This window comes from Hoyosella levis, assembly GCF_026008515.1.
Lineage (GTDB): Bacteria > Actinomycetota > Actinomycetes > Mycobacteriales > Mycobacteriaceae > Lolliginicoccus > Lolliginicoccus levis.
In genome coordinates this window covers 397,183-454,853 of the sequence record NZ_BQYM01000001.1, presented here as the reverse complement: position 1 = coordinate 454,853, position 57,671 = coordinate 397,183, and the positions used below count along the sequence as shown (strand labels likewise).

Here is a 57,671-nt window from a genome sequence, read left to right as displayed (position 1 = left end):
CACCGAGGTGCTCGCCACCCAGCACTACCGGTCCCTGCGCGCCATGCTCGGGGAGCTCGGGAATGGCGGTGAGCTCGGCAGCTCCGCGAGCGCCACGCGCATCACCCTGCTCACCGGCTCCATGACCACCAGCCAGCGCAAGGCCGCGCTGCTCGCCACGGTCACCGGCGACGCCGGGATCATCATCGGCACCCACGCCCTCATCCAGGACACCGTCGAGTTCTTCGACCTCGGGCTCGTCGTCATCGACGAGCAGCACCGCTTCGGCGTGGAGCAGCGCGATCAGCTGCGCGGCCGCGGCCGCGACGGCAACACACCGCACACTCTCGTCATGACCGCCACCCCCATCCCGCGGACCATCGCCATGACGGCCTTCGGCGCCCTCGACGTCATCACCCTCCACGGCCTTCCCCGCGGCCGCAGCCCAATCAGTACCTCTGTGCTCGCCCTCGGAGTTTCCCGCAAGTGGCTGCCGCGCGTCTGGCAGCGCATCACCGAGGAGGTCGAGCAGGGCCGGCAGGCCTACATCGTGTGCTCCCGCATCGGCGACGACGCTGCCGCGCCCACCGCGAAGGAGGGCCCGGAGACCACCCCCGTCCTCGATATGCACGAGCACCTCGCCACCGGGCCACTCTCGGGCCTGCGCGTGGGGCTCCTTCACGGACGGCTCCCCGCCGACGAGAAGGACCACACCATGCGGGAGTTCGCCGCAGGAGAGATCGACGTGCTCGTCTGTACCACCGTCATCGAAGTGGGGGTCGACGTGCCCAACGCCACCGTGATGGTGATCGTCGACGCCGACCGGTTCGGCATCAGCCAGCTCCACCAGTTGCGCGGTCGCATCGGCCGTGGACAACACGCCGGATTGTGCATTCTCATGTCAGAGGTGCCCGAGGGCTCCCCGGCGCTGCAACGCCTCCAGTCCGTGGCCGCCACCACCAACGGGTTCGAGCTTGCCGAGCTCGATCTGCAGGCCCGCCGCGAGGGCAACATCCTCGGCGTGGCGCAGTCTGGCACGCGCACGTCGCTGCGGCTGCTCTCGCTCCTCGATCACGCAGAGACCATCTCTGCCGCCCGCGAGCTCGCCGAGGACATCATTGCCCGCGACCCCGCCCTCACCGATCACCCCGGCCTGGCCCGCATGATCGCCGCCGCCACCACCACGAGCAGCATCGACTATCTCGACAAGGCATAGTCCGCTGCCCGAGCACCCCGCGCCCCCAACGCGATACCGGTAGTGTTCTCTCCCAAGAGAGCGGCACCCACCCTCCGCCGACCAGCAGCACAGGCCACCGGCGGAGCGAACAAGTGCTGCTGCAGCGAACAGGTCAAGGAGCCCGAACCACCATGTTCACCAAAGTGCTCGTCGCCAATCGCGGCGAGATCGCCGTCCGAGCCTTCCGCGCCGCCTACGAGCTCGGTGCCTCCACCGTCGCCGTGTTCCCCTACGAGGATCGCAACTCCCTCCATCGCCTCAAGGCCGATGAAAGCTACGAGATCGGCGAGCACGGCCATCCCGTCCGCGCGTACCTCTCTGTCGACGAGATCATCACCGCCGCCACCAATGCCGGTGCGGACGCCATCTATCCCGGCTACGGATTCCTCTCCGAGAACCCCGATCTAGCATCCGCGTGCGACGCCGCCGGCATCACCTTCGTCGGCCCGTCCGTCGAGGTACTCGAGCTCGCGGGAAACAAGGCCCGCGCCATTGCTGCGGCCCGCGAGGCCGGGCTGCCCGTCCTCGACTCCTCCGAGCCCACCGATGATGTCGATGCACTCGTCTCCGCCTCGGAACAGATGACATTCCCCGTCTTCGTCAAAGCCGTCGCCGGGGGTGGTGGTCGCGGAATGCGGCGCGTCGACGCGCCCGCCCAGCTGCGCGAAGCCATCGAGCAAGCCCAGCGCGAGGCCGAGTCCGCGTTCGGCGATGCCACCGTCTTCCTCGAGCAGGCCGTCGTCAACCCGCGCCACATCGAGGTGCAGATCCTCGCCGACCAGCACGGCAACGTCATCCACCTGTTCGAGCGCGACTGCTCCGTGCAACGCCGCCACCAGAAGGTCGTCGAGCTCGCCCCGGCACCAAACCTGCCTACCGAGACCCGCGACCAGATCTGCGCCGACGCTGTCGCGTTCGCCCGGCACATCGGCTACTCCTGCGCGGGCACCGTCGAGTTCCTCCTCGACGAGCGCGGCCAGCACGTGTTCATCGAGATGAACCCCCGCATCCAGGTCGAGCACACCGTCACCGAGGAAGTCACCGATGTAGACCTCGTGCAATCGCAGATGCGCATCGCCAGCGGCGCCACCCTCGCGGACCTCGACCTCGCCCAGGACACCATCACCCTGCGCGGCGCAGCCCTGCAATGCCGCATCACCACCGAGGACCCCGCCAACGGGTTCCGCCCCGACACCGGCCGCATCACCGCCTACCGCACCCCCGGTGGCGCTGGCGTGCGCCTCGACGGCGGCACCGCGCTCGGCGCCGAGGTGGGCGCCTACTTCGACTCCATGCTCGTCAAGCTCACCTGCCGCGGCCGCGACTTCGGCACCGCCGTCAGCCGCGCCCGGCGCGCTCTCGCCGAGTTCCGCATCCGCGGCGTCTCCACCAACATCCCGTTCCTCCAGGGCGTGCTCGACGACCCCGACTTCCGCGCGGGAAACGTCACCACCTCGTTCATCGACGAGCGCCCGCACCTGCTCAACCAGCACACCCCTGCTGACCGTGGCACCCGCATGCTGCGCTACCTCGCAGATGTCACCGTCAACAAGCCGCACGGCGAGCGGCCCGTCGACATCGACCCGCGCAGCAAGCTGCCCGCGCTCGACAAGGAATCGCCCATCCCCGACGGTTCCCGGCAGCGGCTCCTTGCCCTCGGCCCCGAGGGATTCGCCCGCTCGCTGCGCCAGCAGGACGCGCTCGCCGTCACCGACACCACCTTCCGTGACGCCCACCAGTCCCTGCTCGCCACCCGAGTCCGCACCCGCGACCTCCTCGGCGTCGCCGGGCACGTCGCCCGCACCACCCCGGAACTGCTATCGCTCGAGGCATGGGGCGGCGCGACCTACGACGTGGCGCTGCGATTCCTGCATGAGGACCCCTGGGAGCGCCTCGCCCAGCTGCGCGAGACCGTGCCCAACATCTGCCTGCAGATGCTCCTGCGCGGCCGCAACACCGTCGGCTACACCCCCTACCCGGAAACCGTGACGCGAGCCTTCGTCGACGAGGCAACCCGCACCGGCATCGACATCTTCCGCATCTTCGACGCCCTCAACAACGTCGACCAGATGCGCCCCGCCATCGACGCGGTCCGCGAGACCGGGACTGCTCTCGCCGAGGTGGCGCTCAGCTACACCGGCGATCTCGCCAATCCCAGCGAGGACATCTACACCCTCGACTACTACCTGCGGCTCGCCGAGCAAGCAGTAGAGGCGGGGGCGCACATCCTCGCCATCAAGGACATGGCCGGACTGCTCCGGGCCCCCGCCGCGGCAACGCTGGTCACCGCGCTGCGGTCCCGCTTCGACCTGCCCGTGCACGTGCACACCCACGACACCCCAGGCGGGCAGCTCGCCACCTATCTCGCCGCGTGGGAAGCCGGTGCGGACGCCGTCGACGGTGCGGCAGCCTCCCTAGCAGGCACCACCAGCCAGCCCGCGCTCTCCGCGATCGTCGCTGCCGCCGCGCACACCGAGCGCGACACCGGCATCGACCTCGGAGCCGTGTGCGCCCTCGAGCCGTACTGGGAAGCAGTCCGGAAGGTCTACGCGCCCTTCGAGTCCGGACTGCCCTCGCCCACCGGCCGCGTCTACGAGCACGAGATCCCCGGCGGGCAGCTGTCCAACCTGCGGCAGCAAGCCATCGCGCTGGGCCTCGGGGAGCGCTTCGAGAAGATCGAGTCCGCGTACGCCGCCGCTGACCGGCTCCTCGGCCGCCTCGTGAAGGTGACGCCGTCCTCCAAGGTCGTCGGTGACCTCGCCCTGCACCTCGTGGGCGCCGACGTCGACTTCGAGGAGTTCGCCGATAACCCCGGCTCCTATGACATCCCCGATTCCGTGATCGGATTCCTGCGCGGCGAGCTCGGGGACCCCGCCGGGGGATGGCCCGAGCCCTTCCGCACCAAGGCGCTCGAGGGCAGGGCGGCCGCCAAGCCCGTGCCGGAGCTCTCCGCCGAGGACACCGGCATCCTCTCCGGCGACGACCACGATGCCCGCCGCGCCACCCTCAACCGGCTGTTGTTCCCCGTGCCCACCCACGAGTACGAGGACCACCGCGAGCAGTACGGCGACACCTCCGTCGTCCACAGCCTCGAGTTCTTCTACGGGCTCCAGCCGGGCGAGGAGCACCAGGTCAACCTCGAGCCTGGCGTCACCCTGATCTTCGGCCTCGAGGCCATCGCCGAGCCCGATGACCGCGGCATGCGCACCGTCATGTGCACCATCAACGGGCAGCTGCGGCCTGTGAAGGTGCGCGACCGCTCCGTCGCCAGCGAGGCACCGACCTCCGAGAAGGCCGACAAGGACAACCCCGATCATCTCGCAGCACCGTTCGCCGGGGTCGTCACCGTCTCCGTCGCCTCCGGTGACTCCATCAAGGCGGGGGAGACCATCGCCACCATCGAAGCGATGAAGATGGAAGCCTCCATCACCGCGCACAAGGCAGGCACCGTCTCCCGCTTCGCCATCAGCGCGGTGCAGCAGGTCGAGGGCGGTGACCTCATCGCGGTCATCGAATCCACCGAATCGGAATGACCCGCATCATCGCCGGAAGCGTGGGCGGCACGCGCATCGCCGTGCCGCCCCGCGGCACCCGACCCACCTCCGACCGGGTGCGCGAGGCCCTGTTCAGCTCCCTCGACGCACGCCTCGACCTCGTCGGCATGCGGGTGCTCGACCTCTACGCGGGATCAGGCGCACTCGGCATCGAGGCGCTCTCCCGCGGCGCCGAGCACGCCACCCTCGTCGAGCGCGACGCCCGGGCGGCCCGCATCATCAGCAGCAACCTCGCCGCCACCCGCTTGAGCGCCCGCGCCGATGTGGTGCGCGGGGATGTCCTTGCCATCCTGCAGCGCGCCCCGGTGACGCCGTACGATCTCGTCCTCGCCGACCCGCCCTATGACGTCGATGACGCCAGCATCCACCAACTGCTGCAGCGACTCCTCGACCAGCAGTGGCTCGTGCCCGGCGCGGTCGTTGTCATCGAGCGGTCCGCGCGATCCCCGGAGCCCATCTGGCCCGAGCTCCTCGAGCCGCTGCGCGCCCGCGACTACGGGGAGACCCGCATCTGCATCGCCGAGCTCCCGGGCTGACGAGTAGCGGGCTGGCTGGCGCGCTGGCGGTTGGCTGGCGCGCTGGTTGGCGGTCGCAAGTGGAAACTTTTCCCCCTCCAGGCGGGAAAAGTCTCCACTGCCCGCGCCGGGTGAAGGTTCGCGCAGGCGTGAGGCTGGGGCCGCGCCGGTGTGGTCCGGCCAGGCCGAGTTCCGGCTGCCGATGGCACCCATGGGTAGCACCTGGGTGGTAGGAACAGTCTCCGAACGGAAGGCCACAGCCAGCTGCTACGGTCAACGCCATGAGCGGAGCTGTCTGCCCCGGGTCCTTCGACCCCATCACCAACGGCCATCTCGACGTTATCGAGCGGGCGGCCAAGAACTTCGATCGCGTCGTTGTCGCCGTGCTCGTCAACCCCAGCAAGAAGGGGATGTTCAGCGTCGACGAGCGGCTCGAGCTGATCCGCACCGTCACCAGCCATCTTCCGAACGTGACGGTGGATTCCTGGCAGGGGCTCCTCGTGGACTACGCGCGGCAGGAGCACCTCGATGCGATCGTCAAGGGCCTGCGCGCGGTCAGTGATTTCGAGTACGAGCTGCAGATGGCGCAGATGAACAAGGAGCTCACGGGCGTGGACACCTTCTTCACTGCCACCAACCCCGTGTACAGCTTCGTGTCGAGCTCACTGGTCAAGGAAGTAGCCACCCTCGGTGGCGAGGTGGCGCAGCACCTGCCCGCCGCCGTTCATGAGGCCCTGCTCGCCCGGATCGCCGAGCGCAAGCAGGGGTGACCCAGCGCAAGCAGGGGTGATTCAGCTGTCCGGGTCGATTGGCGGCCACGGGCTATGCTGCAACACTGACACGCTCGCGCGGCGATGATGCGGATTCCGCGCGGAGCGGGCAGACTAGCGAATGTCACGAACACGTGCCGCGATGGCACAGTCGAGGATGTGGGGTAGCGGTGTATCGGGTTTTCGGTGCTCTGGACGAGCTCGTCGCGATCGTCGAGGAGGCACGCAGCGTGCCCATGACCGCGGGGTGCATCGTGCCGCGCGGGGACATCCTGGAACTGCTCGACGAGATCCATGCAATGTATGAGCCTGAGCTCAACGACGCGCAGGATGTCCTGGATCATCGCGATCAGCTGGTCAATGACGCGCGGGAGACGGCGGAGCAGACCGTGTCCTCCGCCACTTCCGAGGCGGAGTCGACCGTCGCCAATGCGCGCGAGGACGCGGATCGCATGCTTCGGGATGCGAAGGCGCAGGCTGATCGCATGGTCGCCGAGGCAAAGGCGCATGCCGAGCAGCTTGTGACCGAGGCGCAGGCCGAGGCGGACCGGGCGATCGCGGGCGGGCAGCGCGAGTTCGAGGCCATGACGGCCCGCGCGCGCAGCGAGGCGAACCGGCTCATCGAGTCGGGCAACACCGCCTATGAGCGCGCGGTCAGCGAGGGTGTCGCTGAGCAGCAGCGCTTGGTGTCGGATTCCGAGGTCGTGCGGGCGGCGCAGGCCGAGGCGAACCGGGTGGTCGACACCGCGCACGCTGAGTCCGAGCGGCTGCGCGGCGAGTGCGATCTCTATGTCGATTCGAAGCTTGGTGAGTTCGAGGAGTTCCTCAACGGCACCATCCGATCGGTGCATCGTGGTCGCCAGCGGCTCCGTGATGCCGCTCCGATAGCGCCCACTGGTGCGGCTCCGCTCGTGGAGGATCGCGCAGGGGGCCGGCGCCGGTAGACTGGTGGCTTCCTGAAGCAAACCAGAATCGGAGCGTGAGCTTGTGAAGTCTTCCCAGCATGGTCCGGCGCGGCCTGATGAGAATGCGCCGTTTGTGCTGGACGCGCGATCCCTCGGGCGCAAGCCCGGATCGATGCGCGAGGTGCATCGGGTGGTGGCGGCCCCGGAGCGTCTTGGCCTGGACATGATCGCGATCCCCGCGGGCGGCGAGGTCACCATTGATGTGCGCCTCGAGTCGGTCAGCGAGGGCGTCCTGGTGACCGGGACTGTTTCCGGTGTCGCGGTGGGTGATTGCGTGCGGTGCCTCGAGCCGACCGAGCAGGATGTGGCGGTGTCGCTGGTCGAGCTATTCGCCTATCCGAACAGCACTACCTCGCAGACGACGGAGGAGGACGAGGTCCAGCTCCTCGTTGATGACCTGATCGATCTTGGCCCGGTCGTGGTCAATGGCCTGGGCGACGAGCTTCCCTTGCAGCCAGTGTGCAGCGAGGACTGCCCCGGATTGTGCACCGAGTGCGGGGTTCCGCTTTCCTCGGCCGAGCCCGACCATGGGCATGACACAATAGATCCTCGGTGGGCGGCGTTGCTGGACAAGAAGGACGGGATGGATTCGTCCCGATCCTGATTCGCGGCCTGCTCGGGACCAAGACCGGAGCGAGGCGCACTCGTGCATGCGGGGTGCCCAGCGTCATGAACAGGTGAAGGAATCGATGTCCGAGAGCAACACCCCAGATCGTGGACTACTTCTCGACGCACTGGGCGTGCGGATCTCCGACGAGATGCTCACCCTGGCACTGACCCACCGTTCCTACGCCTATGAGAACGGCGGCCTGCCCACCAATGAGCGGCTGGAGTTCCTGGGCGATTCCGTGCTTGGCCTGACGATCACCGAGCACCTGTACAAGCAGCATCCCGACAAGCCCGAGGGAGAGCTCGCGAAGATCCGGTCGAGCGTGGTCAATATGAACGCGCTCGCCGAGGTGGCCCGCGATCTCGGTCCGGGCGGGCTGGGCGCGCACATCTGCCTCGGCAAGGGCGAGGAGCTCACCGGAGGGCGGGACAAGGCCAGCATCCTTGCCGATGGCATGGAATCCATCCTGGGCGCGATCTATCTTGATCATGGGCTGGACGTTGCCCGCGAGGTCGTCATGAGCCTGTTCGAGGACCTCCTCGAGCGGGGGCCGCGCCTTGGTGCCGGACTCGATTGGAAGACGAGCCTGCAGGAGCTCACCGCGGAGCAGGGCCTGGGCGTGCCGTCCTACGATGTGACCGCGAGCGGGCCGGACCATGACAAGGAGTTCACCGCGACAGCCGTCATCGCCGGCCGCGAGCTGGGCGCAGGCGTGGGCCGCACCAAGAAGGAAGCCGAGCAGAAAGCCGCGGGCGCGGCGTGGCACGCATTGTCGGAGAACTCGTGAGCCGCCTTTCGTTGCTCGCTTCGGTTGGGGTGCGCGAGCGTGCCTGAGCTCCCCGAGGTCGAAGTGGTTCGGCGGGGCCTCGAGCGCCATGTGGTGCCGAGCCGGATCATCGGGATCGACGTCCTGCACGATCGCGCTGTGCGCAGGCACATGCCGGGGGCGCTGGATCTCGCGGGCAGGCTGAGGGGCCAGGTGATCAGCGGTGCGCGGCGGCGCGGCAAGTACCTGTGGCTCGATATCGCTGCGGCTGGGGTACATGCGGCGGCGGATCCGGGCGAATGCATCGTCGTGCATCTCGGCATGAGCGGGCAGATGCTCGTGCAGCCACCGGTCGCGGCCAGGGAGAAGCATTCGCGCATCATCGCGACGCTCGACACCGGCGTAGAGCTGCGCTTCGTGGACCAGCGCACCTTCGGCGGCTGGATGCTCGCGGACCTCGTCGACGACGGCGCGGGTGGCACGGTGCCCGAACCGGTGCGGCACATCGCGCGCGACCCCCTCGATCCACTGTGGGACCGCGAAGCAACGGTCGAGGCAATGCGCACGCGCACCTCAGCGATCAAGCGGGTACTGCTCGACCAAGCTGTGGTCTCCGGCATCGGCAACATCTATGCCGACGAGGCGTTGTGGCGGGCCGGGGTGCATGGCGAGCGGATCGCGGCGAAGCTGACGAGGCCGCGGCTGCGGGCGATTCTTGACGCTGCTCGTGAGGTGATGGTCGAGGCCCTCGCGCAGGGCGGCACATCCTTCGATGCGCTGTACGTCAACGTCAACGGGCAGTCCGGATACTTCAGCCGATCCCTCGATGCCTATGGCCGGGCTGGGGAGCCGTGCCGCCGCTGCGGGGCAGTGATGCGGCGCGAATCGTTCATGAACCGCTCGTCGTTCTCGTGCCCGGTGTGCCAGCCTCGGCCGCGTGTGCGTGCCGTGCCTGGCGGGCTGGCACGCGCGCCACGCTGAGGGCGGCATTTCGCGCGCCCCGGCCCAAGAGTGGGACACTGTGTCCAGATAACATGGGAGCTGAGTCGCTGGGCTGGGTTCACACCTCGGAGCACACAACCCGGGCCTCACCACAACGATAGGAATCAACCATGGCTGACCGCGAGGAACACCGCGTCATCATCGTCGGGGCCGGGCTCGCCGGAGTCGCCGCCGCCATCACTCTCGAGCGAGCGGGCATCGACGACGCCATCGTCTTGGAGAAGGCAGACCGCGTCGGCGGCACGTGGCGCGATAACACCTACCCCGGCTGCGGATGCGACATCCCCTCCAACGTCTACTCGTTCTCGTTCAACCCGAACCCGGACTGGCGCTCGGCCTTCGCGCTGCAGCCCGACATCCTCGAATACATCGAGGACACCGCGGAGAAGTTCGACACCTACCGCAAGATCCGCTTCCGCACCGAGGTCACCGAGGCGCGCTGGGACAACGACGAGCGCCGCTGGTTGATCGACACCACCAATGGCAGCTTCCGGTCCCAGTTCGCGATCTTCGCGGGCGGGCCCATCACTGAGCCCAAGCTGCCTGACGTGCCGGGCATCGACTCCTTCGAGGGCGAGATCTTCCACTCCGCCCGCTGGAACCACGACCTCGACCTCACCGGCAAGCGTGTCGCCGTCGTCGGCACTGGTGCCTCCGCGGTGCAGTTCATCCCCGAGATCCAGCCCCAGGTCGCCCAGATGCATGTCCTGCAGCGCACTGCCTCGTGGGTCATCCCGCGCCTCGACGCTCCCATGCCCGGCGCCGTCAAGACCCTGTTCCGCAAAGCACCCTCCACCCAGCGCGGGCTCCGCCACGGCCTCGACGGTGTCCTGCGCCTGCTCACCCTTGCCATGCGCCACGACAAGGCCGCGCGCAAGCTCAACATCATCGGCAAGAGCTTCCTCCGCGCCCAGGTCAAGGACCCCGAGCTGCGCAAGGCGCTCACCCCGAACTTCAGCCTCGGCTGCAAGCGCCTCCTGATCTCGAACGACTTCTACCCGGCGCTCACCAAGCCCAACGTCGAGCTGATCCCGCACGCGCTCTCCAGCCTCGGCCCCCGCACCATCACCGCCAACGATGGCACCACCCGCGAGGTCGACGTCATCATCTTCGGCACCGGGTTCGACGTCAGTCACCCGCCCATCTCGAAGCGCGTCCGTGGCGCCGACGGGCACTTCCTCTCCGAGGCCTGGTCGGTCAGCCCCGAGGCATACCTCGGCACCACGACCACCAATGTGCCCAATGGGTTCGTGCTCCTTGGGCCGAACCTGCTCGTCTACAACTCTTTCCTCGGAATCGCCGAGGACCAGATGCGCTACGTCGTCGACGCCATCAAGAAGGCCGACGAGCATGGGTTCGAGGTCTTCGAGCTCAAGCCCGAGGTCCTGCGCGAGTTCAACGACGACATCCAGCAAGCTCTCGAGCGCACCGTGTTCAACCACGGCGGTTGTGCTTCCTACTACCTCGATGCGAACGGCAAGAACTTCGCTGCCTGGCCGTACTCGACGACGTTGATGCGCAAGCTGCTCAGCGAGTTCGACCTCGAGAAGTACAACCTCACACCGCTGCGGCAGCCCGCCAACGTACGCTGATGCCGCGCTTGCTCGATGGCGCGGGCCCAGGCGAGGGCGGCGGCTGACGGCGCCCGCCGACGGCAAAAGCACGGGATACCGTCAAACGCGATAGAAGCCGACCTGGATTTCTCGGGGCTTCTATCGCGTTTGCGGCTGGGCGCCCGACGCAGCCGGAGCTCGCGGCGCAGCACCAGCAGCGCCCCGCCTCCGCGCGTTCGGAATATCCGCGCTCCGGGTGCGATTATTACCGGCATGACAGATCAGCGCCATGAGACCGAGATCCGCAATCCCAACCCCGAGGACACCCGGCTGTGGGTGGATCGCACCGGGGTGCGCCGCTACGTGGGTCGAAGCTCCCGCGGCGCGGAGGTGCAGATCGGCTCGGTGGATGTCGAAGGCGCGTTCACGCCCGGCGAGCTGCTGAAGATCGCGCTCGCCGCCTGCTCGGGGTTGTCGTCGGACCTGCCGCTGTCGCGCCGGCTGGGCGAGACCTACGATGCCCGGATCCGGGTGACGGGTAGCCCCGATCGCGAGAACGAGGTGTATCCCGTCCTCGACGAGGTTGTCGAGCTGGATCTCAGCGAGTTGGACGAGGCCGCGCAGCAGCGCTTGCTGACGGTGGTGGAGCGTGCGATCGAGCGGAGCTGCACGGTGGGCCGTACCCTCAAGGCAGGTTCGAAGATCAACCTGGCCATCGAGGGGGAGTCATGACCACACCACGCCAAGGAGCCGGAGCGCCCCGATCGCGCCGCCCGGGCAACCCGCGCGCGGCGAGCCATCGCCCGAGCCAGCTGTACCGGCCCGTCGGTACTTTCGGTGCGCGCGCCCGTGCCGGGCATTCCACCACGGGGATCACCCCGGTGCGATCCGCTGCCCCGTCCCGGCCTGCCGCCCAGCCACGTCCGGCCGCGACTCCTGAGCAAGCGGCAATCGGCGCTCAGTCGGACAAGCCCCAGTCGGCCAAGCCCCAGGCGACCAGTTCCCATGCGACCGCTGGTACCCCGGCCGGCCCCGCATGGCTGGAGCTACGCAGCCTGGGGCGGCTAGGCCCGCTCAGCATTCCGGCCGTGAGCATTGCCCGCGCTCCCGAGCTGCCGGTGCGGCTCCCTCGCTTCGCGCTCGTTCCCGGCCAGATCTTCCCGCCGCGAATCCCGCGCATCCGCCTTCGCGGCTGATCGGGACGCCACCGCCACCGGTGATTAACCAGCGGCCAGGAGACCGTCGGCGGCGCGTGGTTTGCTGTTCTGTCGGTGCCTGCGTCCATAATGGCGGCATGGTGCGATTGACAGCATGGGTGCATGGCCGGGTGCAGGGCGTGGGCTTCCGGTGGTGGACCCGCGCCCGCGCGCTCGAGCTTGGCCTGAGCGGTCATGCCACCAACCAGCGCGACGGCCGGGTCCTCGTCGTCGCGGAGGGGCCCCGGCAGGACTGCGAGACGCTGCTCGGCCTGCTGCGCTCGGGCACCACTCCCGGATCGGTGCGCGTGGTCGTCGAATCGTGGGACGAGCCTCGCGGCGATCTCGTGGGCTTCGAGGAGCGGTAGCCCTGCCGTGCATCTGAAATCACTGACGCTGAGGGGCTTCAAGTCCTTCGCATCGGCTACCACGCTGCAGTTCGAGCCCGGCATCACCTGCGTGGTCGGCCCCAATGGCTCGGGCAAGTCGAACGTGGTCGATGCGCTGTCCTGGGTCATGGGGGAGCAGGGCGCCAAGGCCCTGCGCGGCGGCAAGATGCAGGACGTGATCTTCGCCGGCACCGCGGGCCGGGGCGCGCTCGGCCGTGCCGAGGTGACCCTGACCATCGACAACTCCGATGGCGCGCTGCCGATCGACTACACCGAGGTATCGATCACCCGGCGCGTGTTCCGCGACGGTGCCAGCGAGTACGAGATCAACGGCACCGGTTGCCGCTTGATGGACATCCAGGAGCTGCTCAGCGATTCCGGGATCGGCCGCGAGATGCACGTGATCGTCGGCCAGGGCCAGCTCTCCCAGATCCTTGAATCCCGCCCCGAGGACCTGCGCGCCTACATCGAGGAGGCGGCGGGCGTCCTCAAGCATCGCCGCCGCAAGGAAAAGGCCGTGCGCAAGCTCAACGCGATGCAGGCCAACCTCGCGCGCCTGACCGATCTGACCGCCGAGCTGCGGCGCCAGCTCAAGCCCCTCGCCCGGCAAGCAGATGTAGCTCGACGCGCCCAGGTCATCCAGGCGGAGCTGCGCGATGCGCGGCTGCGGATCGCTGCCGATGATGTGGTGCGGCGCCGGGCGGAGCTCGCCGACCAGCAGCGCAACGAGGATCGCGCTCGCGAGCGAGCCGGTGAGGTGCGGGAGCGGCTCGACGAGACCACGGAGCGGGCCATGGCTCTCGAGGAGCAGGTCGAGTCGATCACCCCCCGCGCCGAGGAAGCATCACAGACATGGTTCCGGCTGTCCGCGATCTCGGAGCGGGTCAGCTCCACGATGCAGATCGCCCGGGAGCGGGCCCGCCACCTCGAGTCCGGCGGGGCGGCGCATCGCGGCCAGGATCCCGAGGTCCTCGAGGAACAGGCCGAGCAGGCCGCCGAGCAGGAGCTCGAGCTCGCGGAGTCCGTCGCGATGGCAGAGGCCGCGCTCGAGACAGTGCGCGAGGAGCTCGCCCGCTGCGAGGACGAGGCAGCCGAGGCCGAGCGGGAGCACTTCAGCGCGGTGCGATCCATTGCCGATCGCCGCGAGGGCCTGGCCCGGCTCGCTGGCAAGGTCGAGAACCTGCGCACCCGCGCGGAGTCCTTCGACGGCGAGATCACCCGCTTCGACGATCGCATCGACGCCGCCATGCAGCGCCAGCAGGAGGCGGAGCAGCAGGTGGAGGACGCGCTCGCCCGGCTCGAGGAGCTCGAGGCCAGCGAGCACACCCTGGACCGGCAGCACGAGCGGGCCGCGGCATCGCTCGCGAAGGCCGAGGAGCGCGTGGCCGGGCTGCGCGCCGCTGAGCGCGAGGCCGGGCATGAGGTCGTGTCGCTGCGATCCCGCATCGACACTCTAGCGGCATCACTGCTCCGCGGAGATGCCCCCGCCTGGCTCGTGCAGCACCATGATGGCGCCCTGGGCCCGCGGCTCACCGACATCATCGAGCCACGACCAGGTTTCGAGACCGCCATCGCTGCGGCCCTGGGCACCGCCGCTGACGCGCTGACCTGCGAGACGCCGGCCGATGCGGAGTCCGCGCTCGCCGCGCTGCGCGCCGCCGACCGTGGCCGGGCCGTCATCCTTCATGCGCACCACTCCCGGGACGGCGCGGACGAGCCACCTCTGCCCGCCGGTGCCTGGTGGGCGCACCAGCTCGCCACCGTGCCGCCCGAGTACCTCCCGGCGCTGCGCTCCCGCCTCGGCCGCACCCTCGTCGTGGAGGACGAGGACCTCATCCCGCAGTTGCTCGCCGATCACCCCGACGCCCGCCTTGTCACCCTGGGCGGCGAGGCACGCGGAACCGCCTGGATCGAGGGCGGGACCAGCCAGGCTCCCTCGGCCCTCGAGATCCAGGCCGGGATCGACACCGCCACCGGAGCGCTCGAGTCCGCGGCCCAGCGCGCGGAGGAGCTCGCTGCAGCCCTCGCCGGGGCCGTCGACGACCTCGAGACCCGGCGCGCGACCGTCACAGAGGCGCACGCCGCGCTCACCGCGAGTGATTCCTCGATCGTCCAGGTGCAGGAGGAGCTCGCCCGCCACGGGCACGCGGCCCGCGTGGCCAGCGCTGAGCGCGACCACCTCCTGCAGCAGCGCATCCGTGCCGAGTCCGAGCACGCGGCACTGCTCGGCGAGCTCACCGACCATGAGGAACGCCTGCGCCGCGCCCAGGGCGAGAGCGACGACACCCCCGACGAGACCGGAACCGCGGCGCGGCGCGAGACCGCCGCCCACGCTCTCGCCGCCGCGCGCGCCACCGAGATCGATGCCCGCCTCACCGCCCGCACCGCCGAGGAACGGGCCGGAGCGCTGCGCGGCAAGGCCGACTCCCTCCGGCGGGCCGCGCGCGCCGAGCGGGAAGCCCGCGCCCGCGCCGAGCAAGCCCACCAGCGTCGCCACGCGGCAGCCGAGCTAGCACACGTCATCGGCGAATCCGCGGAGAAGCTCGGGGCCCGCCTGGCCGTGGCGGTCGAGGCGGCGGCAGGCCATCGCACCGAGCTCGCGCGGCAACGTGACGATGCCAGTGCTGCCCTGAACCGGGAGCGGGAGCAGCGGCACGCGCTGACCGTTGAGCTCGGCAGGCTCACCGATGCCGCGCACAAGGACGAGATCGCCCGCGCGGAATCCGCGCTGCGTGCCCAGCAGCTCGAGGAGACCGTGCTCGAGCAGTTCGGCATCGCCGCGGATGACCTGATCGGCGAGTACGGCCCCGATGTGCCCATGCCGCCCTCCGCGCTCGAGATGCGGGAATACGAGCTCGCGCGCGAGCGCGGCGAGACCGTCAGCAAGCCGCAGCCGATGACCTACGACCGGCCCAGCCAGCAACGGCGCCTCAAGGCAGCGGAGAAGGACCTCGCCACCCTCGGCAAGGTCAACCCGCTCGCCCTCGAGGAGTTCGCGGCCCTCGAGGAGCGGTACAACTTCCTCGCAACCCAGCTCGAGGATGTCAAGGCCGCCCGCAAGGATCTGCTCGATGTGGTCGACGACGTCGACCAGCGCATCCTGCAGCTGTTCACCGACGCCTACAACGATGTGGAGCGCGAGTTCGTCACCGTGTTCGCCACCCTGTTCCCCGGTGGCGAGGGACGACTGGTGCTCACCGACCCCGACGACATGCTGGCCACGGGCATCGAGGTCGAGGCGCGCCCGCCCGGCAAGAAGGTCAAGCGGCTCTCCCTGCTCTCGGGCGGCGAGAAATCGCTGACGGCGGTTGCGATGCTCGTGGCGATCTTCCGGGCGAGGCCCTCGCCGTTCTACGTCATGGACGAGGTGGAGGCCGCGCTCGACGATACAAACCTGCGTCGGCTGATCAACCTGTTCGAGCAGCTTCGCGAGACCTCGCAGCTGATCGTGATCACCCATCAGAAGCCCACCATGGAGATCGCTGACGCGCTCTACGGCGTGACGATGCGCGGGGATGGCATCACTACCGTGCTGTCCCAGAGGTTGCGCGGACAGCCGCTGGGTTCCCGGGCTGGCCAGGGCGCGCCGGACGATTCCGCGCCCAACGTCGTCGCGTGACGATCATGCCAACTACTGTTGGTAGCAACACGAGCCCCAGCCGGAGCGGCCCCGCGCAGGCTGGCCTGCCAAGTCGGAAGCGTGGTGTGCAAGAGTGGCAGACATGAGGACGCCCGAGCCGGGATCACGGCCCCCCATGCGTCGCCGGGGCGAGACCTACGCGGAGTATGCCAAGCGCATCCCGCGGCCGATCAAGTCCGAGGATTACGTCCGCGAGATCGACGAGCTCGCTGCCGAGCCGCCCATCACCACCGATCGCATCTGGACGATCCCCAACGCCCTCAGCATGCTGCGGCTCGCGGGAGTTCCCGTATTCCTCGTGCTGCTGCTGGTCTATCAGCTCGACGCCTGGGCATTGTGGGTGCTGATCTTCAGCGGCATCAGCGACTGGCTCGATGGCAAGCTGGCCCGGTTGCTCAACCAGACCTCGAAGCTCGGCGCGATCCTCGATCCGCTCGCTGACCGGCTCTACATGTTCGTGATCCCCATCGCGTTCGCGTGGCGCGACTTCATTCCCTGGTGGGTGGTCGCGCTGCTGGTCGGCCGCGATGTCATCCTTGCGTCGATGGTGCCGTTCGTGCGGGGCCGCGGCGTGGACTCCCTGCCCGTGACCTACCTGGGCAAGGCCGCCACGTTCGCCCTCATGTATGCCTTCCCCGTGATCCTCGCAGCGCAGGGCACCAGCACCTTCGCCGCGATCATGGAACCCATCGGGCACGCCATGCTCATCTGGGGCCTGTTCCTGTACCTGTGGACGATGGTGCTGTACGTGGTGCAGGTGCGACTGCTCGTCCGCGCGTATCCACGACTCCACGCAGAGCGCTAGCGAACGGCACAATGCCCTATCCCGCGCCCCGCTCGCCCCAGCCCTCGCTGCTGCGCGCGCTGCTCAACGACCATCTCGACCCTGGCTACGCGGCAGCGCGCGGGCGAGGAAAGCGCCACAACGGCAAGAGTCGGCATCGGCTGGCGGACGTGGCGTGGCTGGTGATCGGTGCGTTCCTCATCGGCATCGCGCTGGGTGGTGCGCGCGGCTGGGCCGAGCAGCGCGCGCCCGATACCGAGCTGCTGCTGACCACCTTGCGCGCCGAGGCGCGGGAGGCGAGCGCCCGGGTCGAGGCGCTAGCCAGCGAGCGTGACCAGCTCGCCGCGGAGATCGCAGAATCACGTTCCCGGCTTGTTGAACTCGGGGGCCCGGCGGGCCGAGCCCTCGATGAGCTGGCTCTCATCGAGCATGCTGTTGCCGCGACCCCGGTGGAGGGAGCGGGCATCGAGATCGACCTCGCCGAGCCCGTCGGCCAGAGATCCATCACGGGCACCGACCGTGTTGGTGCCAGCCGCAATACCCTGCTCGACCGGGACCTGCAGATCGTGGTGAACGCCCTGTGGGCAGCGGGGGCGGAGGCCATCTCAGTGGATGGCGTGCGCATCGGCGCGCATACCGCCATACGCCAGGCTGGCCGTGCCATCCTGGTGGACAACCACGTCATCAGCGAGCCCTATGTCATCGCCGCGATCGGGGAGCCACGACGGCTGCAGTCGTCGTTCATCGCCAGCGGCGCCTATGTGCGCATGTCGGGGCTGGGCCAGCTCTATGGGATCGGGTTCGCGGTCCGTGACGCCGACCACCTCGAGCTACCAGGCGCCTCCGTCCGGGAGATGCGGGTCGCTCAGCAGAAGGAGGCACCGTGATCGGTGTTATCGCCCTCATAGCCGGAGTGGTGCTCGGGGTCTACCTCAGCCCCGAGGTTCCCGTCGGCGTGCAGCCCTACCTGCCGATCGCCGTGGTGGCCGCGCTCGACGCGCTCTTCGGCGGCCTGCGGGCGTATTTCGATGGCCTCTTCGATTCCAAGGTCTTCGTGGTGTCATTCCTGTTCAACGTGACCGTCGCGGCACTGCTCGTGTATCTCGGGGATCTTCTCGGGGTGGGCGCGCAATTGTCCACGGCAGTTCTCGTGGTACTCGGTATTCGCATCTTTGGAAACGCCGCCTCGATCCGCCGCGGGGTGTTCGGTGCCTGACCGCGCTGCCCGGCAACGCAGGCGCGGTCGCAAGGCCGTGTTCTCCATTCTTGCTGTCGTGTTCTGCGTCGTGCTGGGGGTGGCGATCACCGCGCAGGTGCGCACCGCCGGTAGCGATGATGTCCTTGACGGGATGCGGCAGCAGGACCTCCTCGAGCTGCTCGACCAGCTCAACGCGACCGAGGCGGAGAACCGGGCGGAGATCGAGGCGCTCGAGGAGACGCTGGCAGGGATCATCGCCTCGGGCAGTGACGGCGAGGCCGCCCTCGAGCAGGCGCTCGCTCAGCGCGACGCGCTGGCCATCCAGGCGGGGATCGTCGCTGCGCGCGGTCCCGGAGTGGTGCTGATCATCCGGGACCCGAGCAGCGCGGTCGGTGCCGAGGTGCTGCTCGATCAGGTGCAGGAGCTGCGTGCCGCGGGCGCGGAGGCGATCCAGGTGACCGGCAGCGGGGGCGCGGGCGTGCGCGTGGGCACGAGCACGTGGTTCACTGGCCCCGGCGGGCAGATCGTGGCCGAGGGCGTCGAGCTCGCTGCTCCCTATGTGGTCACCGCGATCGGTGATCCTGATACGCTCGCAGCCGCGCTCGACATCCCCGGCGGGGCGATCGACACGGTGGCGCGCAATGGCGGTAGGTTGACCATCGAGAAGCGCGACGAGGTCGTGGTGGACATCGTGCGGGAGCTACCTGGGCCCCTTCATGCCAGGCCCGGGGGGCCCTGACCGGACGATAGCGCGAGCACCTTTGTCTGTCGCGGCCGATGCGCGGCGGATGCACGCAGATAGTGTGGATGGAAGGAAGACGCTAGTGACCGAGGCCAGCCTCCCCGAGGACCTGCGGTATACCCGCGAGCACGAGTGGGTCCGCAAGTCGGGGGAATCGACGGTCCGTATCGGCATCACGGACTACGCGCAGCGCCAGCTCAACGATGTGGTGTTCGTGCAGCTCCCCGAGGTCGGGGACGAGGTGACCACGGGGGAGCCATTCGGCGAGGTCGAGTCGACGAAGAGCGTCTCCGACATCTTCGCGCCGCTCACCGGCACCATCTCCGCGCTCAACGAGGCCCTCAGCGACTCCCCGGAGCTGGTCAACACGGACCCCTACGAGGGCGGCTGGCTCGTCGAGATCGACGTGGCCGACGCGGGCTCGCTCGATGAGGAGCTCGCCGGGATGCTTGGCGCGGACGAGTACCGCGAGATCAGTGGTGACGAGTGAGATCCCCCAAGTACTGTTCGGATTAAGTTTCGCTGAGGATCACGGAAAACTCGCGCAAGCGCTCCGCATGGCCGCGCCAACAAGGTACGGTCGAACCTAGCGTCGGCGGGCCCGCGACACCATGGGCCGGATCGGCAGTCGGGGTTTGTGCAGCGGAACTGTGAGACAGCGGAACACGGTCGTGGGCTTGTACGGAGCCCCGACCTGCGCGACACTCGGTCGTGGTGCCACAAAGGCAAGTAGAAAGAGGAGATACGGTGAGCGACAACCAGAACAATCCGGCCTTCGAGGGTGCGTCGGCGGAGACCACCTCGGTATTCCGCGCGGATTTTCTGCGCGAGCTCGATGCCGCCGGTCACGCTCCTGAGCCGCAGGTTTCCGGCATAGAGAGCCTACCGGCCGGATCGGCGCTGCTGGTGGTCAAGCGTGGCCCCAATGCCGGTTCGCGCTTCCTCCTTGACGAAGCGACGACTTCGGCGGGCCGCCATCCAGACAGCGACATCTTCCTCGACGACGTCACCGTCAGCCGCCGGCATGCGGAGTTCCGACGGGAGAACAATGCCTTCCAGGTCGTCGATGTGGGCAGCCTCAACGGCACCTACGTCAACCGCGAGCCGGTCGACTCCGCAGTCCTGGCCAACGGTGACGAGGTCCAGATCGGCAAGTTCCGGCTTGTCTTCCTTTCCGGCCCGAAGCCCGCGGGATCGGAGGAGCAGGCCCCGGGGGCAGGCAGCCAGTGACCGCAGCGGGAAATCCCCTGCAGAGCTCAGGGCTATCGATCGGGGCGGTGCTGGATCAGCTTCGCCCCGATTTTCCTGATGTCACGATCTCCAAGATCCGCTTCCTGGAGTCCGAGGGCTTGATCAGCCCGCAGCGCACCCCGTCGGGATACCGGCGGTTCGGCGCGGCGGACTGTGACCGGCTGCGCTTCATCCTCACCGCGCAGCGGGATCACTACCTGCCGCTCAAGGTGATCCGTGAGCAACTCGATGCTATTGATCGGGGATCCACTCCGGAGGGCCCTGTCGTCCGGCTGCCGCGCTCGTTTGCCTCCAGCGATGGGCTGGGCCTTGATGCGGGGGAGTCGTCGTCGAGGGTGAGCCGCACGGAGCTGCTGCGGCGCACGGGCGCCGACGAGAAGTTCCTCGATGGCATTATCGCGGTCGGCTATGTCAAGGCCGGAACCGCCGGCTACTTCGATGCGGATGCGGTGGCCCTGGTGCGGGCCGCGAAGTCGATGGCGGAGTTTGGCATCGATGCCCGGCACCTGCGGTCGTTCCGGATGGCTGCCGAGCGGCAGGCCGACCTGCTGGCGCAGATCGCGAGCCCGATAGCGCGTGGGCGCGAGGAAGGCGCCCGTGATCGCGCGGAAGAGATGATCCTGGAGCTCTGCTCTCTGCTCGTCACCGCGCACGCCGCGCTCCTGAAGTCCGCGGCGCGGGACGCGCTGCACTAGGCGGGCAGCGCGAGCATGACGAATGGCTGCGATGCCCGTGCGGCTAGCATCCCTGCGTTCCCATAGACTTGGTGGTAGCGCTCCGTTCCAGAGCCGAACGTGCACAGGAGAGGCGGTTGACATGGGCGAGGTTCGCGTTATCGGTATTCGCGTCGAGCAACCACAGAACCAGCCAGTGATGCTGCTCCGCGAGGTCGATGGCGATCGCTACCTGCCCATCTGGATCGGGCAGGCCGAGGCTACGTCGATCGCTCTGGAGCAGCAGGGCGTGGTTCCGGCACGGCCGCTGACCCACGATCTGTTCCGTGACGTGCTGGTCGCCCTGGGGCATTCCCTGAAGGAAGTGCGGATCGTGGATCTGCAAGAAGGCACGTTCTACGCCGAGATGCATTTCGACAAGGACGTGACCGTGTCCGCCAGGCCCTCCGATGCGGTGGCGATCGCGCTGCGCGTGGATGTGCCGATCTTCGCGGAAGAGGCTGTGCTCGAGGAAGCAGGCCTGGTCATTCCGGACGAGAAGGAGGACGAGGTCGAGAAGTTCAAGGAGTTCCTTGACTCAGTCTCGCCGGATGACTTCAAGTCCCCGGATAGCTAATTGCGTATCGGAATCGCATCGTAAAAATCTCAACTCGTGGTTGAGGGTTACCATTCTGATTCTTTCTTACATTTGTGTGATTTATCTCATGCCGGCATTCACAAAGTTGTAGTCTATAAGCGGCGAGGCGCAAAGACGCGCAGCGCTTCAGGGCGGTAGTGTGCACCTCGACCACCCTGAGGGGACCACCGCGGTCCCACCACATCCGTGGCGCCGGGCAATGCTTGGCACCCAGCGCGATGGATCCGGCGAGAGGGAGATATCCGTGGCCGAAGAACTGAAGGGACAACGGAGCGCGCACGCGACACCCCGATCAATTCCAGCTGAACCCGTTCAGCCGGGGCTGTTCCCGGATGACTCGGTTCCCGACGAGCTCGTCGGCTACCGCGTGCCCACCGCCTGCCAGATCGCCGGGATCACCTATCGGCAGCTTGACTACTGGGCCCGCACCGGCCTCGTGCAGCCCTCGATCCGTGGTGCTGCGGGCTCGGGCAGCCAGCGCCTCTACTCGTTCAAGGACATGCTTGTCCTCAAGATCGTCAAGCGCCTGCTCGATACTGGCATCTCGCTGCACAACATCCGCATCGCCGTCGAGCACCTCCGCAAGCGTGGAGTGGCCGACCTCGCGAACGTCACCCTCTTCTCCGATGGCACCACCGTCTACGAGTGCGCCTCACCCGAAGAGGTCGTTGATCTGCTCCAGGGCGGCCAGGGAGTGTTCGGAATCGCTGTCGGTGGCGCCATGCGCGAGCTCACGGGCAAGATCGCCGAGTTCCCCGGCGAGCATACGGATGTCGTCGAGACCGGCGAGACCGTCGTCACGTTCGAGGATGAGCTCGCTTCCCGCCGCCGCAACCGCGCCCGCAAGATCGGCTAGCTGCACCAGGTTCGTTCGATCCGGCCGCACCCAGTAAGCTAGGGGCGCGTCGATGCCGTGCGGGAGAGACCCTGCTGCAGCTGCCAAGCTGCGCGGGGCGCCGAAGGAGCAACACCTCTCCGTCAATCTCTCAGGCACCCGGGACCGCACGAGCTGCGACGCCTCTGGAAAGTGGTGGCCAGGCCACCCGCCCACGGGGAAAAGCGCGCCCGCGCTGAATCTCTCAGGCGCCCGCACGGGCAGCGACAGAGGGGGAGGACCACACCAAGGCAATGCCTTGCCCGGCCCCGAGGAGCACCCGTGATCGACTCCACCCCAAATGGATTCGCTGATCGCCACATCGGTATCAGCAATGATGCGCTCGACCACATCCTGTCCGTCATCGGAGTCGATTCCCTCGATCAGCTCGCCGCCAAGGCGGTGCCCGGCGACATCCTCGATGCGGCGTTCGCCAATGCGCAGCATGATGCCGCCAGCGAGCATGAGGTCCACGCGGAGCTGCGCGCCCTCGCCGCGCGCAATACCGTCACCACCTCCATGATCGGGCTCGGCTACTACACCACCCTCACCCCGCCCGTGCTGGTGCGCAATATCCTCGAGAACCCCGCCTGGTACACCGCCTACACCCCGTACCAGCCCGAGATCAGCCAAGGTCGCCTCGAGGTGCTGCTGAACTTCCAGACCATGGTCGCCGACCTCACTGGCATGGACATGGCGAACTCGTCCCTGCTCGACGAGGCCACCGCCGCGGCCGAGGCCATGACCATGCTGCGCCGCGCCTCCCGCTCGAAGTCGCCCCGCTTCGTCGTTGATACCGACATCTTTCCCCAGACCCGCGCCGTGCTCGAGACCCGTGCCGAGCCGCTGGGCATCGACCTCGTCCACACCGACCTGACCGCCGGGCTTCCCGATGGGGAGTTCTTCGGCATCCTCGTCCAGGCGCCCGCCGCGAGCGGCCGCCTCCACGACTGGACCAGCACTTTCGCCGCCGCCCACGACCGGGGCGCGCTCGTCGCCGCCGGGGCCGACCTGCTCGCGCTCACCCTCGCTACGCCACCAGGCGAGATGGGCGCCGACGCGGTCTTCGGCACCACCCAGCGCTTCGGCGTCCCGATGGGATTCGGTGGACCCCACGCCGGATACCTCGCCACCCGCCAGGCCCACGCCCGGCAGCTCCCCGGACGCCTCGTCGGGGTGTCCAAGGACGCCGACGGAAACCTCGCCTACCGCCTCGCGCTGCAGACCCGCGAGCAGCACATCCGCCGCGAGAAGGCCACCTCCAACATCTGCACCGCTCAGGTGCTCCTCGCCGTGATGGCCGCCAGCTACGCCTCCTACCACGGACCCGAGGGCCTGCGCGCCATCGCCAACCGGGTTGCCTCGCACACGGCCACCCTGGCCGCGCGCCTGACTGCCTCCGGGTCCGCGGAGATCGTGCACGCGCACTTCTTCGACACCATCCTCGCCCGCGTTCCCGGTCGCGCCGCCGCCATCCACGAGGCAGCGCGGGCCCAGGGAATCACCCTCCGGCTGATCGATGCCGACCACCTCGGCATCTCCTGCGACGAGGCCACCACCGCGGCCCACATCGACACCGTCGCCACCGCGTTCGGTGCTCGCGGTTCCGGCGCTGCGGATGCCGGGAAGCAGGGCGCGTCCGCCGTCCCGGCCCAGCTCGCCCGCACCACCGATTACCTGACCCACCCGGCCTTCCACCTCTACCGCACCGAGACCGCCATGCTGCGCTACCTTCGGTCGCTTGCCGACAAGGACATCGCGCTCGACCGCAGCATGATCCCGCTCGGCTCCTGCACCATGAAGCTCAATGCCACCAGCGAGATGGAAGCCATCACCTGGCCCGAGTTCTCTGGCCTGCATCCCTTCGCGCCGAACGAGGACACCGAGGGCATCCGTGCGCTCATCAGTGACCTCGAGACCTGGCTCGCCGAGGTCACCGGATACGATCGCGTCAGCCTCCAGCCCAACGCGGGCAGCCAGGGCGAGCTCGCCGGGCTCCTCGCCATCCGCGGCTACCACCACGCCCGCGGCGAGGCCCATCGCGACGTGTGCGTCATCCCATCGAGCGCCCACGGCACCAATGCCGCGTCCGCGGTGATGGCCGGAATGCGCGTCGTCGTCGTGAAGTGCCGCGACAACGGCGATGTCGACCTCGACGACCTGCGCGCGAAGATCGCCGCGCACGCTGGATCGCTCGCCGCGATCATGATCACCTACCCCTCGACGCACGGCGTTTTCGAGCACGACATCCGCGACATCTGCGGCGCCGTGCATGATGCCGGCGGACAGGTCTACGTCGATGGCGCCAACCTCAACGCGCTCGTTGGTGTCGCCCGCCCCGGCCATTTCGGCGGCGATGTCAGCCACCTCAACCTGCACAAGACCTTCTGCATCCCCCACGGCGGCGGTGGCCCAGGCGTCGGTCCCGTCGCCGTCCGCGAGCACCTCGCGCCGTTCCTGCCCGGCCACCCCCTCGCCCCCGAGCTCGGCAACGGGCCCACTATCTCCGCGGCCCCCTACGGGTCCGCGTCCATCCTGCCCATCAGCTGGGCGTACATGCGCATGATGGGCACCACCGGGCTGCGCCGCGCCACCCTCACCGCCATCGCGTCCGCCAACTACCTCGCCCGGCGCCTCGACGAGTACTTCCCCGTCCTCTACACCGGCGATAGCGGCATGGTTGCCCACGAGTGCATCCTTGACGTGCGGCCGCTGAGCAAGGCCACCGGCGTCACCATCGACGATGTCTCCAAGCGCCTCGCCGACTACGGCTTCCACGCGCCCACCATGAGCTTCCCCGTGCCCGGCACGCTCATGGTCGAGCCCACCGAGAGCGAGGACCTCGCCGAGCTCGACGCGTTCTGCGACGCCATGATCGCCATCCGCAAGGAGATCGACCGCGTCGGCTCCGGCGAATGGCCCGTCGATGACAACCCGCTGCGCGGCGCCCCCCACACCGCCGAATGCCTCGTCGAGGAGTGGAACCACCCCTACGATCGCAAGATCGCCGCCTACCCGGCCGGGATCGGTAACCGGCCGAAGGTGTGGCCCGCCGTCCGGCGCATCGATGGCGCGTTCGGTGACCGCAACCTCGTCTGCTCCTGCCCGCCGCTCGAGGCGTACCAGGCGTAGGTGGCAGGCAGGCGGGCTGGGTCCGGGGTGCCGGTGCCGGGCGCTCCCAGCGTCGGTGCCGGGCGCGCTCCCAGTGCCAAACGCGATAGAAGCTGTCAAACGCGATAGAAACCGACCTGCGATTCCCGCGGTTTCTATCGCGTTTGCGACGCGGGCCGACCCAGCCAGACCCAGCCAGATCCAGCCAGATCCAGCCAGGCCTACTCGCGGACGAGCTCGATGATCACGATCTCCGGCGTAGTGCCGACGCGCACTGGTGGCCCCCACGCGCCCGCGCCCGAGGTGGTGTAGATCTGCGTGCCGTGCCCGTCACCGTCCCCCGCAGCATCACCGTCCCCCGCAGCGTCACCGGCGAGGACGTCGAGCCCGGTGATGGCGACGTCCTGCGTGAGCGCGACGAGGTAGCCGAAGGGCCAGAGCTGCCCGCCGTGGGTGTGGCCGGAGAACTGGACCTCCACGCCTGCCGCGGCGGCCGCAGTGATATGCCGGGGCTGGTGGGCTAGCAGCAGCAGGGTGCGCTCGGGGTCGCGGCCTTCGAGCGCGGCACCGAGGTCGGCAGGGCGTGGCGGGGGCGCGTCGTAGTCGTTGACCCCAGCGAGATCGATGGTGTCACCACCGCGGTCCAGCTCGATGCGCTGGTTGCGCAGCGTGTTCATGCCGAGCGTCGCGAAGTGGTCGAGCCAGGCGTCGGCATCGTCGGCGTAGTACTCGTGGTTGCCGCTGACGACGTGCACGCCGAGTGGCGCGCGGAGGGCCGCGAGTGGCGCGGTGGCGGGCCCGACCTTGGCGATGGTTCCGTCGATGAGGTCGCCGCCGACGAGGATGAGGTCAGGATCCTGCTCGTTGATTAGTTCGGTGACGGTGCGGGCGAACTCCTCGCCGAGGGCGGGCCCGAGGTGCAGGTCGGCGACGAGCGCGATTCGGGTGCCGTCGAATCCCGTCGGCAGCCCGGGCACGGCGATGCGCGCCTCGCGGACGGAGGGGTGGTGCGCGTTCCAGGTTCCCCAGCCGCACACGGCGAGCACTGTGACGAGCACGAGGGCGGTGGCGGCGCGGCGGGCTCCCATGATGCGGCTGGCATCGATGCGGGTGGCCCGGGCCAGGCCTGCGGCGAGCGCGATCAGGATCAGGGCGGGCACGAGGTAGAACAGCACCGCGAACCAGATGCCGCCGATGTAGCCGATGGGGCGCCCCCAGCTCGTGGGTATATGGATGCCGACGGCGAGGCTGGCGATGGCCGCGGCCCATAGAGCGGCCAGGATGATCCGTCCGAGGCGAGTGGTCCGAGGCCCGAGGCGGGTAGCGGAAAGCAGGGCGTGGTGCAGCCAGAGGTGGATCGCGCCGATCAGCAGCGCAGTGATGGCGAGGAAGAGCAACATGCTGGTTCCCGATCCTGAACGAGCGAGGGCGGGACCTCCCCGTGTGGGGAGCTCCCGCCCTCGATACTAGGTGGTGCCCGCTAGCGGTGGTCAGGCGTTGGCGGCCTTGTACTCGCGGCGGCGGCGGTGCAGGATCGGCTCGGTGTAGCCGCTCGGCTGCTTGGTGCCCTCGAGGATGAGCTCGCGGGCCGCCTCGAAGGCGATGTTGCCCTCGAAGCCCGGTGCCATCGGCTTGTAGTTGCTGTCGCCGGCGTTCTGGCGATCGACGACCTCGGCCATGCGCTGCAGGCTCTCGTTCACCTGATCGGTGGTGATGATGCCGTGGCGCAGCCAGTTCGCGAGGGTCTGGCTGGCGATGCGAAGCGTGGCACGGTCCTCCATGAGGGCGACATCGTTGATGTCGGGGACCTTGGAGACGCCGACGCCATGGTCGATCCAGCGGACCACGTAGCCGAGTATGGACTGGCAGTTATTGTCGACCTCGCGGGCGACGACGGCAGCGTCCCAGGAACCGGCATCGTCGGCGAGAGGGATGGTGAGCAGGTCATCGATGCTGGCCTGCTCGCGCTTCTTCAGCTCGATGTGCTCGGCGAACACATCGACCTGGTGGTAGTGCATGGCGTGCAGGGTGGCGGCGGTGGGGGAAGGAACCCACGCGGTGGTGGCGCCCTGCTTGAGCTGACCGGCCTTCTGCTCGACCATCGCCGACATCAGGTCGGTCATGGCCCACATGCCCTTGCCGATCTGGGCGTGGCCAGTGAGGCCCGTGGACAGGCCGGCGTCGACGTTGTTGTCCTCGTAGGCGGTGAACCACTTCTGCGACTTCTGGTCGGCCTTGGGCACCACGACGCCCGCCTCCATGGAGGTGTGGATCTCGTCGCCGGTGCGGTCGAGGAACCCGGTGTTGATGAAGACGACGCGTTCCTGGGCGGCCTCGATGCAGGTGCGCAGGTTGACGCTGGTGCGGCGCTCCTCGTCCATGATGCCGACCTTGAGGGTGTTCTCCGGGAGGTCGAGGATCTGCTCGGTGCGGCGGAACAGCTCGACGGTGAACGCGACCTCTTCGGGACCGTGCATCTTGGGCTTGACGATGTAGAGCGAGCCGGTGCGGCTGTTCTTCAGCGGGTAGTCGCCCCGCAGGCTGTGCAGCCCGGCCAGCGAGGTGATGAGGCCGTCGAGGATGCCCTCGGGGATCTCGTTGCCGTCGGCGTCGAGGATCGCGTCGGTGGTCATCAGGTGGCCGACGTTGCGGACGAACAGCAGCGAGCGACCGGGCAGGGACAGGGTGCGCCCGTCCGGGGTGGTGTACTCGCGGTCAGGGTTCATCACGCGGGTGAAGGTCTTGCCACCCTTGCTGACGTCCTCGGAGAGGTCGCCCTTCATCAGGCCGAGCCAGTTGCGGTAGCCGTTGGTCTTGTCCTCCGCGTCGACGGCGGCGACGGAATCCTCGAAGTCCATGATGGTGGTGAGGGCGGACTCGAGGACGACGTCCTTGACACCTGCGGCGTCGGTCGAGCCAACTGGGCTCTCGGGATCGATGAGGATCTCGGCGTGCAGCCCATTGTGCTTGATGAGCAGCGACGCCGGGTTGCTCGCATCGCCGGTGTAGCCGAGGAAGCTAGCGCTGGCGGCGAGTCCGCTGGTGGAGCCGTCGGCGAGAGTGACCGCGAGCTTGCCATCCGCGATGGCGTACTTGGTGGAGCCGACGTGGGAGCCCTCGGCGAGCGGGGCAGCCTGGTCGAGGACTTCGCGCGCGTAGGCGATGACCTTGTCGCCGCGGACCTTGTTGTAGCCGCTGCCCTTCTCCGCGCCGTCATCCTCGGGGATCACGTCGGTGCCGTAGAGGGAGTCGTAGAGGGATCCCCAGCGGGCGTTTGCCGCATTGATGGCGAACCGGGCGTTGGTGACGGGAACGACGAGCTGCGGACCAGCGGTCTCGGCGATCTCCTCGTCCACGCCAGAGGTGGAGACGGTGAAGTCGGTCGGAGCGGGCTGCAGGTAGTCGATGTCGGAAAGGAACGACTTGTATGTGGCGGCGTCGAAGGTGTCCTTGTTTTCCTGGTGCCAGGTGTCGATGGTGGCTTGCAGCTCATCGCGCTTGGCGAGCAGGTCCTTGTTGGTGGGGGCGAGATCGTTGATCACGGATTCGGCGCCCGCCCAGAACGCGTCGACGTCTACGCCGGTCCCGGGGATGGCTTCCTCCACCACGAAGTCGTACAGAACCTTGGCAACCTGCAGGCTGCCGACGTTCACGCGCTCAGTCATTCATCGCCTCGCTTCTTTGGAAATTCGTGTCACGCATGCGCACAGCAATGCGGGCGCCGGCTCGGTGCGGCAGCCCTGCAACCACTTTAGGCTACCCGCACGGCAGTGCTCCAACCACGCTATCGCCGATCCGTGCCAACGCGGCAGGCAGGCCTGGCTGGTCAGGATGGCTCGAGGGTAGCGAGCGCCGTCTGGCAGGCCACGGCGATGCGCTCGCGCACGGGAGCGGCGCGCTCGGCGAGCCATTGCTGGAGACGGACGTACTCGGCGCGCCCGCGCGGCGTCTCGACCTCGATCGGTGGGAGGCCGTGGCCGGAGAGGTCGTACGGGCTCGCGCGCATATCGATCTCGCGCGCCGCGAGGGCTAGCTCGAAGCAGTCGAGCAGCAGGTCCGAGGAGGTAATGGGCAGCAGCTTGTAGCACCATTTGTACAGGTCCATGCTGGCGTGCACGCAGCCGGGCTGCTCCGTGCGGAGCTGGTCGGCGCGGGAGAGCACCTGGTCATTGAGGGGCCGGGCGTCCTCGGTGAAGAACCGGAACGCGTCGACGTGAGTGCAGCGCAGCGGCATCGACTCGACCACGGCATCGGTTCCGGCATGGCCGAGCCGGAGCGGCAACCGGGCATGCCGCACGTCGTCGGGGCTCGCGCGGTACACCATGGCCCACTCGTGCAGGCCGAAGCAGGACAGGCGGGCGGGGCGGGCCGTGGTGTGCTCGATCAGCGCGAGGACGAAGCGCACGGTGGACGCGCGGTGCTCGACGAAGGCGGGGGAGACCTGGGTCAGGCCGCGCTCGTCGGACTCGTAGCCGCGCCAGCCCGCATGGCCGGGGGCGTTGTCGAGGGCGACGGCGATGCCGGGGTGCCAGCGGCGCAGCTGGGCGGGCCGCAGGCTGTAGTAGGTGAAAAGGAAGTCCCAGACGGGATGCGCCTCGCCGCGCTGCTGCCTAGCCCGGTGCGGTGCGAGCAGTGCATCGGCCCGCACGTGATGGCGGGCCTGGCGAGCCTGCCAGTCATCGGCGGGAAGGGGACGGCTCGCTGCGGGGGGAGCATTAGGGGCGCGGCGCACGCTGACCATTGTGGACCGGCAGCACCGGCGCTGGCTAGTTGGTGCTGGCAGCGTGCGAGCGGCGAGGATCTGGCAGGGCAGCAGCCCGAGCGAGGCCCCGGACCTAGCGAGGAAGGGGGCAGAGGTGCCAGCGGGCCGCGTTCCAGATGGGGAACACCTGAGCGGTGGTGGCGTCGGGGTGCATCTGCCGGACGTAGGCGACGAGATCGTCGATGGTCTTGCCGCTCTTCACCGTCAGGATGCAGGTCTGGAGGGCGATCTTCCTGGTATCCACGGGCCCGATGTCGCGGGCGAAGGAGCCCAGGCGCTGCTCGGCGACGAACTTGTCGAGGCCGGCCGCCCAGTTGTTGAAGCCGGACTGCTCGTCGAAGTTGCAGGTCTCCCCGTAGAAGTCGGCGCAGGTCTGCTGCGAGCCGTCCACGGCGAAAGTGAGGCTTTCCTGCGGCATTTCCGTCGATTCCGAAGTATCGACGAGGACGAGGTATAGCACTGCGCCGATCGCGATGGCAACAACGGCGGCAAGCACTCCAGCGAGCAAACCTTTCATGCCTCTACCCTATAACGGCGTTTGGTGCGACGAATGACAAATGCGACGCATCGGCCCTGACGTACACGTACTACCGGCCGATCGGGCGGGCCCGTCCCTCCGCGAACCCCGCTGCGGACTGGATCCCCACTACCGCGTCCTCCGCGAGCGAAGGCAGCGTGCGGGCGCCTGTATAGGTGCAGGTGCTGCGCACTCCCGCGCAGATGTGGTCGATCAAGTCCTCGACTCCAGGGCGCTCGGGATCGAGATGCATCCGCGACGTGGAGATGCCTTCCTCGAACAGCGCCTTGCGCGCGCGATCGTAGGGGGAGTCGCTGGCGGTGCGGGCGGCGACAGCCCGCTTCGAGGCCATGCCGAAGCTCTCCTTGTAGGGCAGGCCATCGCTGTCGGTGTGCAGGTCGCCGGGTGCCTCGTAGGTGCCGGCGAACCAGGAGCCGATCATCACATTCGACGCGCCCGCGACGAGGGCGAGCGCGACATCGCGCGGATGCCGGATCCCGCCATCGGCCCACACGTGCCCGCCGGTCTCGCGCGCGGCGGCGACGCACTCGATGATCGCCGAGAACTGCGGGCGGCCAACGGCAGTCATCATGCGCGTGGTGCACATCGCGCCTGGTCCAACGCCTGCCTTGACAATGGTCGCGCCCGCCTCGAGCAGGTCAGCGGTGCCTTCCGCGGTCACGACGTTGCCGGCGACGAGGGGCACCCCGAGGCCTGCATCGGCGATCGCCGCGACAGCGCCGAGCATCTTCTCCTGGTGCCCGTGCGCGGTGTCGATCACGAGCAGGTCCGCCCCCGCGTGCACGAGGGACCGGGCCCTGGCCGCCACATCGCCATTGATGCCCACGGCGGCCGCGATGCGTAGCTCCCCGCGCGCATTGGTGTTCGGCTCGTACAGCCCGGCGCGGAGCGCGCCCTGCCTGGTCAGCATCCCCACCACGAGCCCGGCGTCATCCACGATCACCGCGACATCCTCGTGCGCGGCGGCGAGGTGATCGAACACGTCGCGCGCAGCGGTGCGCTCGCTGGCCGTGATGAAGCTGGTGGCCATGACATCACCGATGCGGGTGTACCGGTCCACGCCCTCGCACGCGCGGGGAGTCAGCAGGCCAACGGGACGGCCCGCCTCGGTGACCACGGCGGCGCCGTGCGCCCGGCGGGTGATGAGCGCGAGCCCGTCGTAGACCGCTTGATCGGCCGAGAGCATGATGGGCGTATCGGCCACGTGGTGCCGGGAGTGGACGAACTCGATGGTCTCCGCTGCAGCGGGCATCGGCAGGTCCTGTGGCAGCACGACGAGCCCGCCGCGCCTGGCCACGGTCTCGGCCATGCGTCGCCCCGAAACCGCGGTCATGTTCGACACCACGATGGGGATCGTGGTGCCGGAACCATCGGTGGTGGAGAGGTCCACATCGAAGCGGGAAGCGACGTCGCCGCGCCGGGGCACGAGGAAGACATCGTCGTAGGTGAGGTCATGGCTAGGTTGCCGTCCGTCGAGGTATCGCATCGCTGCCTCCTGCGGCTGCCTCCTGGGGAGGGGTGCCGGATCGATACTGCGCTAGTCGGCGAGGGTCTCGCTGCGGTCGCCGCCCCACAGGGTATGGAAATGGCCGGGCTTGTCGATGCGCTCGTATGTGTGGGCGCCGAAGAAGTCTCGCAGGCCCTGCAGCAGCGCCGCGGGGAGCCGGTCGGCCCGCACGCTGTCGTAGTAGGCCAGCGCCGACGCGAAGCCAGGCACTGGCACGCCCATCAATGCGGCGGCGGCGACCACGCGCCGCCAGCTGCCGGTGGCGCCTTCCACGGCATCCCGGAAATAGGGATCGAGCAGCAGGCTGGGCAGGGCCGGGTCCGCATCGTAGGCCTCGCGGATGCGGCCCAGGAACTGCGCGCGAATGATGCAGCCGCCACGCCAGATCGTCGCGAGATCGCCGGGGCGCAGCGACCACTTGTATTCTTCGCTGCCAGCGGTGAGCTGGTTGAAGCCCTGCGCGTAGGCCACCACCTTGGAGGCATACAGCGCCGCGTGGATGTCATCGAGGAAGGCTTGCTCGTCCACGCCCGGCAGCGCCTCCCCGAGGTCGGCGGCGAGCTCGCCGCCCGCGAGCCCGGTGGCGGCCGCGCGCAGATCACGGGCCCCGGATACCGCGCGCGCGAAGACGGCCTCGGCGATCCCGGTGACCGGTACGCCGAGGTCGAGGGCGGACTTCACGGTCCACCGCCCGGTGCCCTTCTGTCCCGTGGCATCAAGGATCATCTCCACGAGCGGGCGGCCGGAGGTGGCATCCACCTGGGCAAGGACCTCAGCGGTGATCTCGATCAAGTAGCTCTCGAGCACGCCGCGGTTCCATTCGGCGAACACCTCGGCGCACCGCGCGGGGCTGTAGCCCAGGACGCCGGTCATCAGCTGGAACGCCTCGCCGATGAGCTGCATATCGGCGTACTCGATGCCGTTGTGCACCATCTTCACGTAGTGGCCGGCGCCATCAGGGCCGATGTGGGTGCAGCAGGGCGTCCCGTCGACGTGCGCGGAGATGGATTCGAGCAGCGGGCCAACGGCGTCGTAGGCCTCCGCCGAGCCTCCGGGCATGATCGAGGGGCCCTCGAGCGCTCCCTCCTCGCCGCCGGAGATCCCGCAGCCCACGAAATGGATGCCGCGCTCGCGCAGCTCCGCCTCGCGCCGGCGCGTGTCCGTGTAGAGGGAGTTGCCGCCGTCGATGATGATGTCTCCGTGATCCATCGCGTCGGCGAGCTGCCCGATGACCGCATCGGTGGCGGCCCCGGCCTGGACCATGATGAGCGCGCGGCGGGGCTTCTCGAGGGATGCCACGAACTCCTCGATCGTGCCCGCGGCCAGGAACGTTCCGTCGCTGGCGTGATCGCGGACCAGCTCGACGGTGCGCTGGGGACTGCGGTTGTGCACGGCCACCGCATCGGCATGGCGGGCGAGGTTGCGCGCGATATTCGCGCCCATCACGCCGAGACCGGTGACACCGATGGGGGCGGTGCGGGGAGGCGAGGTCACCATGCGGGCTCCTGACTTGGCGAATGCCGGGCTGGAGGATCGGGTCCTCGATCCACCTTAGACCGCGACGCGCGCGCGTGCGTGGAGCCGCTCAGGACACCTGTCCGAAGAGCCGGGACAGCTCGATGAGCCACGGCATGGCCACCGCGATCGTGGGGCCGATGAGCACGAGCGAGGCTGTGGTGTAGGCGGCGATCGCGGTGGGCAGGTGATGTGTCTCGCCGGTAAGCCTCTGCACGCGCAGGAGGGTGGAGATCCCTCCGGCCGCCATGGCGCCCTCTGGGGCGGTTCCCGCGGAGCAGGTCACCAGCGCACGGGCGAGCGGGGCCGGGCCGGTGGTGTGCAGTGCCGCATCATCGGCGAGCAGCTCGATCAGAAGGCGCACCGAACCGAGCGCGGACTTGCTGCGCACCACGCGCGGGAAGGCCTCGTGCACAGCGGTGAAGGCCTCGAGGACGAGGTCGTGACGGGCCCTCAGGTGTGCTCGCTCGTGCGCGAGGATCGCCTCGAGCTCGACGGGGGAGAGGGAGTCGAGGGCACCTTCGCTGACCACGACCCGCTGGTGCAGGCCGGGAAGGCAGTACGCGAGCGGCTCGGCGTGCTCGAGGACGCGCAGGTCAGCGGTGGTGTAGTGGGCGACACGAGGGTCGCCCTTGCTGAGCAGGTCGACCAGCATCCGGTGATGGCCGCGGCGCCGGCGCGTGCGGACCGCGACGCGGACGGTGCTGTAGACCAAGCGCGCACCGATCAGCACGGTGAGGGCGAAGACCGCCACCGAGAGCAGCCACAGGGGCAGCCCGAGGACGGCGATCTCCGCGGCGGGCGAGGTAGTGGGCCGGCCATCGGGCCCGGGCACGAGCAGCATGCTCGCGATGGCGAGCCCGGAGCTGAACGCGGACAGCACGGCAGCGAGCGCGATGGACTGCCAGAGGACCAGAGCGGCACGGGGCGCGCGCTGCGGCCAGCGCGCGCGGGCCAGCATCGCGGGGATCGGTCCGGCGAGCGCGATGGCGAGGACCGCGAACGCGATAGCGGTCGTGCCGATCATGCTCATCCCTCGATCGTTGGCGGTGCAGGGGGTGTGGCGTGCTGTGCTACCAGTGTGCCCGCGCGGGGGCCGATCGGGAAAGCCCGACCGGGCTAGTTTCGCTTGTGCTGGCCGCGCGAGCGCCCGCTGCCCTGCTGGTCGCGCTGCTCGAGCGCGGAAAGGGCCTGGCGGAGCGCATCTGCCTCGGTGGGGTCGACGCGCTCGACGAAGTGGACCAGAGCGGCGGCCCTGCCGCCGGATTCCTCGGCCTGCTTCAGCGCATCGACCATGAGCTCGGCGACAAGCTCCTCGCGGGCATTGACCGGGGCATACCGGTAGGCGCGCTCCTCGCGCTCCTGGGCGACGAGGTTCTTCTTCGCGAGCCGCTGGAGCACGGTCATGACCGTGGTGTAGGCCAGCGCGCGATGCTGCGACAGTGCTTCGTGGACCTGGCGCACGGTCTGGGGCTCGGGCACGGACCAGAGATGATCCATTACAGCCCGCTCAAGTTCTCCAAGACCTGCCATTCCGCCGATTCTACTGGTAGTAAGGCCGCACCCGCTACTACGGGTGGTCGTAGTCACGTCGCTGGTCACGTCCTGGCCGCTTGGCGCTCGCCGCGGGAGAGTCCCGCATGCACATGCCGCGTGCCGATCGGCACGATCAGCGGGGCATCCGAGGCGGGATCCTCGATGACGGCCGCGCGCAGGCCGAATGCCTCCTCGAGCAAGGCCGGGGTGATCACATCTTTTGGCGTGCCCGACTCGATGATCCGGCCCGCCTTCATGACCACGAGGTGATCGCTATAGCGCACCGCGAGGTTGAGGTCGTGCAGGACCATCACCACGGTGCGACCCATCTCGTCGTGCAGCCGGTCCACGAGATCGAGGACATCGAGCGCGTGCGAGAGATCCAGATAGGTCGTGGGCTCGTCGAGCAGCAGGATGTCCGTGCCCTGCGCGAGGGCCATCGAGATCCACACGCGTTGCCGCTGCCCGCCCGAGAGCTCATCGACAGGGCGGTCAGCGAGCTCGGTGATGCCCGTCAGCTCGAGGGCGGCGGCCACCACGTGCTCGTCGTCCGCGGACCACTGGCGCATCCAGGACTGGTGCGGGTGGCGTCCCCGCGCGACCAGGTCTGCCACGGCCAGGCCCTCGGGGGCGATCGGGGCCTGCGGCAGCAGCCCCACCATGCGCGCGACGTCCTTCGTGCGCAGCGAATGGATGGAGCGGCCATCGAGGACGACGCTGCCTTCGCGCGGCTTGAGCAGCCTGCCGAGCGCGCGGAGCAAGGTGGACTTGCCGCAGCCATTGGGCCCGATGATCGTCGTCACCCCGCCCTGCGGGATCTCGAGATCCAGCCCCTCGATGATCAGGCGATCCCCGTAGCCGAGCGTCAGATTATCGGCGTGCAGCCGTGCCGTCGTGCTCATGCTGTCACCTTTCGGTTCGTGCGGACGAGGAGGTAGAGCAGGAACGGGCCACCGATCGCGGCGGTGACGATGCCCGCGGGCAGCTCCACCGGCAGCATCGTGCGGGCGGTGATGTCGGCGCCCAGCAACAGGACCGCGCCGACCAGCCCGGAAGCGAGCAGCGGCGGCCCCGGGGCGCGCAGCAGCCGCAGGGCCATCTGCGGCGCCATCAGGCCGACGAACGCGATCGGGCCCGCCGCGGCGACGCTCGCGGCGGCGAGGCCGACCGCGCTGAGCAGCAGCACGGCTTGCGTGCCATTGACCCGGGCCCCGAGCGCGCGGGCGGTCTCGTCGCCAAGCCGGAGCACATTCACGCTGGATGCCGCGGCCAGGGCGATCCCGCCGAACGCGGCGGTCGCTGCGAGCATCGGGACGAAGTGCCGCCAGTCGCGGCCGTTGAGCGAGCCAACAAGCCAGGCCTGCGCCTGCGCGACGTCATTGATGTCGGACTTGATGAGCATCCAGTACACCAATGCCTGGCAGATCGCGGTGATGGCGATGCCGATGAGGATCAGCCGGAATCCATCGACGCCGCCCTTCCAGGCGAGCGCGTACAGGACGATCGCCGTGACCAGGCCCCCGAAGAGCGCGGCCAGTGGCAGGCCGACCGAGCCGAGCGCGGTGAGCACGACCCCCGTGGATCCGCCGGTCAGCACGATGACCGCCACCGCGGTGACCGAGGCCCCGGCGCTGATGCCGAGGATGTCGGGGCTCGCCAGCCCGTTGCGTGTCAGCGATTGGGTGATCGCTCCGGCCAGGCCGAGGGCGAAGCCGACCACCACGCCCACGAGGGAGCGGGGAAGCCGCAGGTCCATGACGATGAACTGCTCGAGCCGATCCCCGCCGCCGAGGATCACGCGGGCAACGTCGGGGAGCGACAGGGGGAAGTCGCCCCGGCCGATGTTGATTCCCATCAGCAGGACGATCATCACCGCGAGCAGCGTGCTCACGATGATCATCCGGGGGCGCAGCACGAAGGAGGTGCCCGCGATGCGCACGGAGGGGCGCGAGGGAACGGCGCGGACCGAGGGATCGACGTAGCTCGTGAGATCGCGGGGAGCAGTATCGGGCTTGGTGGGCGCGGGGTTGGGCATCACAGGCTCACCAGCTTCCGTCGGCGCACCAGCGCGATGAAGAACGGCCCGCCGACGAGCGCGAGCACGATGCCAAGCTGCAGCTCGCTCGGGCGGACCACGATGCGCCCGAGCACGTCGGCGGAGAGGATGAGGATCGCCCCGCACATGCCAGAGAAGGGAACGATCCATTTGTAGTCCGGACCGGTGATCGCGCGCGCGATGTGGGGCACCACGAGACCGAGGAACGCGATGACACCGCACGCCGCGGTCGCGGCGCCCGCCAGGAGGGTGATCGCGAGAATGCCAGCGATCCGGGTCAGCGCGATGTTCGTGCCGAGCGAGCGGGCCATGTCATCGCCGAGGCTCAGCAGGTTCAGTCCCGGGGTGCTGGCCAGCGCGATCGCGAGCCCGATGACGATGAACGGCAGGACCTGGATCAGCACGTCCAGGCCGCGTCCCGCGACGGAACCGACGTTCCAGAACCGGTAGGCATCGAGGGACGCGCGGTCGAGCAGGACGATGGCGTTGGTCATGGCGGTGAGGAAGGCGCCCACGGCGACGCCCGCGAGGGGCAGGGTGAGCGGGCTCGCGCCGCCCTTGCCGATCGAGGCGAGTCCAAAGACAACGATGGTGGTAAGGAAGGCCCCGAGGAAGGCGAACCACACGTACTCGCTGGGGGAGCCAAGCCGGAAGAGGTAGACAGCGAGCACGACGGCGAACGCGGCGCCGGGGATGACGCCGAGGATGCCTGGGTCGGCGAGGGGGTTGCGGGTGTGGCCCTGGATCAGCGCGCCGGCCACGCCGATCGCGACGCCGACGGTGATGGCGAGGAGCGTGCGCGGAACGCGGAGGCTGCGCACGATGATGTCGGTATCCGCGCCGCTGGGGGAGATCAGCGCGCCCTGGATCTCGAGCAGCGACAGCGGGCGTGCTCCGATGGCGATGCTGGCGAGCGCCATGACCACGAGCGTGATAGCGAGCGCGGCGAGGCCGAGGAGGCGGCGCCGGCGTAGCTCGGCGATGGTGGGGGCCTGCTGATCGGGCTCGAAGCCCTCGGCGAGGGCGGCTGGCTCGTCGATCGTCTCGGCGGGGCCGCCAGCCTGGCCGAGGGAGAAGCGGCGGACGAGGGCGCGACGCGGCCCGATGGGGCGACCGGTCGTGGTGTCCCTCGTGACGAGAAGGGCCGCGGACTTGCCCAGGGACTGGCCCCGGTTGCCATCCCTGGAGCCGAGGTTCCACCACGCGAGCCCGATGGTGGCAATCGCGGTGAAGATCGCGAACACGGTCCGGTCGGCTTGCCCGCCTCCGGACTGGTCGCTGAGGCTGCCGATGATGAGCAGGCCGAGCAGCAGGGGCGCGGCAGCGATGAGGAGGTCGAGGGCGTGCGCGACGAAGTGCCTCCACATGGGCGCGCGAGGATCGAGCGGGGCTTGCCGGCCGAGGTGGTCCGGCGCGGAGGTGCTGGCTCGCGGGAGCGCAGCGTGATCCGCGGACGCGGGCGGTGTGTTCGACACGGTTCGGCTCGCTTTCGGCACGGACAGGTGGTGATTGCTGCTGGCCCCACGACCCCGGGCGCTGCCGTTAGGTTACGCGAACCTAACCCGTTGGGCGAAACGGTCGCTCCCGGTTCAGCGGCAAAGCGGGCGGCGACTAGCTTAGCCTTGCCTCAGTGTGGTTAGGTTACGCTAACAATGCTGGCTCCTCGCGGGGCCGGGAACGCTGTCGAGCGCCCTGTTCCGGGGCGCGGGAGGGGAGTGCAACGAATGGGCTTCGCGACACCTACGCAGATACCGCGCGCCGTTACGGGGGAGATGGTCCAAGGGCGCCTCGCTGCCCGCGTCGACCAGCCATTCCATGAGAGCATGGCGCGGCTGCGCGCGCTCGATGTCGACTATCCGCGCAACTACGCGATCACGTGGATGCACAACGAGCCACGGCGCCGGTGGTGGCCACTGGGCGCAGCCATCCCGGAGGGCCGCCTGGAAGTGATGCACCGCAGGGCGCTGCGTGAGCTCGGCTCGCGCGACGTGGCCACCGGCCAGGTTGCCTCGATGGTCATCCACGCCGTGGTGGCGCGACTGGTCGCGCTCCTTGTTCTGGAGGGTCGCGCCTGGGACCCCGGCACGGAGAACCTGTGGCTGCACTATGACTCGGACGGTGGCGTGGACTGGACCGGCGTGGTGGACCCGATGCTGCGCGTGCTGCCCGGGGACCCCGCTGCGGGAGCGCGGGTCGTGCGGACCCTGCCCTGCGAGGCGGCACTGCTGATGTGGGTCGCGCACCGCTGCGAGACCACGCTCGATCCGTTGCTCAACGAGATCGCGCGGTTCTCCGGGGTGAATGCCGCGCGGCTGTGGGCGATGGTGGGCGAGGCCGTGATGGGGATGGCGTCCTATGCTCCCGCGCGCGCAGGGGTGGATGATGCCGTGCCACTGCGGCGCGCGCGGGCGCTCCTTGGGGCGTTCGAGGAGCTGGGCCGCCCGGTCCGGAGCCATTCATCGTCGGTGCGGCTGCGGTGGGGGAGCCTCGCGGTCGCTGTGTGATGAGCGTCACTACCTTGATCCATTTGCAAATGAGGCAAGGCTCACCTAAACTCTATTCCGGGTCAGGGGACGCACCAAGACCGCCGGGCCGCGACGGTGTCCTGAGGGCTGCAGTGACACCCGGTCCATGCCAGGATGGGCCTCACGCATACAGTGGCGTGAGGCCCATCTGCTTTCCACGCAAAAGGATTGACACGTGACCACAAGCGACTCCACCGAAGGCTTCCCCGGCGCCATTCCTGACGAGCTCACCGAGATGCTCGAACGCGGGATGGGCAAGTACCTCGGTCTCCGCTACACCGAGATCACCCCCGACTCCGTGCGCGCCCACTGGACCATCCGGCCCGACATGCACCAGCCCGCCGGGCTCGTCCACGGCGGCGTCTACTGCGCGGTCGTGGAATCGCTCGCCAGCGTCGCTGGCACGGCATGGCTCGGCGACACCGGCCACGTGGTCGGGGTCAACAACAACACCGACTTCCTCCGCGCCGTCCGCGAGGGAACCCTCCACGGCCATGCCATTCCGCTGCACCGCGGCAGGCTCCAGCAGCTGTGGCTCGTCAACATCACCGATGAGCAGCACCGGCTCATCGCCCGCGGCCACGTCCGCATCCAGAACATCATCGATTCCGCCAAGCTCGGCACCTCCTGAGGCCCAGCGGAGCCTGGAACTTGTAGCGAACGGCAGCGGCACCGGCAACAGCAGCGGCGCCGGGAACCTTGTCATGGTCCCCGGCGCCGCGCGCTTCGCTAGAGCTTCGGTCAGCTTGCCTCGAGCTCGTCCTGCTTCGCTTGCGCCTTCTTCTGGGCCTCGAGCGATTCGAGGTGATCGATCGCGGTCCGCGCGGTCATCCACTGCTCGGTCACGGTCAGCTGCGCGCGCGAGTTGGTCAGGAACGTCACCGTCCAGGAGAACAGTGTGGCCACGCGGCTCTTGAAGCCCACGATGTACACCAGGTGCACCGCGAGCCACATCAGCCAGCCGATGAACCCACTGATGTTGATCTTGCCGACCTGGGCGACGGCGCTGTACTTCGACACGGCGGCCATGTTGCCCTTGTTGAAGTAGGAGAAGGGCTTGCGCTCCGGGACGGGCTGCCCCTTCTTCTCGGCCTTGATCTCCTTCTTGATCGCCTTCGCCGAGTAGCGACCACCCTGGATGGCGACCTGCGCGACGCCTGGCAGTCCGTCGAGGGCCATCATGTCGCCGACGACGAAGATGTTGGGCTGCCCCTTGACCGTCAGGTCCGGGTTGACCTCGACGCGGCCAGCGCGATCCACCCCGGAGCCGGTCTGGTCAGCGAGGATCTTGCCGAGCGGGCTCGCCGCCACGCCCGCTGCCCACAGCTTGCAGTACGAGGTGATGCGCTGCTCCTCGCCCTCCTTGTTCTTCACCACGATGCCGTTCTCATCGACATCGGTGACGAACGTGTTCAGCATGATCTCCACGCCGAGCTTCTCGAGCCGCTGCTGCGCCTTCATGCCGAGCTTCGGGCCGAACGGCGGGAGCACCTGCGGGGCAGCGTCGAGAAGGATGACACGGGCCTGGCCGGGATCGATGTTGCGGAACGCGCCCTCGAGGGTGTCCTTGGCGAGCTCGGCGATCTGCCCGGCCATCTCGACACCGGTGGGGCCCGCGCCGACGACGACGAAGGTGAGCAGCTTCTCCTGCTCCACCGGATCGTTGGACAGCTCCGCGAGCTCGAACGCGGAGACGATCTTTCCGCGAAGCTCGAGCGCGTGGTCGACGGTCTTCATGCCGGGCGCGTGCTTGGCGAAGTGATCATTGCCGAAGTAGGACTGCTCCGCGCCCGCCGCGACGATGAGGCTGTCATAGGAGCTGACGGTGATATGGCCGAACTGCTCGGAGGTGATGGTCTTGTTCTGCACGTCGATGTCGATGACCTCGCCCATCAGCACGCGCGCGTTCTTCTGCTTGCGCAGCACGACACGGGTGGGGGCAGCGATCTCGCCAACGGACAGGATGCCAGTGGCCACCTGGTACAGCAGCGGCTGGAACAGGTGGTGGGTGGTGCGGGCGATCATCGTGACGTCCACATCGGCCCGCTTCAGCGCCTGGGTCGCGAACAATCCCCCGAAACCGGATCCGATGATGACGACCTGGTGCCGCTGAGTGGTTGCGGGCTCATTACCCATGGCAGGCTCCTTTGATTGCAAGGCTGGGTTTCCAGCGTAGTGACGTGCGCACGCCGCGGGAATGGGATCTCCATAATTCCAGCGGCAGTCTCCCCACTACTTTCTCACTTCGCGGGAATGCGCCGCTGCACCAGGGTGTCCAAATGTGTCCGATATCGCACTTCGTGCTGTTTGGCATGGTGAGGGTGAGGCACTTCACTGCCCCAGCGCCCATCCGGCCGCCTCGCGGGCGCGAATGCCTGGTGTGAACGCAATCGTGCTCGTGCTCCCCGGCGGCAAGGTCCGCGACGCCCGCCCGATGCGCCCCTGGCACCTCGCCGCGGTGCGGATGCGGCCGTTCACCGCTGCGCTCCGCGCGGTGCCAGGCCTTGACGTGGCACAGGTCAGCTACAGCCAGCGCGGCTGGAACGGGGACGGCGCGGCAGTGCGAAACGACGCCATGCTCGTTCTGCAGCAGCGCCTCGCATTGCATCCCGATGCCCCCGTCGTGCTGGTCGGGCATTCCATGGGTGGCAGGCTCGCGGCGAACCTCGCGTCGCATCCGGCGGTGCGCGGAGTGGTGGCGCTCGCCCCGTGGTGGCCGGATGACGAGGGGTCGCTGCTCGCAGCGGGCCAGCGCGTGCATGTGCTGCATGGCACCGCGGATCGGTGGACCGACCCCTCCGCGTCCCGGCGCGAGACGCTCCGCGCCAGCAACGCCGGTGTGGAAGCATCATGGCATCCCGTCGAGGGCGCCGGGCACTTCATGCTGCGCGATCCATCCCGCTGGCACCACTGGACCGTCGATCGCGTGCAAGAGATCGCTGCGCTGCCGCGCTAGGCGCGCGCGATAGCACCGAACCGATCAGTCGGCTGCTCCGAATGCTTAGTGAACTACAGGACCACGAGGGGGAATCCATGGCACGAGTGACCCACCAGGACAGGCGGGTAGCCGTGATCGGCAGCGGTGTCGCGGGACTCACCGCGGCGTGGGTGCTGCGCACGGGCGCGAACGTGACGCTTTTCGAGGCGGACGCGCGGCTCGGGGGCCACGCCGACACCCACGAGGTGCCTGTTGGTGGAGCGACCGTGCCCGTCGACACCGGCTTCATCGTGCACAACGACCGCACCTATCCCACCCTGCTGAGGCTCTTCGCCGAGCTGGGCGTGGAGACCCAGGAGACCGACATGAGCATGTCGGTGCGCTGCGACGGATGTGGCCTCGAGTACGCCGGTGGCAAGAAGGCGCCCGGCATCATTCCCACCGCGCGCACCCTCGGCCGTGGCCGCTACCTGCGCATGCTCGCCGAGGTCAAGCGCTTCCACCGCGCGGCCCGGCGGGTGCTCGACACCGATGAGCACGACGCGCGCGACGAGCACGACATCACCCTCGGCGCGTTCCTCGAGGCAGGCGGCTTCTCGTCCTACTTCGCCCAGCACTTCGTCACCCCGCTCGTCTCGGCGGTGTGGTCGTGCAACCCCGGTACGGCCCTGCAGTACCCGGCCCGCTACCTGTTCGCTTTCCTCGACCATCACGGGATGCTCAGCGTCACGGGATCACCGACCTGGCGCACCGTCACGGGGGGCTCCCGCGAGTACGTCGCGCGGGTGGCCAAGCACCTCGACGCGGTGCACACCTCCACCCCGGTGCGGTCGGTTCGCGAGGGGAAGGACCATGTGCTCGTGGTCGGGGCGAGCGGCGAGCGCATGAAGTTCGACGCCGTGGTGATCGCCACGCATCCCCACCAGGCGCTGGCCATGCTGCCCTCGGCGACCCCCGAGCAGCGCGAGGTCCTCGGAGCCATCCACTACACGCCCAACAAGGCGCAGCTGCACACCGACGAGTCCGTCCTGCCGGTCGCGCGCCGTGCCCGGGCATCGTGGAACTACCGCATCCCCTCCTGTGATGCCGATCCGGAGAACGTGCTCGTCAGCTATGACATGACGCGGCTGCAGCGCCTCGGCGCGCTCGACGGGCGCCGCTTCGTCGTCACCCTCGGTGGCGAGCACCTCATCGATAGCGGCACGGTGATCGACACGATGGACTACGAGCATCCGCAGTACACGCCCGAGGCCGTCGCCGCCCAGCGCAGGCTGCCTGGCATCAGCACGAGCCGCATCGCCTTCGCCGGGGCCTACCACGGTTGGGGATTCCACGAGGACGGCGCGCTATCGGGCCTGCGCGCTGCTGAGCACCTCGGCGGGTCCTGGTGACCAGCCCGACGGTCCGCACCTACCCGGGGGCGCTGTATCCCACCCGGGTTCGGCACGTGCGCCGGGCACCGCTGCGCAACGAGTTCACCTACCGGAGCTACTGGTGGCTCGTCGACCTCGACCGGCTGCCCGTGCTGCCCTGGTGGCTGCGACCGCTCGCTCGCTTCGAGGCCCGCGATCACCTGGGCGACCCGGCGCGGTCCATCCGCGAGAACGTCGACGCCTTCCTCGCCACCCGCGGGATCGACCTGCGGGGCGGGACCATCCTGATGCTTGCCAGCGCGCGCGTGCTCGGCGTCAACTTCAATCCACTGTCCGTGTTCTGGTGCTTCGGCGCCGACGGCGAGCTGCGCTGCGTCATCGCCGAGGTGCGCAACACCTACGGCGAGCGGCACTGCTACCTGCTGCCCGTCGAGGCCGCCGTCGAGCCAGGCGGAGCGCGGGTGGCCAAGGAGTTCTATGTCTCCCCGTTCAATGACGTATCGGGCGACTACGAGCTCCGGCTGCCCGTGCCCGGCGAGAAGCTCGGGCTCGCGATCGTGCTGCATCGCAGCGCCCAGCCGCCGTTCGTCGCCTCGGTGACCGGAACGCGGCGGCCCATCACCCGCCGCACCCTGCTGCGGGCGTTCGCGAGCGTTCCCTGGGCGCCGCTGCGGGTGATCGTGCAGATCCGCTGGCAGGGGATCAAGCTGTGGGCGCGGCGGTTGCCCATCCAGCCCCGGCCAGCCCATGCCAGGCAGGAGGGCACGTAGTGAAGCGAACCACGGCCGAAGCGAGCCCGCGCCCCGCGCTCGCACGTCATGATCAGCATGAGACCACCATCCCCAGGAAGAAAGTGGCAGGCACGATGAACACCGACGCTGCGACAACATCGCCGGAAGCGATCACCGCGCCGGCTCCACCCTCCGCCATCGATCCCGAGCGCTGGCCCGGAGTGGCCTCGCCACCGAGTGGTCCCATCGCGCGCGGTCGCGGCCGCGTGGCGCGGCGCATCTTCCACCGCGCGGTCAAGGACATGCCGCTCCGGGTGGAGTGGCCCGACGGCACGATCTGGGGAAGCCCCGAGCCAGGCGCTCCCGCGCCGCGGATGATCCTCCGCCGGCCCGTCGACTTCTTCGACCGCCTCGGCTGCGGCGCGCTGATCGGGTTCGGCGAGGCCTACATGGCCGGCGACTGGGACGCCGATGACCTCGAGGCCGTGCTCGAGGTGTTCGCCCGCAACCTCACCAGCCTCGTGCCCGCGCCCCTGCAACGACTGCGCGCGGCACTGATCGCCCGGCAGCCCCGCAGCGAGCGCAACTCCACCGAGAACTCCCGCTCCAACATCTCCCGGCACTACGACTTGTCCAACGAGTTCTTCCGGCTCTTCCTCGACGAGTCCATGACCTACTCGGCCGCCCTGTTCACCGACCCCGATGGGGCCGGATGGGAGGACTTCGCCGCGGCGCAGCGCCGCAAGATCGATCGCCTGCTCGACCAGGCTGGCGTCGGCGAGGGCACGCGACTGCTCGAGATCGGCACCGGATGGGGGGAGCTTGCCGTTCGGGCCGCCCAGCGCGGCGCCCGCGTGCGCACCGTCACTCTCTCCACCGCCCAGGCCGAGATCGCCCGGCAACGCGTCACCGAGAACGGCTTGAGCGAGCTCGTCGACGTTGATGTCCTCGACTACCGCTTCGTCGAGGGCGAGTTCGACGCGATCGTCTCGGTCGAGATGATCGAGGCCGTCGGCTACCAGTACTGGACCACCTACTTCCAGAAGATCGACGAGCTGCTCGCGCCCGGCGGCAGGGTCGCTATCCAGGCGATCACGATGCCGCACGAGCGCATGATGGCCACGCGCAACACCTACACGTGGATCCACAAGTACATCTTCCCCGGCGGCCTGATTCCCTCTGTCCAGGCCATCGACGACACCGTCACCAGGAACACGAGCCTGCGCATCGCTGACCGGCTCGGAATGGGCCTGCACTACGCCCGCACGCTGCGGCTGTGGGAGGACCGCTTCACCGCGACGTTCGACGAGGCTCGCGAGCTCGGCTTCGACGATGTCTTCCGGCGAATGTGGAAGTTCTACCTCAACTACTCCGAGGCCGGGTTCGCGGCCCGCTACCTCGATGTGGAGCAGATCGTGTTCACCCGCCCCGGCGAGTCCAGCGACGAGCATGTGGAGGCCCACTCGTGACGACCACCGCCGCCCGGGAGGCCCAGAAGAACAAGGCTGCATCGAACGGTGCCGCCGGGCTGATCGCCGAGGTGCTCGAGCCGATCACTGGGAGTCCTCTGCCCGTGCACATCACCATGTGGGACGGCAGCACCGCCGGCCCCGAGGATGCCCCGCGGGTGCGCATCACCAGCCCCGACGCGCTGCGGCGGATCCTCTGGCATCCCGGCGAGCTCGGAGCCGCCCAGGCCTACGTCACCGGCGAGATCGACGTCGAGGGCGATCTCGGCGAGGCCCTCGACCACGTCTGGAACATCGTTCGCGAGCGCGGGCTCGCCGCGGTCCGCCCCGGCCCCCGGTTGATCGCCCGGCTCGCGCGTACCGCCCGGCAGCTCGATGCCCTCGGCCTCGATCCGCAGCCACCTGCCACCCAGGCCCGCGTCCGCGGTCGCCTGCACAGCCCCGGTCGTGATCGGCAGGCCATCAGCCACCACTACGACCTGTCCAACGACTTCTACGCACTGATCCTCGAGCCCAACATGGCCTACTCGTGCGGCTACTGGACCTCCCGCGAGCCCGGCTACACCGTCGAGGACGCGCAGCGCGACAAGCTCGACCTCGTGTGCCGCAAGGTCGGGCTCCGGCCTGGCATGCGCATGCTCGACATCGGCTGCGGCTGGGGATCGCTCAGCATTCACGCCGCCGCGAACTACGGTGTCTCCGTCGTGGGCGTCACCATCTCGGCCGAGCAGAAGCGCTTCGCCGATGATCGCATCGAGCGCCTGGGCCTGCAGGACAAGGTGGAGATCCGGCTGCAGGACTACCGCGAGATCCCCGACGGCCCGTTCGACGCGGTCACCTCCCTCGAGATGGGCGAGCATGTCGGCCAGCGCAACTATCCGCGCTACGCCCGCGCCCTCCACGACAACGTGCGCCCCGGCGGGCGAGTGCTTATCCAGCAGATGTCGCGGCGCGGCAACCATCCCGGCGGCGGGCCCTTCATCGAGTCCTTCATCGCGCCGGACATGCACATGCGCCCCGTCGGCGAGACCATCGCCATGCTCGAGGCGCCCGGACTGGAGCTCCGTGACGTCCACGCATTGCGCGAGCACTACGAATGGACCGTCAACGCCTGGCTCGATACCTTCGAGTCCCACTGGGACGATGCCGTCGCCCTGGTCGGTGAGGAGATGGCCCGCGTCTGGCGGCTCTACCTCGTCGGTGGTGCCCGGGCATTCCGTGACGGGCGCATGGGCGTGGACCAGCTCCTGCTCGTGCGCGCCGGCGATCGCGGCGATTCCGGCTTCCCCGACGTGCGCCCGCAATGGGTCGGGACGGATCGCTCGGATCGGGGAGGACACCAGCAATGACGGACTTCCTGATCGTCAGCGCGGCCAGCCTGCTCGCGGTGATCGTGCTCATGGCGATCACCGCCCGCATCGGCTTCACGCTCGGCAGGCACAACGTCGTCGACGTCACCTGGGGGCTCGCGTTCGTGGTCATCGCGCTGGTGTCCGCCATCGTGGGCACGGGCGAGCCCGCCCGGCGCATCGTGGTGGCGCTGCTGGTAACCGCCTGGGGGCTGCGGCTCTCGTGGCACTTGCTGCAGCGCACCCGCGGCCACGGCGAGGATCCTCGCTACGCGGCGATGCTCGAGCGCCACGGCAGCGACTCGCCCTGGGTGCCCATCACGCGGATCTACCTCACCCAGGCTCTCGCGGCTTGGTTCATCTCGCTGCCCATCCAGGTGGCCGCCATCTCCGACGGGCCGCTCGGGTGGATCGCGTTCGCCGGGATCCTGCTGTGGATCGTCGGCGTGCTGTTCGAGGCGGTCGGCGATCACCAGCTGCGCGTGTTCAAGGCGGACCGCGCCAACCGCGGCAAGATCATGGACCGTGGCCTCTGGTCGTGGACCCGTCACCCCAACTACTTCGGTGACGCGTGCGTGTGGTGGGGGATCTTCCTCATCGCCGCCGACGTATGGCCTGGTGCGCTGACGGTGCTGTCGCCCGTCGTCATGACGTACTTCCTCGTTCATGCGACCGGTGCACGCTTGCTCGAGCAGCACATGGCGGAACGGCCCGGGTTCCGCGAGTACCAGGAGCGCACAAGCTACTTCGTGCCCCTGCCACCGCGGCGCGGCTAGGCCCTGGCCTGGGCTGGCGGCTGGCCCCGCCCGCGGCGGCGAGTGTGCGAGAAACGACAGGCTAGAGCGCTAGAGCTGACGTTTTTCGCACACTCGCGGCGCAGGGCCACACTCGCGGGGCGGTGGCTACCGGGTCTCAGCGACACCCGCGGATTCCGTGCGCGACCCCCAGCACTCGACCCCGGTCAGTTCCGGCATGTCGCTGCGCACGAACACCGGGTCGAGGCCTTGCTTGCGCTGCTCCCGGTAATGCTTGAGCAGCCGGAACGCCACCACTGATAGTGGCGCGATGACCAGCAGGTTGATGGTGACCATGAAGCCCATGCTGAGGTCGGCGAGCGACCAGACCAGGGCGAGGGACGCCACCGACCCGAGGAAAACACACGCCACCACTGCCATGCGGAACAACTGGATGGCCAAGGTGGAGCTATTGAGGAAGGCCATGTTGGCCTCGCCGACGTAGTAGTTGCCGAGCACGGAGCTGAACGCGAGGAAGAAGATCACCACGGCGAGGTAGTGGATGGCCCAGTCGCCGAACTGCATGGCAAGGGCCTCCTGCGTGAGGGAGGCGCCCTCGCGGCCCACGCCGTAGGACGGATCGGCGAGCAGGATGATGAACGCGGTCATCGAGCAGATGAGCAGTGTGTCGAAGTACACGCCGAGGGACTGGACGAGTCCCTGCTTGACCGGGTGGGAGACCGCGGCGGTGGCACTGACGTTTGGGATGGATCCCATGCCCGCCTCGTTCGAGTAGAGGCCGCGGCGGATGCCGTTCATGATGACCGCGGCGATCCCGCCCCCGACGATCTCCTGGATGCCGAAGGCGTTCTCGAGGATCAGCAGGAACATGCCGGGCACCTCGCCGATGTTCAGCGCGATGACAACGAGCCCGAGCCCTACGTAGGACAATGCCATGACGGGCACGAGCACCTCGGTGACGCGCGCGATGCGCCGCACCCCGCCGAACACGACGAGGGCGGTGAGCGCGGCGAGGATCACCCCGATGCCGATGGTGAACATCCCGGAGCTATTGCCGGTGGAGGTCTGCACGACATCGGAGATGGTGTTGGCCTGCACGGTGTTGAACACCAGCGAATAGGTGATCAGCGCGATGAGCGAGAAAGCGATCGCGATGTGGCGGTTCCGGAGCCCGTAGGTGATGTAGTACGCGGGACCGCCGCGGTAGGAGTCGACATCCTTGATCTTGTAGAGCTGCGCGAGAGTGGATTCGATGAACGCGGTGGCGGCGCCGATGATGGCGGTGAGCCACATCCAGAAGATCGCGCCAGGCCCGCCGATGGTGATGGCGATCGCCACGCCGGCGATGTTGCCGGTACCGACCCGCGCCGCGGCCGCGATGGTGAACGACTGGAAAGCGGAGAGGCCCTTCCTTCCGTTCTCCATGACGAGCGCGGGCTCGGCGACAGAGCGGAACATGTCGCCGATCATGGTGATCTGCAGGACCCCGGACCGGACGGTGTAGTAGATGCCGGACAGGAGGAGCACCGCGACAACGAAGTACCAGTAGATGTCGTTGATGCTGGTGATCGCGTCGATGACGTCTTCCAAGGCAGTGACCCCCAGGGGTGTGGCCCAGCACGAGGCCCGGCATGGTCGGTTGGCTGTGCCGAGCCTATCCCCGGGAACCCGTGTTACAAGCGCTTTTCCGGCTTCACGGGGCAGCGGCCACGACGCTGAGCTGTGCGAACAGCCGCGATGCCCGGTTCCTCCTGATCGATGGTGTTACGTGGAGTTCACGGCGGGATCCGCGGTGCTCACACATCGCGCTGGATGGGCAGATCACCGGAGTCGATGAGGCTGGTGAACTCGCTGTAGTCCTTCTCGATCTGGTCGGCGTAGGAATTGGCATAGGCGGCGATCGCCTTGTCGAAGTGCTTGCCCTTGCGGAGGTAGGCGCTCAGCGCGCGGGGGTCGCCGGTGCGGGCATGGGCGCGCGCGAGAAGTGCGCCAGTGAGGCGGCCGTAGTCGTCGAGGTTCTTGCTGGTGAGCGTCTCCGGATCGATGTCGGCCTTGTGGTTGCGGAACTGGCGCACGTAGTAGTGCTGGTCGTCGATGCTGGTCCAGCCGAGGGTGACGTCGTGGTCGGCCTGGACGAGCTTGGTGCCCTCGATCACGCGCTGCCCGTGGTGCTCGGGGGCCGTGTAGCGAACGTAGGGGTCGAGCTGGGATGCCGTGGCTTGCTTGACCTGCAGGATGAGCGCTTCCCCCGCGTTGCCCTCGAGCAGCACGAGGTAGCTGCGCAGGCCGACGCTTCCCGTGCCGACGATGCGGTGGACCACGTCGTGGGGGCGATAGCGGCGCAGGAGGGTCCGCTGGGCGGCGGGCACGGTCTCGATGTAGTGGCGAAGTGCCTCGATGACCTTTGCCTCGACGTCGTCGGTGACGTGGGTGCGGATCGGGGGATCGTCGGTGAAGCGCCAGTGGTCGCCGTCCTGGACCGTCCACTTGTCGGCGACGCGACGGTTGGCGTTGCGCTGGGCTTTCTCGCGCGCGTCCTCGAGATCGTCCTCGAGGTGCTTGGCCTTGATCTCGCTGATGGCGGAGTCGTCGGGGAGGGTGCGCCAGGAGTCGAGGAAGGTGAGGTCGGCGAGCCGGTGCATGGTGCGGCGATAGGCGCGGGAGGCATGGCGGGCGGCCTTGCTGTAGGAGTCGCGGTCGATGCCGTTGTCGCGCCCGGCGAGGACGAGGCTGGCGGCGAGGCGCTTGAGGTCCCATTCCCAGGGGCCGGGCACGGTCTCGTCGAAGTCGTTGACGTCCATGATGATTCCGCCGAGGCGTCCGGCGAAGAGTCCGAAGTTGGCGGCGTGGGCGTCGCCGCAGAGCTGTGCGTGCAGATGCGTGACGGGATCGTCATGGAGGTCGTGGGCCATCAGGCCGGCGGTGCCGCGGTAGAAGGTGAACGGCGTCTCGCTCATGCGGCCGAGGCGGATGGGAATGAGTTCCTCGACGCGTCCCTCGTTGGTGCGGTGGATGTGCTCGGCGATGGTGGGGCGCGAAGGGGAGAGGGTGAGCTCGGCGTGGGCCTCGAAGGGGACGGTCTCGCGGAGGGCCTGGCCGAGATCGCGGGCCTCGTCGGCGCTGAGCCAGGCGTGCTCGGCGTCGGCGAAGAGGTTTCTCTGGGTGCGCGCGTCCATGCGCCAACTCTGCCTGACACGCGCCCTGGCGCGCCAGCATTGAGTGGAATACACTCAACTATGCCAATGTTATGTCAGGTGCGAGGGGCTGCCGAAGTCCCTCCACCAGTAGTACAAGCATTCGGATGAAGGAGGATCAACGATGGCACTTCCAGCTCGACGCGCCGCTGCCACCCCGGCCCTGGGCCGCTGGGATCCGTTCCGCGACTTCGAGGAGCTCTACGACCGGCTCGGCCGATGGCTCGACACCTCGCCCGGTGACGCCCCCGCGGCGTGGGTGCCCAACGTCGACATCGAGGAGACCGACACCGCCTACAAGGTCGAGGCAGAACTGCCCGGAGTGAGCAAGGACAACGTCGCGATCGAGTACCGCGACGGCGTCCTGCATATCTCTGGCGAGGTGGAGGAGAAGGAGCGCGACGGCATCGTCCATCGCCGCACCCGGCGCACTGGACGATTCAGCTACCAGGTGAGCCTGCCCACCGAGATCGACCACGACAATATCGGCGCGCAGCTCAACGATGGCGTCCTCGCCGTCACGCTGCCCAAGTCGGCAAAGCGCGACAGCGCGCGCAAGATCGAGATCACCGGGTGATCGAACCGCGTGCCCGGGCCACCTGCCGGCCCGGGCACGCGCGCTACCGTGGACCCCGTGGCCTCCATCGAACATCGTCCCTCGCCGATCGCCGACCTGCTCTCGGCGCGCCGCTCGTTCCTCACGCTCACTGACGAGGCGCCCAGCGACTCCGATATCACCCGCCTCGTGCAGGCCTGCACGTCCGTGGCCGATCACAAGGCGTTGCGCCCCTGGCGGATCATCACCCTGCGCGGCGCGGCCCGCGAGCGCATGGGCGCGGCGATCGCCCGCAACGTCCACGGCGATGCGTCGGCGCTCACGGACCCCGAGCAGATCGAGGACGCGCGCAAGCTCGCCGCCAAGCCCTTGCGCGCCCCGCTGCTGATCGCCCTCGTGCATCGCGCGGTGCGCCACCCCAGCGTCCCGGAATGGGAACAGATCGCTACGGCGGCGGGCGTGGGGCACTATCTCTCGCTGCTGCTGCATGACGAGGGGTGGGGCGTGGTGTGGCGCACCGGGCCCTTCGTGGACATGCCCGAGGTGGCTGAGATGCATGGCCTCGCGGGCACTGAGCGCCTGCTCGGATGGTTGTACATCGGCGGCATCGAGCCGGGGGACGACAAGCCCCGCAACCGCAAGATCGACGCCGATCAGCTCATCACGCGGCTGGCATGAGCTTCACCAAGACCGACGACGCGGGCAACGGCCCCGGATTCTTCGCCGCGGAGGCAGCGGGGCTGCGCTGGCTCGCCGAAGGCGGGCTTCCCGTCGTCACGGTGCACGATGCTGGCGACGGGCACATCACCCTTGAGCGGCTCGAGCACGCGGCCCCGAGCGCAGGGGCAGCACGGGAGTTCGGCGCTGCGCTCGCGCGCTGCCACGCGTCCGGCGCCCCCGGGTTCGGCGCGCCGCCCGCGGGCCACGACGGCGGTCTCTACATCGGCACCCAGCCGATGCCCGCGGGGCCAGGCAGTGATCCGGCCTCGTGGGGCTCCTTCTATGCCGCCAATCGCGTGCTGCCGTTCGTGCCGCGCGCGCGACGCCTCGGCATGCTCACCGCGGCCGCTGCCCGCACCGTGGACGCGGCCTGCGCGAAGATCGCGGCGGGTGCCTTCGACGATGGCGCGGCGCCCGCTCGCCTCCATGGCGACCTCTGGTCGGGCAATGTCATGTGGACTCCACGCGGTGCGGTCGCGATCGATCCGGCGGCGCACGGCGGCCACGCGGAGACCGATCTCGCGATGCTCGCGCTCTTCGGCTGCCCGATGCTCGGCGAGATCCTGCGGGGGTACGAGACGATCGCTCCGCTGCGGGACGGCTGGCGCGACCGGATACCGCTGCACCAGCTCCATCCGCTTGCCGTGCACGCGGCAGGACAGGGGGCGCACTACGGGGAAGCGCTCGAGCGCGCCGCGCGACAGGTCCTCGCGCTGTGCCAATAGCCGGGCCGATGGCCGGGCCGGGTGGGGGTTTTGCCCACTATGGTTACCCACTCTTGATCACCATCGGTTAGGCTCACCTTGCTAACTGGCCGCCGCTGCCCGCGGACCGCGGCCACCACCCTGCTCACGCTCATCCGGGAAGGCAAGAACACATGGCACTGCGCCGCCACCCACGACTCGGCCGCCACCCACGACTCGGTAGTCGTGCACTACTCACCACAGGGATGGCCGCGGCCCTCGCCCTCGCAGGCTGCTCCTCCACCGACGACTCGGCCAGCGATGGCTCCGCGAGCGGATCCGGAGCCGTCGTCGAGCATGCTTTCGGCAGCACCGAGGTGCCCGAGGACCCGCAGCGCGTCGTCAGCGTCGGCTACAACGACCAGGACACCCTGCTCGCGCTCGGCGTGGTCCCCGTGGGCGCTTTCGACTGGTACGGCGACTACCCGGGCGGCGTGTGGCCCTGGGGGCAGGAGCAGCTCGATGGGGAGGTCCCCACTGTCGTGGGCACGCCGGCGGAGGACATCGATATCGAGACTGTCGCCTCGCTCGATCCGGACCTGATCGTCGGCACCTACACCGGGCTCAAGGAAGCGCAGTACGACCAGCTCAGCTCCGTCGCTGCCACGGTCGCGCAGCCCGATGACTACCCCGAGTGGGGAATCCCGTGGGACGCGCAGACCCGCATGATCGGGCAAGCAGTGGGGGAGACCGACAAGGCCGAGGAACTGATCGACGGCATCGCCGACAAGATCGCCGAGGTCAAGGCGGCGCATCCGGAGTTCGAGGGCAAGACCATCGCGGTGGGCGCGCTCAACGGCCCCGGCGAGTTCGGCATCTACAGCCCCGCCGACCCGAAGGTGCGCTTCTTCAACCAGCTCGGCTTCGTCAACCCGCCCGCCACCGAGGAGATCACCAGCAACTTCGCGCCGATCTCCACCGAGCAGCTCTCCCTCCTCGACGTTGATGTCCTCGTCTGGTACGCGAGCGCCGACTTCGAGCCGAAGCTGCGCGCCGAGCTCGACAAGACCGAGATCTACCAGCAGCTCGATGTGGTGCAGGACGGCCGCGCGATCATCCTCGCCGATGATGCCGCGCAGGCGATGTCGTGGAGCACCGTGCTGAGCCTGCCGTTCGCGCTCGACCGGATCCCCGAGCGCATCGCTGAGCTCCTGCAGTAGGTAGCTAGAGCTCGTTCCCCCGCACCGAAAGGCGCGGCACGATCAACCATCGTGCCGCGCCTTCGCGCGCTTCCGGGTGATCGTCGGCCTCGAGCTCCGCCGCGCGCTCCAGGCACCACTGGCGCAGCGCATCGAGACGCTCCCGGGCAAGCTGCGGCGGAATGCCGCCCGCGGCATCGAGGCTGCCCGCGAGATTGGCGGCGGCGCGCTCGAGCAACCGGCCCGCGCCCGCGGGATTGCCACGCGCGGCGTGGGTCACGCCCACGGCGAGCTGAGCGAGCGCGCGCCAAGCCTGCGCCTCGGCCTCCGGAGCTGCCTTCCAGGCATCCTCGAGCAGCTCGTGGGCATGGAACGGGTGACCAGTCGCGAGCAACGCGTCCGAGTCCCGCACTGCCTGGCCGGGCGAGGCAAATCCGGGGATCTGATGCCGGCACTCCCGGTCATCACCGTGCGGCAGGGGGCGACCGAGACAGTCCCGGGGCCGCTGGTTGCGAGCGCGGCCATCGCTATCGCGGTCACGGCTAGCGCTGTCGCGCGGGTGCGAGGAGGTCACGGTTCCATCGTCGCACGGGCGCGGCGCGGTGTGGCCAATCACGATCGTGGCCACCGGGGGAGCGGGCGGGCGTTCCTTGCCCTGCGAACAGGGGGCAAGCTAGCTAGAGTTTTTCCCACGCGGCGCCCAGGAGCACGCCGCACCGATCTCGGGAGCCCCGCATCGGGCGCCCGGCGAGCTTCGAGGGGCACTATGGCACGCACCGTCATCACGGTCATCGAGAATCACCCGAACTGCCCTTTGGACCTGCTCGAGGAACCCTTGCGACAGTGCCACCTCGAGATCGTCCGTCCCTATTATGGCGATGCGATACCGGTGGCCAGTGACGTCGGCGACGGGATGATCGTGCTCGGTGGCTACCAGAACGCGCAGGCCGACGACGATTGCCCCTGGCTGCCGCGCGTCCGCGCGCTGATGGCCGCCTGCGTCGAGGAATCGATCCCCCTGCTCGGCATCTGCCTCGGAGCCCAGTTGCTGGCACTGGCCTGCGGGGGCCGCCTCGATCGGGACGCGGAGGCGGGGCTCGAGGCAGGCGTCGCCGCGGTGCAGTGGTCCGCCGATGCCGCAAGCGATGAGTTGTTCCGCCGCATCGCTGCTGCCTGTGATCCGCTCCTGGTGCCGACGATGCACTTCGATGCCGTCAGCGAGCTGCCGCCCGGAGCGACGCTGCTCGGCTCGTCCGAGCTCTACCGGAATCAAGCTTTCCGTGTCGGCGACCGTGCCTGGGGAGTGCAGTTCCACCCCGAGGCCTCGTTCGGGACGTTCCGGGCCTGGGCCACCGATGCCGCGATGCAGGAATCGATCAGCCCCAGCCGGTTCCTCGCGGAATACAAGGACCGCGAGCCCCAGATCGAAGCATCCGCGCGGATGGTGGGCACTGCGTTCCGCAGTGTCGTCGTGGCCAATTCCGCATGACCTCCGCCACACCACGATCCCTTCGCCCTGCCAAATCATCGGATCGTTGAAACAAATGTGATTGCGGATGTAACAATCTCTAGCTCCCCGTGCGATGTATCTGTCAGAACGTCCGGCGCGCTGCCTGATCGGTGAGCGCCCGGCCACACGGGGAGAAAGGTCCATTGATGAACACCGACACCACGGCGCAAGTCCTCATCGAGGTGGTTGGCGATGACACCACGATCAGTTCCGCGTTCTCCATCGAAGCAGCCGCGTTCCGTGCCCACAAGAGCGACTACATCGATCACCGGCCACGCCCCCTGAGCTGAGCCCCCGCCGCTAGGCAGCCCGTAGCGCGGCCCTCACCCGGTGCATGAAACACTCAAGGGGTGGGTGAGCAGAGATTGACTCGCGTGAAGGTCGCGGAATACGCAGTGCTGTTCTGGCGCAACGGGAACCTCATCTGGGACGACTACCTCCACCACCGCCAGTTCGCGCTCACGCCCGAGAGCGTCGGAATACTGCGGTGGTTTTCTTCTTGGCGGGACATCGCCACCATAGGGCCGACCAATGACCTGCACCGCGCGATAGCCGAGCGGCTGCTCGAGGAGAAGATCCTGCTCGCCGAGGGCTCCGAGGAGCACCAGCAGGAGCAGCGCCTTCTCGCCGAATGGGGCGACTGGGGGCCATCCACGCGGTACCACCACTTCGCCTCCCGCACCGACGAGACGATCGAGTACCTCGACCCGGTGGCCGATGTGGAGGCATTCTCGTCGAAAGCACACGCCGAGCCACCACCCGATGTGGTCAAGACCTTTCCCCGGCAACCGATCACCGTCACCACGCCGAGCATCGACGATGCCTCGAACTGGCCACGGCCCGGGCTGGTCGATGTGCTGTTCGCCCGGCGCTCCACGCGATCATTCACCACCCGGCCCCTTTCCCTCGACGCCGTTGGCACGATCATCGATATCGCCGCAGGGCCCATCGACGTGATCGAGAATGCCGAGACAGGGCCCATCATCCGCAAGACCAGCCCCTCGGCGGGCGCGCGCAGCTCCATCGAGATCTACCTGCACGCCAATCGGATCCACGGGCTGCAACCAGGCCTCTACCACTACGCGGCATCCCGGGGCGGACTCGAGCGCATCCGCCGCCCAGCCCGCGCGAAGCTGCTCGCGCGGGCCCTCGGCAACCAGCCCTGGCTCGCCGAGGCGCCCGCGCTGCTCATCTACACCTCGGTGCTCCGGCGCAGCCGATGGCGATTCAGCACCACTCGCGCCTACCGCGACATCCTGCTCGAGGCCGGGCACATCAGCCAGACGGTCCTGCTCACCGCTACCGCCA

The 57,671-nt window shown here is 68.7% G+C and carries 53 protein-coding genes and 1 riboswitch (2 of these 54 only partly in view); of the genes, 38 read left to right on the top strand and 15 right to left on the bottom strand.

Going from position 1 to position 57,671, the window contains the following annotated elements:
- The 23 genes from recG to gcvP form a co-directional block, all read left to right on the top strand.
- Positions 1-1,195: the 3' portion of an ATP-dependent DNA helicase RecG gene (gene recG, locus QC765_RS02055; protein WP_278312747.1), read on the top strand. The gene continues 1,046 nt to the left of window position 1, outside the view; only the last 1,195 of its 2,241 coding nucleotides appear in the window; its start codon lies beyond the left edge, outside the window; the stop codon is at positions 1,193-1,195.
- A 152-nt stretch (positions 1,196-1,347) separates the two neighbouring features.
- Positions 1,348-4,749 carry a pyruvate carboxylase gene (locus QC765_RS02050; protein ID WP_278312746.1) on the top strand — a complete coding sequence of 1,134 codons (3,402 nt, stop codon included), beginning with the start codon at positions 1,348-1,350 and terminating at the stop codon, positions 4,747-4,749.
- On the top strand, positions 4,746-5,306 hold the full coding sequence (rsmD, locus tag QC765_RS02045; RefSeq protein WP_278312745.1) for a 16S rRNA (guanine(966)-N(2))-methyltransferase RsmD: 561 nt from the start codon (positions 4,746-4,748) through the stop codon (positions 5,304-5,306). The genes QC765_RS02050 and rsmD overlap by 4 nt, the downstream gene beginning before the upstream one ends.
- A gap of 260 nt (positions 5,307-5,566) precedes the next feature.
- Entirely contained in the window at positions 5,567-6,055 is a 489-nt protein-coding gene (coaD, locus tag QC765_RS02040) for a pantetheine-phosphate adenylyltransferase (protein WP_278312744.1), read from the top strand.
- Between the two features lie 170 nt (positions 6,056-6,225).
- Complete coding sequence (locus tag QC765_RS02035) at positions 6,226-6,999, top strand: DivIVA domain-containing protein (protein WP_278312743.1); 774 nt, start codon at positions 6,226-6,228, stop codon at positions 6,997-6,999.
- A gap of 43 nt (positions 7,000-7,042) precedes the next feature.
- Positions 7,043-7,624 carry a YceD family protein gene (locus QC765_RS02030; RefSeq protein ID WP_373876633.1) on the top strand — a complete coding sequence of 194 codons (582 nt, stop codon included), beginning with the start codon at positions 7,043-7,045 and terminating at the stop codon, positions 7,622-7,624.
- Between the two features lie 85 nt (positions 7,625-7,709).
- Positions 7,710-8,417, top strand: a complete 708-nt coding sequence (gene rnc / locus QC765_RS02025; RefSeq protein WP_278312742.1) for a ribonuclease III — start codon at positions 7,710-7,712, stop codon at positions 8,415-8,417.
- 39 nt (positions 8,418-8,456) lie between these two features.
- Positions 8,457-9,377, top strand: coding sequence for a bifunctional DNA-formamidopyrimidine glycosylase/DNA-(apurinic or apyrimidinic site) lyase (gene mutM / locus QC765_RS02020; protein WP_278312741.1), 921 nt, complete (start codon positions 8,457-8,459; stop codon positions 9,375-9,377).
- 131 nt (positions 9,378-9,508) lie between these two features.
- A complete protein-coding gene (locus QC765_RS02015; RefSeq protein WP_278312740.1) occupies positions 9,509-10,990 on the top strand; it encodes a flavin-containing monooxygenase in 1,482 nt (493 codons plus the stop codon).
- 234 nt (positions 10,991-11,224) lie between these two features.
- On the top strand, positions 11,225-11,683 hold the full coding sequence (locus QC765_RS02010) for an OsmC family protein (RefSeq protein ID WP_278312739.1): 459 nt from the start codon (positions 11,225-11,227) through the stop codon (positions 11,681-11,683).
- Complete coding sequence (locus tag QC765_RS02005) at positions 11,680-12,147, top strand: hypothetical protein (protein WP_278312738.1); 468 nt, start codon at positions 11,680-11,682, stop codon at positions 12,145-12,147. Before QC765_RS02010 ends, QC765_RS02005 begins: the two co-directional genes overlap by 4 nt.
- Positions 12,148-12,245: 98 nt before the next feature.
- Entirely contained in the window at positions 12,246-12,515 is a 270-nt protein-coding gene (locus tag QC765_RS02000; protein WP_278312737.1) for an acylphosphatase, read from the top strand.
- Positions 12,516-12,522: 7 nt separating this feature from the next.
- Positions 12,523-16,155 (top strand): chromosome segregation protein SMC, encoded by a 3,633-nt coding sequence (gene smc / locus QC765_RS01995; RefSeq protein ID WP_278312736.1) that lies wholly within the window; start codon positions 12,523-12,525, stop codon positions 16,153-16,155.
- 103 nt (positions 16,156-16,258) lie between these two features.
- Positions 16,259-16,981, top strand: coding sequence for a CDP-alcohol phosphatidyltransferase family protein (locus tag QC765_RS01990; RefSeq protein ID WP_278312735.1), 723 nt, complete (start codon positions 16,259-16,261; stop codon positions 16,979-16,981).
- 11 nt (positions 16,982-16,992) lie between these two features.
- A complete protein-coding gene (locus QC765_RS01985; RefSeq protein WP_278312734.1) occupies positions 16,993-17,847 on the top strand; it encodes a DUF881 domain-containing protein in 855 nt (284 codons plus the stop codon).
- Positions 17,844-18,176: a small basic family protein gene (locus QC765_RS01980; protein WP_278312733.1), complete on the top strand. Its 333-nt coding sequence runs from the start codon at positions 17,844-17,846 to the stop codon at positions 18,174-18,176. The genes QC765_RS01985 and QC765_RS01980 overlap by 4 nt, the downstream gene beginning before the upstream one ends.
- Positions 18,169-18,897, top strand: a complete 729-nt coding sequence (locus tag QC765_RS01975) for a DUF881 domain-containing protein (protein ID WP_278312732.1) — start codon at positions 18,169-18,171, stop codon at positions 18,895-18,897. Before QC765_RS01980 ends, QC765_RS01975 begins: the two co-directional genes overlap by 8 nt.
- 85 nt (positions 18,898-18,982) lie before the next feature.
- Entirely contained in the window at positions 18,983-19,390 is a 408-nt protein-coding gene (gene gcvH / locus QC765_RS01970; RefSeq protein WP_278312731.1) for a glycine cleavage system protein GcvH, read from the top strand.
- 257 nt (positions 19,391-19,647) lie between these two features.
- On the top strand, positions 19,648-20,130 hold the full coding sequence (gene garA / locus QC765_RS01965) for a glycogen accumulation regulator GarA (protein ID WP_278312730.1): 483 nt from the start codon (positions 19,648-19,650) through the stop codon (positions 20,128-20,130).
- On the top strand, positions 20,127-20,846 hold the full coding sequence (gene ftsR / locus QC765_RS01960; RefSeq protein WP_278312729.1) for a transcriptional regulator FtsR: 720 nt from the start codon (positions 20,127-20,129) through the stop codon (positions 20,844-20,846). The genes garA and ftsR overlap by 4 nt, the downstream gene beginning before the upstream one ends.
- A 121-nt stretch (positions 20,847-20,967) precedes the next feature.
- Positions 20,968-21,441 carry a bifunctional nuclease family protein gene (locus QC765_RS01955; protein WP_278312728.1) on the top strand — a complete coding sequence of 158 codons (474 nt, stop codon included), beginning with the start codon at positions 20,968-20,970 and terminating at the stop codon, positions 21,439-21,441.
- Between the two features lie 220 nt (positions 21,442-21,661).
- Positions 21,662-22,318: a MerR family transcriptional regulator gene (locus tag QC765_RS01950; RefSeq protein WP_373876632.1), complete on the top strand. Its 657-nt coding sequence runs from the start codon at positions 21,662-21,664 to the stop codon at positions 22,316-22,318.
- 50 nt (positions 22,319-22,368) lie between these two features.
- Positions 22,369-22,475: riboswitch (glycine riboswitch) on the top strand.
- Between the two features lie 143 nt (positions 22,476-22,618).
- Complete coding sequence (gcvP, locus tag QC765_RS01945; RefSeq protein WP_278312726.1) at positions 22,619-25,468, top strand: aminomethyl-transferring glycine dehydrogenase; 2,850 nt, start codon at positions 22,619-22,621, stop codon at positions 25,466-25,468.
- A 200-nt stretch (positions 25,469-25,668) separates the two neighbouring features.
- On the opposite strand, the gene QC765_RS01940 is transcribed toward gcvP, so the two are convergent.
- The 11 genes from QC765_RS01940 to QC765_RS01890 all read right to left on the bottom strand — a co-directional run bounded on the left by QC765_RS01940 (position 25,669) and on the right by QC765_RS01890 (position 38,728).
- A complete protein-coding gene (locus QC765_RS01940; protein WP_278312725.1) occupies positions 25,669-26,847 on the bottom strand; it encodes a metallophosphoesterase in 1,179 nt (392 codons plus the stop codon).
- Between the two features lie 90 nt (positions 26,848-26,937).
- Positions 26,938-29,112, bottom strand: coding sequence for a malate synthase G (locus QC765_RS01935; RefSeq protein WP_278312724.1), 2,175 nt, complete (start codon positions 29,110-29,112; stop codon positions 26,938-26,940).
- Between the two features lie 161 nt (positions 29,113-29,273).
- Positions 29,274-30,179, bottom strand: a complete 906-nt coding sequence (locus tag QC765_RS01930) for a 3-methyladenine DNA glycosylase (RefSeq protein WP_278312723.1) — start codon at positions 30,177-30,179, stop codon at positions 29,274-29,276.
- A gap of 103 nt (positions 30,180-30,282) precedes the next feature.
- A complete protein-coding gene (locus tag QC765_RS01925) occupies positions 30,283-30,726 on the bottom strand; it encodes a hypothetical protein (protein WP_278312722.1) in 444 nt (147 codons plus the stop codon).
- A 70-nt stretch (positions 30,727-30,796) separates the two neighbouring features.
- Positions 30,797-32,233: a GuaB1 family IMP dehydrogenase-related protein gene (locus tag QC765_RS01920; RefSeq protein WP_278312721.1), complete on the bottom strand. Its 1,437-nt coding sequence runs from the start codon at positions 32,231-32,233 to the stop codon at positions 30,797-30,799.
- A gap of 51 nt (positions 32,234-32,284) precedes the next feature.
- On the bottom strand, positions 32,285-33,751 hold the full coding sequence (gene gnd / locus QC765_RS01915) for an NADP-dependent phosphogluconate dehydrogenase (RefSeq protein ID WP_278312720.1): 1,467 nt from the start codon (positions 33,749-33,751) through the stop codon (positions 32,285-32,287).
- A gap of 88 nt (positions 33,752-33,839) precedes the next feature.
- Positions 33,840-34,796, bottom strand: a complete 957-nt coding sequence (locus tag QC765_RS01910; protein WP_278312781.1) for a M56 family metallopeptidase — start codon at positions 34,794-34,796, stop codon at positions 33,840-33,842.
- Positions 34,797-34,888: 92 nt separating this feature from the next.
- Positions 34,889-35,302, bottom strand: coding sequence for a BlaI/MecI/CopY family transcriptional regulator (locus QC765_RS01905; protein WP_373876631.1), 414 nt, complete (start codon positions 35,300-35,302; stop codon positions 34,889-34,891).
- 65 nt (positions 35,303-35,367) lie between these two features.
- Positions 35,368-36,207, bottom strand: coding sequence for an ABC transporter ATP-binding protein (locus QC765_RS01900; protein WP_278312719.1), 840 nt, complete (start codon positions 36,205-36,207; stop codon positions 35,368-35,370).
- A complete protein-coding gene (locus QC765_RS01895; protein ID WP_373876630.1) occupies positions 36,204-37,340 on the bottom strand; it encodes a FecCD family ABC transporter permease in 1,137 nt (378 codons plus the stop codon). The genes QC765_RS01900 and QC765_RS01895 overlap by 4 nt, the downstream gene beginning before the upstream one ends.
- Complete coding sequence (locus tag QC765_RS01890; protein WP_278312778.1) at positions 37,340-38,728, bottom strand: FecCD family ABC transporter permease; 1,389 nt, start codon at positions 38,726-38,728, stop codon at positions 37,340-37,342. Before QC765_RS01890 ends, QC765_RS01895 begins: the two co-directional genes overlap by 1 nt.
- A 357-nt stretch (positions 38,729-39,085) precedes the next feature.
- Between QC765_RS01890 and QC765_RS01885 the strand changes: the two genes are divergently transcribed.
- The gene (locus QC765_RS01885) at positions 39,086-39,865 is read left to right on the top strand and encodes a hypothetical protein (protein WP_278312718.1); all 780 of its coding nucleotides are present in this window, start codon (positions 39,086-39,088) and stop codon (positions 39,863-39,865) included.
- A gap of 256 nt (positions 39,866-40,121) precedes the next feature.
- Positions 40,122-40,517: a PaaI family thioesterase gene (locus tag QC765_RS01880; protein ID WP_278312777.1), complete on the top strand. Its 396-nt coding sequence runs from the start codon at positions 40,122-40,124 to the stop codon at positions 40,515-40,517.
- Between the two features lie 110 nt (positions 40,518-40,627).
- On the opposite strand, the gene QC765_RS01875 is transcribed toward QC765_RS01880, so the two are convergent.
- Positions 40,628-42,022: an NAD(P)/FAD-dependent oxidoreductase gene (locus QC765_RS01875; protein WP_278312717.1), complete on the bottom strand. Its 1,395-nt coding sequence runs from the start codon at positions 42,020-42,022 to the stop codon at positions 40,628-40,630.
- Positions 42,023-42,257: 235 nt separating this feature from the next.
- Between QC765_RS01875 and QC765_RS01870 the strand changes: the two genes are divergently transcribed.
- The 6 genes from QC765_RS01870 to QC765_RS01845 all read left to right on the top strand — a co-directional run bounded on the left by QC765_RS01870 (position 42,258) and on the right by QC765_RS01845 (position 48,522).
- Positions 42,258-42,842, top strand: coding sequence for an alpha/beta hydrolase (locus QC765_RS01870; RefSeq protein WP_373876629.1), 585 nt, complete (start codon positions 42,258-42,260; stop codon positions 42,840-42,842).
- Positions 42,843-42,919: 77 nt separating this feature from the next.
- A complete protein-coding gene (locus QC765_RS01865; protein ID WP_278312715.1) occupies positions 42,920-44,215 on the top strand; it encodes an NAD(P)/FAD-dependent oxidoreductase in 1,296 nt (431 codons plus the stop codon).
- Positions 44,212-44,967 carry a DUF1365 domain-containing protein gene (locus QC765_RS01860; protein ID WP_278312714.1) on the top strand — a complete coding sequence of 252 codons (756 nt, stop codon included), beginning with the start codon at positions 44,212-44,214 and terminating at the stop codon, positions 44,965-44,967. The genes QC765_RS01865 and QC765_RS01860 overlap by 4 nt, the downstream gene beginning before the upstream one ends.
- A 95-nt stretch (positions 44,968-45,062) precedes the next feature.
- Positions 45,063-46,397: a class I SAM-dependent methyltransferase gene (locus QC765_RS01855; RefSeq protein ID WP_373876639.1), complete on the top strand. Its 1,335-nt coding sequence runs from the start codon at positions 45,063-45,065 to the stop codon at positions 46,395-46,397.
- A complete protein-coding gene (locus QC765_RS01850) occupies positions 46,394-47,746 on the top strand; it encodes a class I SAM-dependent methyltransferase (RefSeq protein WP_373876628.1) in 1,353 nt (450 codons plus the stop codon). The genes QC765_RS01855 and QC765_RS01850 overlap by 4 nt, the downstream gene beginning before the upstream one ends.
- Positions 47,743-48,522 (top strand): DUF1295 domain-containing protein, encoded by a 780-nt coding sequence (locus tag QC765_RS01845; protein WP_278312712.1) that lies wholly within the window; start codon positions 47,743-47,745, stop codon positions 48,520-48,522. The genes QC765_RS01850 and QC765_RS01845 overlap by 4 nt, the downstream gene beginning before the upstream one ends.
- Positions 48,523-48,648: 126 nt before the next feature.
- On the opposite strand, the gene QC765_RS01840 is transcribed toward QC765_RS01845, so the two are convergent.
- Together QC765_RS01840 and QC765_RS01835 are read right to left on the bottom strand one after the other, a co-directional pair.
- Entirely contained in the window at positions 48,649-50,091 is a 1,443-nt protein-coding gene (locus QC765_RS01840; RefSeq protein ID WP_278312711.1) for an alanine/glycine:cation symporter family protein, read from the bottom strand.
- Between the two features lie 206 nt (positions 50,092-50,297).
- The gene (locus QC765_RS01835; RefSeq protein WP_278312710.1) at positions 50,298-51,677 is read right to left on the bottom strand and encodes a DUF2252 domain-containing protein; all 1,380 of its coding nucleotides are present in this window, start codon (positions 51,675-51,677) and stop codon (positions 50,298-50,300) included.
- Positions 51,678-51,819: 142 nt separating this feature from the next.
- Here QC765_RS01835 and QC765_RS01830 point away from each other — a divergent pair, with 142 nt between their 5' ends.
- The 4 genes from QC765_RS01830 to QC765_RS01815 all read left to right on the top strand — a co-directional run bounded on the left by QC765_RS01830 (position 51,820) and on the right by QC765_RS01815 (position 54,874).
- Positions 51,820-52,272, top strand: a complete 453-nt coding sequence (locus QC765_RS01830) for an Hsp20/alpha crystallin family protein (RefSeq protein WP_278312709.1) — start codon at positions 51,820-51,822, stop codon at positions 52,270-52,272.
- A 57-nt stretch (positions 52,273-52,329) separates the two neighbouring features.
- Positions 52,330-52,929, top strand: a complete 600-nt coding sequence (locus QC765_RS01825; RefSeq protein WP_278312708.1) for a nitroreductase family protein — start codon at positions 52,330-52,332, stop codon at positions 52,927-52,929.
- Positions 52,926-53,696 carry a fructosamine kinase family protein gene (locus tag QC765_RS01820; RefSeq protein ID WP_278312707.1) on the top strand — a complete coding sequence of 257 codons (771 nt, stop codon included), beginning with the start codon at positions 52,926-52,928 and terminating at the stop codon, positions 53,694-53,696. Before QC765_RS01825 ends, QC765_RS01820 begins: the two co-directional genes overlap by 4 nt.
- 152 nt (positions 53,697-53,848) lie before the next feature.
- Complete coding sequence (locus QC765_RS01815) at positions 53,849-54,874, top strand: iron-siderophore ABC transporter substrate-binding protein (RefSeq protein WP_373876627.1); 1,026 nt, start codon at positions 53,849-53,851, stop codon at positions 54,872-54,874.
- A gap of 4 nt (positions 54,875-54,878) precedes the next feature.
- On the opposite strand, the gene QC765_RS01810 is transcribed toward QC765_RS01815, so the two are convergent.
- Positions 54,879-55,427, bottom strand: a complete 549-nt coding sequence (locus QC765_RS01810; RefSeq protein ID WP_278312706.1) for a DUF309 domain-containing protein — start codon at positions 55,425-55,427, stop codon at positions 54,879-54,881.
- A gap of 192 nt (positions 55,428-55,619) precedes the next feature.
- Here QC765_RS01810 and QC765_RS01805 point away from each other — a divergent pair, with 192 nt between their 5' ends.
- The 3 genes from QC765_RS01805 to QC765_RS01795 all read left to right on the top strand — a co-directional run.
- Positions 55,620-56,342: a type 1 glutamine amidotransferase gene (locus tag QC765_RS01805; RefSeq protein WP_278312705.1), complete on the top strand. Its 723-nt coding sequence runs from the start codon at positions 55,620-55,622 to the stop codon at positions 56,340-56,342.
- A gap of 167 nt (positions 56,343-56,509) precedes the next feature.
- On the top strand, positions 56,510-56,653 hold the full coding sequence (locus tag QC765_RS01800) for a hypothetical protein (protein ID WP_278312704.1): 144 nt from the start codon (positions 56,510-56,512) through the stop codon (positions 56,651-56,653).
- A 60-nt stretch (positions 56,654-56,713) separates the two neighbouring features.
- A protein-coding gene (locus QC765_RS01795) for a SagB family peptide dehydrogenase (RefSeq protein ID WP_278312703.1) crosses the window boundary here: on the top strand, positions 56,714-57,671 show its 5' portion. 119 nt of this gene lie beyond the right edge of the window; the window shows 958 of its 1,077 coding nt (coding positions 1-958); the start codon lies at positions 56,714-56,716; its stop codon lies beyond the right edge, outside the window.

Coding starts and splice junctions, on each gene's coding strand:
- QC765_RS02050 (WP_278312746.1), top strand. CDS start 1,348: ATGTTCACCAAAGTGCTCGTCGCCAATCGCGGCGAGATCGCCGTCCGA.
- rsmD (WP_278312745.1), top strand. CDS start 4,746: ATGACCCGCATCATCGCCGGAAGCGTGGGCGGCACGCGCATCGCCGTG.
- coaD (WP_278312744.1), top strand. CDS start 5,567: ATGAGCGGAGCTGTCTGCCCCGGGTCCTTCGACCCCATCACCAACGGC.
- rnc (WP_278312742.1), top strand. CDS start 7,710: ATGTCCGAGAGCAACACCCCAGATCGTGGACTACTTCTCGACGCACTG.
- QC765_RS02015 (WP_278312740.1), top strand. CDS start 9,509: ATGGCTGACCGCGAGGAACACCGCGTCATCATCGTCGGGGCCGGGCTC.
- QC765_RS02010 (WP_278312739.1), top strand. CDS start 11,225: ATGACAGATCAGCGCCATGAGACCGAGATCCGCAATCCCAACCCCGAG.
- QC765_RS02005 (WP_278312738.1), top strand. CDS start 11,680: ATGACCACACCACGCCAAGGAGCCGGAGCGCCCCGATCGCGCCGCCCG.
- QC765_RS02000 (WP_278312737.1), top strand. CDS start 12,246: ATGGTGCGATTGACAGCATGGGTGCATGGCCGGGTGCAGGGCGTGGGC.
- QC765_RS01990 (WP_278312735.1), top strand. CDS start 16,259: ATGAGGACGCCCGAGCCGGGATCACGGCCCCCCATGCGTCGCCGGGGC.
- QC765_RS01985 (WP_278312734.1), top strand. CDS start 16,993: ATGCCCTATCCCGCGCCCCGCTCGCCCCAGCCCTCGCTGCTGCGCGCG.
- QC765_RS01955 (WP_278312728.1), top strand. CDS start 20,968: ATGGGCGAGGTTCGCGTTATCGGTATTCGCGTCGAGCAACCACAGAAC.
- QC765_RS01950 (WP_373876632.1), top strand. CDS start 21,662: ATGCTTGGCACCCAGCGCGATGGATCCGGCGAGAGGGAGATATCCGTG.
- QC765_RS01940 (WP_278312725.1), bottom strand. CDS start 26,847: ATGTTGCTCTTCCTCGCCATCACTGCGCTGCTGATCGGCGCGATCCAC.
- QC765_RS01935 (WP_278312724.1), bottom strand. CDS start 29,112: ATGACTGAGCGCGTGAACGTCGGCAGCCTGCAGGTTGCCAAGGTTCTG.
- QC765_RS01925 (WP_278312722.1), bottom strand. CDS start 30,726: ATGAAAGGTTTGCTCGCTGGAGTGCTTGCCGCCGTTGTTGCCATCGCG.
- QC765_RS01920 (WP_278312721.1), bottom strand. CDS start 32,233: ATGCGATACCTCGACGGACGGCAACCTAGCCATGACCTCACCTACGAC.
- gnd (WP_278312720.1), bottom strand. CDS start 33,751: ATGGTGACCTCGCCTCCCCGCACCGCCCCCATCGGTGTCACCGGTCTC.
- QC765_RS01910 (WP_278312781.1), bottom strand. CDS start 34,796: ATGATCGGCACGACCGCTATCGCGTTCGCGGTCCTCGCCATCGCGCTC.
- QC765_RS01905 (WP_373876631.1), bottom strand. CDS start 35,302: ATGGCAGGTCTTGGAGAACTTGAGCGGGCTGTAATGGATCATCTCTGG.
- QC765_RS01900 (WP_278312719.1), bottom strand. CDS start 36,207: ATGAGCACGACGGCACGGCTGCACGCCGATAATCTGACGCTCGGCTAC.
- QC765_RS01895 (WP_373876630.1), bottom strand. CDS start 37,340: ATGCCCAACCCCGCGCCCACCAAGCCCGATACTGCTCCCCGCGATCTC.
- QC765_RS01890 (WP_278312778.1), bottom strand. CDS start 38,728: ATGTGGAGGCACTTCGTCGCGCACGCCCTCGACCTCCTCATCGCTGCC.
- QC765_RS01885 (WP_278312718.1), top strand. CDS start 39,086: ATGGGCTTCGCGACACCTACGCAGATACCGCGCGCCGTTACGGGGGAG.
- QC765_RS01880 (WP_278312777.1), top strand. CDS start 40,122: ATGCTCGAACGCGGGATGGGCAAGTACCTCGGTCTCCGCTACACCGAG.
- QC765_RS01875 (WP_278312717.1), bottom strand. CDS start 42,022: ATGGGTAATGAGCCCGCAACCACTCAGCGGCACCAGGTCGTCATCATC.
- QC765_RS01870 (WP_373876629.1), top strand. CDS start 42,258: ATGCCTGGTGTGAACGCAATCGTGCTCGTGCTCCCCGGCGGCAAGGTC.
- QC765_RS01865 (WP_278312715.1), top strand. CDS start 42,920: ATGGCACGAGTGACCCACCAGGACAGGCGGGTAGCCGTGATCGGCAGC.
- QC765_RS01855 (WP_373876639.1), top strand. CDS start 45,063: ATGAACACCGACGCTGCGACAACATCGCCGGAAGCGATCACCGCGCCG.
- QC765_RS01845 (WP_278312712.1), top strand. CDS start 47,743: ATGACGGACTTCCTGATCGTCAGCGCGGCCAGCCTGCTCGCGGTGATC.
- QC765_RS01835 (WP_278312710.1), bottom strand. CDS start 51,677: ATGGACGCGCGCACCCAGAGAAACCTCTTCGCCGACGCCGAGCACGCC.
- QC765_RS01830 (WP_278312709.1), top strand. CDS start 51,820: ATGGCACTTCCAGCTCGACGCGCCGCTGCCACCCCGGCCCTGGGCCGC.
- QC765_RS01820 (WP_278312707.1), top strand. CDS start 52,926: ATGAGCTTCACCAAGACCGACGACGCGGGCAACGGCCCCGGATTCTTC.
- QC765_RS01815 (WP_373876627.1), top strand. CDS start 53,849: ATGGCACTGCGCCGCCACCCACGACTCGGCCGCCACCCACGACTCGGT.
- QC765_RS01805 (WP_278312705.1), top strand. CDS start 55,620: ATGGCACGCACCGTCATCACGGTCATCGAGAATCACCCGAACTGCCCT.
- QC765_RS01800 (WP_278312704.1), top strand. CDS start 56,510: ATGAACACCGACACCACGGCGCAAGTCCTCATCGAGGTGGTTGGCGAT.